This window comes from Streptomyces adelaidensis, assembly GCF_016598475.1.
Lineage (GTDB): Bacteria > Actinomycetota > Actinomycetes > Streptomycetales > Streptomycetaceae > Streptomyces > Streptomyces adelaidensis.
In genome coordinates this window covers 1-46466 of the sequence record NZ_JAEMUX010000073.1, presented here as the reverse complement: position 1 = coordinate 46466, position 46466 = coordinate 1, and the positions used below count along the sequence as shown (strand labels likewise).

Genomic DNA, 46466 nt, shown 5'->3' with positions numbered 1-46466 from the left:
AACCGCGTTCGCCTCTCCGCTGACCCTCATCCTCGACGAGGAACGCACGGGAGGGCGGAGCCTGGAAGAAGCCCTCTTCCTCAGCTTCACCGCCGATCTCGGCTTCTTCGAAGAGGTAGCCCTCGGCGTCACCCAGGCCACCGGCGCACGCGTCACGGTGGCGGGAGACGTCTCCATGGCCCGGAACGATCCCCGCTCCGTCCGGCGTGCCGGCCGTAGCTACCTCGCCGGTCTGGCATACGCCCACGGTGCCGCGTTCCACCCCAAGCTGATGGTCCTCGCTGGACCGGAGCACGCCACCATCGCCCTCGGCTCCGGCAACACCACGCTGGCCGGCTGGCAGGCCAACGCTGAGCTGTGGACAGTTCTGCGGGTGGACGGCGAGCAGAGTCCCACCGCGGTCCCGGAGCTGTCGGCGTGGCTGCGCGACCTCCCGGAAAAGGTGAGGTTCTCCGCCGGAGTGCCACAGGCTCTGGGGCGGGTCGCAGCACTGCTGGACCAGCTCCATCGCGACAGGAAACCCACGGCGCCACAGGTTCGCGTCGTCAGCAGTCTGCGTTCGCCGATCATCGGTCAGCTGCCGCAAGGGCCCGTCGACGAACTGGCCGTGTTCGCGCCCTTCTACGACCGACGCTCGATGGCACTGGGGCGGCTGCTCGAACGCTTGCGTCCGAGCCGGTTCACCCTCGCCTACCAGCCCGGACTCAGCGATCTCGACGGCCCGTCGGTCGCCGCCCTGGTGAAGGAGTACGACGGACGCGTCATCAGCGACAACGACCAGCGGTACCGCCACGGGAAACTCGTCGAGTGGGTCTCCGAGGGGCAGCGGTGGGCCCTGACTGGCAGCCCGAACCTCTCGGCCGCGGCCCTGCTGCTTTCCCAGGGCGAGGGAGGCAACTGCGAACTCGGCGTCATCACCCCCATTCCCGCCACCCTCCTTCCGGACGGCACCGACGAGCCCGCCGCCCGGCTGCACACGGCCCCGCCTCTTCCCCGCCCCATCGCCGGCAGTGGGCCGTTGCTGCTCGGTGCCCTACGCGTATCGGACGGCCTGGAGATCAGCGTGGCCCGGCCTCTCTCCGACACCGCTCACCTGGAGTTGTCTCAGGCGGCAGCACCACCGGAGGCATGGGAGCGCATCGCCGACATCCCGCCCGGACAGGCCACGCTGACGGTGACGGCTCCGGCTGATGCGGGCAGCCGTGTGCGCCTGGTCGTAGTCGACGGCGACGGCGTACCAACCTTCGGCAACATCGTGTTCGTCGTCGACCCTGACCGCGCTCTGCGCCGAATGACCCCGGCCCAGTGCCAGACCCCCACAACACGGCCACCCGACCTGTTCGCGGATCCCCGGCTCGCCGAACGATTCCTGGGCGACCTGGAAACCCTCCGTACGGGACTGGCCCCCACCCCAGCGGGCGTATCCGCGAGCAGCAGCGCTGGCGGTGCGGCCGCGACGGTACCGCTGGACGGCGACGAGGACGGCTGGGAGCGCTATCTGGACGAATGCGCCGGACGCGTCGGGCACCCGCTCACTCGCTTCGCGCTGGGGCTCCCACTGCCCACCGACACCAGCACGCCCTTTCAGGACCTGCTGCCCGTCTCCTGGGACGAGCGGTTCACCGACGACATCGAAGCCGCCCTCGACGATGACGACGCCGAGGCCGTGGCAGCAGAGCATGACCCCGAGGCAGCCAGTGCCGAAGCGAGCAGCACCGCCACCCTGCCCGACCTCCGGCAGGCCGACCAGGAAGTCCGCCGTAGATACCGGCGCTGGGTGGAGCGCCTCGTCGCCCTCGCTCCCCAGCTGGGCCCTCCGGAGCGCATGCTCGTCGTCCGGCTGACCCTGTGGACCGTCGCGGCAGGCGCCTGGCCTCCGGCACAAACCGACTGGCTGCCGCTGCTTTCCCGGGCCGTTCGCGCACTGAATCGAAACGATCTCCCCGAGCGGATCGAGCCCCAGGTCGGCAGCCTCGCCGCAGTCGCCCTGGCCGTGCTCCGAAGTCACGCCCCACGCTACGAAATCACCCCTGAGACACTCGCCTTCAACGAAGCCTCCCAGGCAGTCGGCCACCTGCTTCCCGCAGTGGACTCCGCGTACGTCGCGGAATACACGGCGCTGCTCGACACAGCCTTCGGCCCGGCCGTCGACCAGGCCGCCGTGCTCGATGTCGCGTCGGACGTCGTCCAGAACGATCCCCTCGCCGACGCCGTATGGTCCCTCGCCGAGAAGGGGCGTGACGTACACCGCCACGGACGACTCCTCCTCCATGTCACCGGCCGCTTCAGCAACCCCGCGCTGGTGGCACTCGAAGCAGTCGGCGCCGCCGAGGATGCGCCCCTGGTCGGGGCCTGGGCCGACTCGGGCTCGGACTCCGGCGGGGGAGCCTGGGCGCTGGTCGTCTGGCGTCGGCCCGACCTCATCGTGGTCGATGCCCGTCGGCCGATTCCCCTCTGGCGGCATTACCGGCTCACCGGGCTGATAGGCCCCAGAGCCCTAGCCGCACAGCGCGGCTTCGAATCCGCCGCCTCAGTACCCCACGGCCCCCGCAACCAGCCCTTCGAACTGGCTCACCAAGTCCTGTCAGACCTGCGTCTGGCCGGGCCACGGCCACCACGGTGCGAGCCATAGTCCGTGGACTACCCCGGGTGCTCGCCTCGGAGGACACCGTGCCACCGGCCACCGGTGGCACGGTGTCCTCAGGATCGGTGTACGGCAAGGTGCGAGCGGAGAGTGCTGTACGCCCCTACGGGGTCAGGGGCCATCAATCCGCTGCTGCCTCGTCCGAGTCGATCATGGCCAACCACCCGGACACCTCTTCCTCAGCCTGGCGTTCGTCAGCAGCGCTTTGTTCCTTGTCCTCCTCCCAGGCCACGCTCTTGAAGATCTCCTCCGATTCCCACTCATCAAGCAGTTCGTGAGGTCTGTGATCCCAGTCGCCGAGTTCCCCGTAGTACTCCTTGGCGCTGTACAGCAGTCGGAGATCCCCTTCGATGAGCCGATAGCGGGGGCTCACGCCGTAGAAATGCTGGTGTGTCGGGCGCCGTAGATTCACCTCGACCGCCCCGAGGTAGCTCTTCGACTCAGCCAGGAGCGCTTGGTGCAGGTCATCCAGTTGGCCTCTACGCACGCCATGGACGAGGGCGAAGGCCACTTCCACGTCCGCCAGCAGAGTGCCCAGGCCGTTGATGGAGTGCGTCGACCACACCTTGGGCTCACCCGCCAAGTGGGCCGCTGCGATATCGAGCGGCTTCGGCAAGCCGGTCAGTCCCGAGTGGGTGAAGAGAGTGCCCACGGAGACCATGAGATCGCGCCGGAACTCCGGCACCACCCGCATCAGCTGCCGGAATGTCTCCCGCTGGATCTGCCCCGGGCCGACCTCAAGTTCGTTGAAGTGCAGTGCCACAGTGACGTCATCGTTGCTCGGGTCACGAGTAGCGCCCAGCAGCCGCGATCCCGACCCGCGCGACGACAACCCTGTCTCGAAGTCGTCGACAGAAACCATCTCTACGGTCTCGTCCCCGCCCTGTATGACGTACTTCATGTATGCCCCTTCTGCGGTTTGCGGCTTCCCGAAGAACAGCGCGGAGATCCGAATCGCATCGGCGGATTCACCCACGACAAGGCCGATCCCCGCATAGGTGGCCTGCTCTGTCGCTGCGCTGGCCAAGTCCGTGCCGGCGGTAGTGGTGGTGAGCCATTGGGGGTCAAACCGGATCATGACCGTGCGTCCGTCCAGTCGGAAGGACAGGTAGGGGTCGTCTTGCCATGTTCCGGTGAGCGGCCGAGGAAATGGCTGGTTGGACACGTTGCGGCTACGCATCGGCGCGTTGAACGCCACGTACATTCCCTCCCGAATCGCGTCCGGGCGGGCTTCGTCGAGGGGAACAGCGTGCCCTCGCCACGACTCGAACACGGGACGCACAGTCCCGACGAACATTCCGGGGGCGAACCCCTGTCCAGAGAAGGGCCGTGTCGGATCGAGGCCGGCACGTTGAGCCGCCTGTTGCACGACATTCCCGCCAGGAAGCATCGCAACTCTCGGCACGTTGAGGTAGTCGATGCTGCTGTAGCTCATCCGCCACGCTTGCCCGGCCTTCCTCAGGGCGGCGGTCCAGGTCTCATGCTCCGCCTTGAGTCTGGACAACTCCTCAACGGTGTACGCCTTCCCGTTGTTCTTGTCGACGATGTCGTGGCAGGTTGAGCACAGCAACAGGAGGTTCGATACGGCGTTCCTGGCCTCGATCGGCACGGTGGGGTCTGCTCGGGGCCCGTGATCGCTGAGTGCCGCATTGTGTGCCGTCTGAGCCGTTGGGGTGCGCCCTGCAGTCCCAGGGTCCAGCTCCCGGCGACATAGCTGGCACATGCCATTTGCCAGCCTCCAGAGCTCCCGGCGAACGCTGTCACTGACCTCCGGCCCTCTGGCCATACCGCCCCACCCCATTGCCACTTCGATCCGTACACATGTGCACGCTGCTCAGAGGCACCGATCCTGCCAGCGATCAAGCCTCCAAGTGGTACCTCCACGTCATCTCTTCAGGCACCTCACGAGACATTGGCCGATACCGTGTGGTTCCACCCGTCGTAAGAGGGCCCTCGCGCCTGGTTCCGGGTTGAGCAGCTTCCCATCCGGATGACCGCGAAGCTCCAGAGGAGTCTCGAGAACACGTTGAAGAGAGTGCTGGCGAGTGACCGGTCGCCGAGTATGCAACAAGCCCTGAAGCGCTCGGCTGGCTGCACCTGCGAAGCACGGACCGCAAGCTGCCGCGTGAGACGGGGACGATACCGACCACCGGGATCGTCGATCGGACCGGCCAGGAACTGGCGCAGCCGTCACCTCAGCTGAGCCATCCGGCAACGGCGTGAGCGAGCGCGTCACCCCCCTGCTGCACCACGGTCCCCGCCACCAAGGCCGGCAACGCTTGCACAGCCCCGCGCAGCGCCCCAATCGCCGGGCCATCCGAGGCTGTCAGCGAGGTGTCGATGGAGTCCGCCATGGCGCGGAGCACCTGTGCGTTCGGCAGGACCGATCCGTTCTGATCCACCTCGGTGCGGAAGGCGGCAAGGAGATCGCGCACGGTTTCCACGCTGACGGCGGGACTCTCGACGGACGCGGACTGGTGGACGTTCGAGATGTTCTGCCCGACCACGTTCTGGAGCGGGGCGATGTTGTTACCGCCGATACTGATGCCCGAGCCGTGTCCCTGTTCCGGTTCGGGGCGGCGACGTCCTGCAACCATCAACTTCCTCCTCCTTGAGTCTTGTTGTCCTGGCCGACATTGCTGATGCCGTTGCCGGCGACGTTCTGGATGGGTGCGTTGTTGTCGCCGTAGACCTGGATGTTGGTGATGACCGCGGCCACCTGCCGCTCGTACGCAACGGTGTCGACGCCCAGTTCTTCGAGGTACGCGGAGACAGCGCGGAAGACGCAGGTCTGCATGAGGACGACGTGCCGCTTCGCGTCGTCGGCCTGGTGCATGTCGGTGACTTCTTCGATGGAGTACAGGTCCCGGAGGCTGACCGGATCCTTTTCCTCGGCTCGGCCGCCCTCCGATTGGACTCCGAGCGCGAGCCGGGTCACCAGCCGCCACAGTGTGAGCGGCCCGTGGAGGGCGTCCAACAGAGCCTGCACGACCACCCAGCCGTAAAGTCTCGCTCCGCGCTTGGCGACGGGTGAGTCTGTCACCTTCAGCTCGTTGTAGAGGGGCGTCATCACGTGCGGGCGCAGGGTAAGCCGTAGTTCGCCTGCCTCCAGTGCGGCATGCGCGAACAGGGTGACCACGACCTGGCCGTCCCAACTGACGCACTGCGCCCGCAAATAGAGCCGGTCCGGCACGCTGGACGGTGACCGGCGGCCCCGGCCGCGCAGGTCCGGCAGCTCCAACTTCGCGGCACGGATCCGTCGAAGCCACAGGTCGGACGGCAGCCCGAGAACCTCCGTGACGGAGAAGCCGGGTAGGGGATCGGTGATCTCCCGTGCGCCACGGCCCAGTTCCCTGAGGGCGTCGCCCATCCGCCTCAGCAGTTCCCGCTCGCCGAAGGACTTGATCGATACCTCTGGGTCCTTGGGCTTGAGTGCGATACCGATGTCAGCCACGCCCCATACGTAGCGTCCCGCTCCGACGAAGGTTTCCGGATGGTCATAGGGCAGTTCGAGCCGCGTCTGCGCGTTGCTGATGAGAGCCATCCGACGCATGGCCTTCGCCGACGTCCATAGCAGGCGATCAGACGCGATGCCGTCCCGGACGATCCTGGACAACCCCGCCCGCGCCATGAGGCGATCTCCCGCACAGACAAGTACGGCTCCGCCCAGCAGGGCGAACGGCAGCAGGAGCAGCCCGGTCCGCAGAGTGACCGCCTCGCCGCGTATCGGCTCGTAGGGGACTACCGCGAGTATCCAGGGCACACACAGAACGAGGTACGCCAGACGAGGCGAGGGCGCCAACCTCGACTTCTTGCCCTTCCGGGCTGCCCGCAGCCCGGCCCACCACATGAGGCAAGCCAGCAAGACGGCTCCGCCCCACACGACGGCCGCCCGGGGAACCTCGTACGCAACACCGACGGCAAAGAGCAGGACGAGCGTTCGCCGCAACCGACGCCGTCTCCGTGCGCGCAGACTGTGCGCGATGACGGGCACGAGGTCGAATCCGTACGACGGGACAGGCAACGGCGGCCCGTGCAGAACGTGATCACGTACCCACTGGGCCATGGGCTCACCCAGGGGAGGGCAGTCGTCGCTGCCCTCCAAGTAGATGCGTCTACGAGTACTGCGCCGCGGCTTGTTCGGTTTCTGATCCTTGCCCCGGATCTTGCTCCACCACGCCTTGATGGCCTTGACCCGGTCGGGACGGGTGTAGACGGCCTGGCACAGCAGCCTTGTCACCTCCGACGAGGTCGAGTCCACCTCACCAGAGCCGCCACCGTGAGAGGGGACAGGCCCGGCCTGAACCGGTACCGCGGGCCCATCGACCATCCCTTCCGGGGCACGCCCCTCTCGATCACGCAGTCCCCGACCGAACCCCATTCCCGCCCCCCCCGTTCACTGGCACGGCGGGCATCCTCATGGTGAACTCCCGGAACCACCAGACCGCAAACGCGACAATGCGCGCAACCGGCCTGGATCGGTGAAGGTTTGACCGAATACCGCTCTCAGCCAAGAGCACGTCGCGCACAACATCAACGCGCGGTCGCGTTCCGCTACTCAGAAAGCGGTCAGTGATCAACCGTCGCCGGGCTGAATCCTGCCGAGTTCGATCGGCCGGTCTGCACTCGAGCAAGTGCAGACCTGCCTGGGAGCCCGGACCCGCTCACGCTGGTGGCGGTCTTGCTTCAGTTCCATTCGCGGCGAAGGGGCGCGAACTCAGGACGCCAAGCGTTGCAGGCGGTCGGCGGCTTCCTGGAGAACGTCGTCCTTCTTGCAGAACGTGAACCGGACCTGGCTGCGGCCGACGTCGGGGTCGTCGTAGAAGACGGAGTTGGGGATGGCGACGACGCCGCAGCGTTCGGGGAGGGCGCGGCAGAACGCGTAGGCGTCCTTCTCCCCGAAGGGGGTGATGTCGGTGGTGATGAAGTACGTGCCCTGCGGCAGGTAGACCTCGAACCCGGCCGCGCGCAGGCCGTCGCCGAGCAGGTCGCGCTTGCGGTGGAGGTCGGCGCGGAAGCCGTCGAAGTACGAGTCGGGCAGCCGCAGAGCTTCGGCGATCGCGTACTGGAACGGGCCCGCGCTGACGTACGTCAGGTACTGCTTTGCCGTGCGGACGGCGGATACGAGCGCGCCGTTCGCCGTCACCCAGCCAACCTTCCATCCGGTGAAGGAGAAGGTCTTGCCGGCTGAGCCGATGGTGACCGTGCGTTCGCGCATGCCGGGCAGGGCCGCGATGGGGCGGTGGGTGCCCTCGAAGACCAGGTGCTCGTACACCTCGTCGGTGACGACGAGCAGGTCGTGCTCGACGGCGAGTGCGGCGATGGCGCTCTGTTCGTCGGCGGTGAGGACCATCCCGGTCGGGTTGTGCGGGGTGTTGAGGAGCAGGAGACGGGTGCGCGGGGTGATCTTGGCGCGCAGCTCGTCCAGATCCGGGCGGAAGGACGGGGCGCGCAGGGTGAGCGGCACGCGCTTCGCGCCGGCCATCGCGATGCAGGCGGCGTAGGAGTCGTAGAAGGGTTCGAAGGCGATGACCTCGTCGTCCGGCTCCAGCAGCGCCAGCAGGGTGGCGGCGATGGCCTCTGTGGCGCCGGCGGTGACCAGGACCTCGGTGTCGGGGTCGAAGGAGAGGTCGTAGAAACGCTGTTGGTGGTCGGAGATCGCGGCGCGCAGCTCCGGGATGCCCGGGCCGGGCGGGTACTGGTTGCCCTTCCCCTCCCGCAGGGCGCGGACGGCGGCCTCGCGGATCTCCTCGGGCCCGTCGGTGTCCGGGAAGCCCTGGCCCAGGTTGATCGAGCCCGTCGCGGTCGCCAGCGCCGACATCTCCGCGAAGATCGTCGTTCCGAGCCCGTCCAGTCTGCGGTTCAGCAGCGGCCTGCCGCTCATTTCTCCACCATCCTCACCCGGGCGTCCGGATATGCGTCGATCTTTCGGGACCATCCTCGCTGATGGCTGACCGGGCGCTCACGCGGCCAGATTCCAATAGGTAGGCGAAAAAGCCTTGACCCAGCCGACCTTCCATCCGGTGAAGGAGAAGGTCTTGCCGGCCGAGCCGATGGTGACCGTGCGTTCGCGCATGCCGGGCAGGGCCGCGATGGGGCGGTGGGTGCCCTCGAAGACCAGGTGCTCGTACACCTCGTCGGTGACGACGAGCAGGTCGTGTTCGATGGCGAGTGCGGCGATGGCGCTCTGTTCTTCCGCGGTGAGAACCATCCCGGTCGGGTTGTGGGGGGTGTTGAGGAGAAGGAGGCGGGTCCGCGGGGTGATCTTGGCCCGCAGCTCGTCCAGGTCCGGGCGGAAGGACGGGGCACGCAGGGTGAGCGGTACGCGCTTCGCGCCGGCCATCGCGACGCAGGCGGCGTAGGAGTCGTAGAAGGGCTCGAAGGCGATGACCTCGTCTCCTGGTTCGAGGAGGGCGAGCATGGCCGCGGCGATCGCCTCCGTCGCCCCCGCGGTGACCAGGACTTCCGTCTCGGGGTCGAAGCTCAGGTCGTAGAAGCGGCGCTGGTGGTCGCTGATGGCGGTACGCAGCTCCGGGATGCCCGGCCCCGGCGGGTACTGATTGCCGTGGCCCTCCCTCAGCGCACGGACGGCAGCCTCGCGTACCGACTCCGGGCCGTCCGTGTCCGGGAAGCCCTGGCCCAGGTTGATCGAGCCCGTCGCTGTCGCCAGTGCCGACATCTCCGCGAAGATCGTCGTCCCGAGCCCGTCGAGCCTGCGGTTCAGCAGTGGCCTGCCGCTCATGTCTCCACCGTCCTCACTTGGATATCCGTCGATCCTTCGGAACCATCCTGGCCGATGCCCGACCAGGCGTTCACGCGGCAGGCCTCCGACAGGCAGGCGAAAAGGTCGCAGCTCGTCGAGGCCCGGCCGGAAACGCCCCTCGTACGGCCGCAGGGGCTTGCGCTGGACGTCATGGCCGTCGTCCCGCGCCGAACCTCTGGACTTGCTCAACTCGGCTTTGGCCGGTGAGACGGCCGGGCATCCCCACGTCACGCACGGCCCACGGGGGGTCTGCAAGGGGGACGAAAGGCAGGTGCCGAGATGGAGGTCTTCTTCTACTTCTTCCTGGGCGCGATGGTGCTGCTGGGCCTGGTGTCGAGGGTGGGCCGGTGCGGCCGGAGCCGTCGCCGCCGCAGCTGGTGGGCGGACGGCGGGTCGTCGTCGCACGGGAGCAGCGGAACGTCGTGCGGGGGCGGGTCCTCCTGTGGCGGCGGGTCCTCCTCCTGCGGCGGTGGCGGTGGCGGCTGTGGCGGAGGTAGCTGACGTCATGGTCGGGGCGATCCTCCTACTCGGACTCTTCCTGTTCGTCGTCGTCGCCGTGGTGGTGTCGATCGTCGTGGGAGTCAGGCGGGATACGGCGAGCAACGCGCCGGGCCTGAACAGCCACCGTCGGCCGAAGGGCAGCGGGCGGGCGGGGAGCAGCGGCTCCTCCTCGTCCTCCTCGTCGTCGTCGAGCGGTGGCTACACATGCGGCAGTTCGTCGTCGTGCGGCGGTGGCAGCGGTGGCGGCTCGTCCTGCGGCGGTGGCGGTGGTTGCTGACCGCGCGGCACCGGCTCCGTACGGCGAAGCCGGCGAAGCTGACGAAGCCGGCGAACCTCTGGACTTGCTCAACTCTGCTTTGAGCGATCGGACGCGGGGGCATCCCCGTGACACGCAAGTGAGCGAGGCGCCCACGGGGGGCCGCTTCGGGGGACTCGGAACGAAAGAGGGGAGGGTGGCGCCATGAACGGGATCGCGGTGATCGGCATCATCCTGGCGGTGGTGTGTGTCGTGCTGGTGGTCGTCGTGGCCACCGGCCGGAGCAGGGCGAACGCGCGGCGAACGGTACGACGTCCGTCGGGCGGCGGCGGTGGATACGGCGGCGGCCACGTCCGCCGCACGAGCAGCGACAGCAACGCGGCCAACTCCAGCAGCGACAACAGCTGGTGGGTGCTCGGGGCCGCGACGGCCGCCGACGGCGGCTCGTCGGGTTCCTCGTCGAGCGACGACCGGGGTTCGTCGTCCGGGGGCGGTTCGTCGCACAGCGGTTCCTCGTGCGGCAGCAGCAGTGGCTCCTCGTGCGGCAGCAGCAGTGGCTCGTCCTGCGGCGGGGGGTCCTCCTGCGGTGGCGGTGGCGGGGGCGGATGCGGTGGAGGCAGCTGACACGGGGCAGCCGAGCTCCACGACACGAGCGCCTGCCGGGATGAACTTCCCGGCGGGCGCTCGCGTGTGTGCGCTCGCGTGTGTGCGGCCGGATCTTCCGGGCAGGCGCTCGGATGTGACGGGGGTTTACGCCTGAGTACGCCGGGTGGGCCCGGTTGTCCGGGGAGCGCTCGCCGGTGTCCGCGCGCCCGGCAGGGCGGGCGTGCGGGGGGCACGGCGGCGGCTGGGGCGTACGCCCGGTTGAACAGTTGAGCTGCGCAGCCCTCGGGGGGATGGAAAGCACGTCAAGTTGGGTAAAAACGCTGTGGTGGCGCCACAGTTCATGATTCCCTATAAATCGCCAACGCAGCCCCCGGACGTCCCTCCCGGCAGGCCTGACCTGGCTCGACCGGACCGACTGGGACGTCGTCCTCACCCGACCTGGCTGACCGGGCCACATCTCCCGTTGCCGACCGGGGCGCGCCGGACCCACTCCTCTTCTCTTCTTTGCGTGCTAGCGGAGCCGACCCATGCTCACGACCCTGAACACCACCTACACCGACACGCGCGCGGCCGACCTCGCCTGGGCCCTGGGCCGCGAACCGCTGCCCGCGCTCGCCACGCTCGACTTGGAATTGACAGGTGCGAAGCTGCAGTTGAGACTGCTCGGCGCTTCCCACCAGGTGCTGCTCGAGGAGGAGCAGGGGAGCCACTGTTCGGAGACGGTCGCGTGCATCGCGGGTTCCAGCAGCCCCCTCCCGCTCGGCGTCGCCAAACGCATCGACGACTGGGAGTACGAGTTCGCCGCCCGCGTCGAGGTCTTGTCCCCCGGCTCCTTCGCGGGCCGGGCCCAGGAGCTGCTGGCCCTCGTCTCCGACCACCCCCACGGCCTCGCGGGCGTCTTCCCCGGCAGCCCCCACGCCTTCACCGCCATGCTCGCCCAACGCCACGAGGGCCAAGTGCACTGGCGTACATGGCACGCCTATCCACAGGACGGCCAACTGGTGGCCACGAGAACGAGGGTGGGAGTACGGGTAGCCGCGCCGCTCTGAGGGGCAGGCGACCGGGGGTGATCGCAAGTGAGAAGCATGGGGCGCAGCCCCGCTTTTCAGGGGCGCGGGGCTGTGACATATGCGGCCCCGCCGCGTGGGCGCGAGCAACCCACAACCCACCCACAACCCACCCGCACCCGCCGAACAACCCGAACCCCCGAGCTATGAGGCGCCCCCGCCCAAGCGTCGCAGACCACCCGTGTGGGTGACCCAGCGGAGCGCGACCACGACGGTAGCGTGCCAGGCGTGATCGAGCCGCACGCCCCCGCACCCCCCGGCGCTCCACCCCCTTGGCGCGGCCAGGGAGGGATGGGCGGCCACGCGTGGCTACCGGTCCGCCCAGGAGTAGGCCGCTTCCTCGTCCTCGCCGGCGTCTTCGTCTGCGCCGCCTGCGGACTCGTGTACGAACTCGAACTCGTCGCCCTCGCCTCGTACTTGATCGGCGACTCGGTCACCCAGGCCTCCGTCGTCCTCTCGGTGATGGTCTTCGCGATGGGCATCGGCTCCCTCGCCGCGAAACGCCTGCGCCCCCGCGCGGCCCTCGGCTTCGGCGCCATCGAGGCCGCCCTCGCCCTCGTCGGCGGCGCCAGCGCCCTCGTGATGTACGCGGCGTTCGCCTGGACCGGCGACTGGGGCGGCATCTGGGCCGACGGCTCGCGCTACCTCCTCGTCGCCTTCTCCCTGGCCATCGGGCTGCTCATCGGCGCCGAGGTCCCGCTCCTGATGGAGCTGATCCAGCGCATCCGCCGCCAGGACGCGGGCGGCGCGGTGGCCGACCTGTTCGCCGCCGACTACGTGGGCGCGCTGGTCGGCGGCCTCGCCTTCCCCTTCCTCCTCCTCCCCTGGCTCGGCCAGCTGACCGGCGCCCTGCTCACCGGCACGGTCAACGCCCTGGTCGGCGGCGCCCTCGTGCTGGGCCTGTTCCGCCACGACCTGAGCCGCCGGGCCCGCTGTCTCCTGCTGCTCACCAACCTCGTGGTGCTCGGCCTCCTCGCCGCGGCGGCCGTCCACGTCGACGACTTCGAACGCGCGGCCAGGCGTGCGGTGTACGGCAGGGACGTACGGGTCGCACTGCAGACCGACGTCCAGGAGATCGTCCTCACCGGCGGCCGGGACGGCCGTCCGCTCTCCCTCTACCTCGACGGGCGGCTGCGCATCAGCGGCCGCGACGAACACCGCTACCACCGGGCCCTCGTCCACCCGGCGATGACCGCCGGCCGCCACGCCCGCGTCCTCGTGCTCGGCGGCGGCGACGGCCTCGCCACCCGCGAAGTCCTGCGTCACCAGGGCGTACGTGAGGTGGACATCGTCGAACTCGACCCGGGCGTCGTCCGCTTGGCGCGCACGGACCCCGCGCTCTGCGAGCTGAACGGCCACGCCTACGACGACGCACGCGTACGCGTCTTCACGGAGGACTCCTTCACCTGGCTGCGGCACGCACGCGGTCTGGCGGAGATGACGGAGGGGACGGAGGGGACGGAGGGGACGGAGGGGACGGAGGGGATGGGGAGGACGGGGGCGGCAGGGAGGTACGACGTCGTGATCTCGGACCTCCCCGACCCCGGCATCACGGCGAGCACCAAGCTCTACTCGCAGGAGTTCTACGGCCTGGCCCGCTCGGTCCTGGCCCACGACGGCCGGCTGGTCGTGCACGCGGGCCCGGTCTCGTCCCGCCGGCACGTCTTCTGGACCGTCGAGGCCACCCTCCGCGCGGCCGGCCTGCGCACCACGCCCTACCGCATCGCCACCCCCGACCCCGGCTTCGTCACCGGCCCCGACCGCACGGCCCACACCTCCCGCTTCCCGCACGACTGGGGTTTCGTCCTGGCGGCCCCGTACGGCGGCCCCCCGCCCCCGGGCGCCGGGACCGCGCCGCTCGACGACCGTGACCGGGTGGAGGGACTGCCACCGTCGACGCTGGTGCATCCGAGGTACATCGACTGACCGCCGTGCGAGTCGCGAGGGACGGAACACGGGCAACACGGGCAATAACGCGTATGAACAGGTGCGGCGCGACCCCTCCTGGGTAGGCTCGACTGCCATGGAGCATGAGGTGTTCGTTCCGGTTTCCGCAGACCGCCTCCGGGAGGCGCTGTCCGACCCCGAACGGGTGGCCCGAGCGGTCCCCGGGCTCCAGCGGGACGCGGGCACCCCACCCGTCGCCGGCCGCCTGAAGGTACGCGTCGCCGGCCACACCATCACCTACCGAGGCACCCTCCGCGTCACGTCCCGCCCCGACGGTTCCTACGCCGTCGAGGCCGACGCCACCGAGTCCCGAGGCACCGGCACCGTCAAGCTCACCCTCACCCTCCGCCTCACCCCCGCCACCGACGGCACGACCATCACCTACGACGCCACCGCCACCGCCGACGGCCGCGTAACCGAACTCCCACCCGAGGCAGTGTCCTCAACAGCGACCCGACTGCTGGGACGGTTCGCGGAAAACCTGGGCCTCGCGGAAGAGCCAGAAGCGACACCCACCCCGAAGGCCACCGAACCCCCTGCCCAAGCCAAGGCCCCCGAGGCGCCTGAGGCCTCCGAAGCTCCCGAGGCCTCCGAGGCCCACCAGGCTCCCGAGGCCCCCAAACTCCCGGAAGCCCCGGAAGCCCCGGAAGCCCCGGAAGCCCCGGAAGCCCCGGAAGCCCCGGAAGCCCCGGAAGCCCCGGAGATCCCCGAGGCCCACGAGGCCCAGGAGGCTCCGGAAGCCCCGGAGATCCCCGAGGCCCACGAGGCCCAGGAGGCTCCGGAAGCCCCGGAAGCTCCCGAGGCCCCCAAGACCCCGGAAGCTCCCGAGGTCCCCAAGACCCCGGAAGCTCCCGAGGCCCCCAAGACCCCGGAAGCTCCGGGGGCCTCCGAGGGTCCGGAGGCCCCCGACGCCCCCGACGCCCCAAAGGCCCCCGAACCCGCCGACCCCTCGCCCGGCGCCACCCCCCCACCCCCCGCCGTCGAACCCGACGCTCCGCCCTCGCCGCCGGACCCCTTCGGGGAGGGCGGTCTCGTCGCCGGAGGGGAACCCCCGGCCGAGGCCGCGCACGCGCGCCGGACGATGATCGGCCGTAGCGCGGAGGAGGTCGACCACGCCCCGCCGCGTGGCCGTTACGCCCCGGTCCCGGCCCCCGAAACCGCCTCCGCGACCGCGACCCTCCGCTGGGCGGCCCCCGCGGCGGCCCTCGCCGTCGCCTCCGCCATCCTCGTGGGCCGCGCCCTGCGCAAACGCCGCTGATGCCGCTCTCCCCGCTGCCGTCCCCCTTGCCGCCGGGGGCCACGGGCTTCTTCGAGCCCGGCGACGGGTTGCCGCCCAAGTCGGACGGGCGGGCGTTCCGTACAGCCCTGTACGCCGCCGCCCGCGCGTCCGGGGGCCAGGTGGGCGAGATGACGGAGGCGGTCGGCCCGCGGACGTTCCACACCGCCTCGGTGATCCACCCGGAGGAAGCGGCCGAGAGCATCGTGCTCTGCCACCTCCACCACCCTTGGATCGCGTTCGCCGGGGAGCGCCTGGACCACTACGAGGACGACTTCCTCGTACCGCCGCCGTGGGCGGGCGCGTTCGGCGCGGCCGGCTTCCTGGTCCTCGGCCGCGAGCGGCTCAGTACGCCCCTCTCCCACGTGGACGCCTCGGCGATGTCCGGGTTCGAGTGGAGTCAGGCGCGCTGTCACGGCACCGGCACGCTGGGCGGAGTGCTCTTCAACTCGTGGGACTGAGCGCGCCGCGCTCCGGCCAACACCACTGAACTCCCCAAGCCCGTCCGCCCAGTAGGGTCGATGCGTGAGTAGCGAAGAGATCACGTTGGCCGCGGGTGACGCGGAGGTGGTGCTGGCGCCGGGGAACGGGGGCCGGGTGGCGGGGCTGCGGGTCGGTGGGGTCGAACTGCTGCGGCAGGGAGAGCGGTTCGGCTGCTTCCCGATGGTGCCGTGGTGCGGACGCATCCGGGACGGCCGTTTCCTCAGCGGAGGCGTCGTACAGCAGATGCCCCTCAACGCCCCGCCCAACGCCATCCACGGCACGACCCGCGACGGCGCGTGGCGGGTGGCGCGCCGCGGTGACGCCGAGGCCGTCCTCACGTACGACCTCGTCGAGCCCTGGCCCTACCCCGGCCGCGTCACCCAGGTGATGGCCCTGACGCCGGACGCCCTCACGCTCACCATGGCCGTGGAGGCGCACGACTCCTCCTTCCCGGCGCAGATCGGCTGGCACCCCTGGTTCAACCGGAACCTCGCGGCCGGCGGCGAGGACGTACGGCTCGACTTCGCGCCCGCCTGGCAGGAGGAGCGCGGCGCGGACCACCTGCCCACCGGCAGCCGCCTCGACCCCAAGCCCGGCCCCTGGGACGACTGCTTCGGCATGCCCGGCGGCGTGGACGTCACCCTCACCTGGCCGGGCCTGCTGGAGCTGAAGGTCGCCTCCCGCGAGGAGTGGGTCGTGCTCTACGACGAGCAGGCGGAGGCCGTGTGCGTCGAGCCGCAGACCGGCCCGCCCAACGGCCTCACCAGCCACCCCCGCCTCGTCACCCCCATCGACCCCCTCGAAGCGACGACCACCTGGAGCTGGCGGCGCCTGTAAGGGGACATAAGGGCCCCCTTAAGCTGGGCGGCATGACTGACGTGGACGTACGCGGATCGTTGTTGCAGCAGATCAAGGACAAGGCCGTGGTGCACGGCAAGGTGACCCTGTCGTCGGGTCTGGAGGCGGACTACTACGTCGACCTGCGCCGCGTCACTCTCGACGGCGAGGCCGCCCCGCTGGTCGGGCAGGTACTGCTCGACCTGACGGCCGACCTCGACTTCGACGCGGTCGGCGGGCTCACGATGGGCGCCGACCCCGTGGCCGCCTCGATGCTGCACGCCGCCGCCGCGCGGGGACAGAAGCTGGACGCCTTCGTCGTACGCAAGGCCGCCAAGGCGCACGGCATGCAGCGCCAGGTCGAGGGGCCGGACATCGCGGGCCGCCGCGTGGTCGTCGTCGAGGACACCTCCACCACCGGCGGCTCCCCGCTCACCGCCGTCGAGGCCGTGCGCGCGGCCGGCGGCGAGGTCGTCGCCGTCGCGACCATCGTCGACCGGGCGACCGGCGCCGCAGAGAAGATCGAGCAGGGCGCGGGCGTGCCGTACCGCTTCGCGTTCTCGAAGGACGAACTGGGTCTCGACTGAACTGGGTCTCGACTGAACTGGGTCTCGACTGAACTGGGTCCCGACGGACAGTCGAACCCCAGAGCTAGTGGTTACCGAACAGTTCCGGACACTTTGACCGGAGCATCCGGTCACGTCTGGAAAGATGGGACCGACGATGACGTCGCCACCCCTAGGTCAGGGCCGTAAGCAGCAGCACGCCACCCGCAGATAACAAGGAGCGGACAGATGCCCATCGCAACCCCCGAGGTCTACAACGAGATGCTCGACCGGGCGAAGGCAGGCAAGTTCGCCTACCCGGCCATCAACGTGACCTCGACCCAGACGCTGCACGCCGCGCTGCGCGGCTTCGCGGAGGCGGAGAGCGACGGCATCGTCCAGATCTCGACCGGCGGCGCCGAGTTCCTGGGCGGCCAGTACAGCAAGGACATGGTGACCGGTTCCGTCGCCCTGGCCGAGTTCGCGCACATCGTGGCCGAGAAGTACCCCGTCACCGTCGCCCTGCACACCGACCACTGCCCGAAGGACAAGCTGGACGGGTACGTCCGTCCGCTGATCGCGGTGTCCGAGGAGCGGGTCGCGCGCGGCCAGAACCCCCTGTTCCAGTCCCACATGTGGGACGGCTCGGCGGAGACCCTCGCCGACAACCTCGCCATCGCCCAGGAGCTCCTCGCCCGCGCCGCCGCCGCGAAGATCATCCTTGAGGTCGAGATCACCCCGACCGGTGGCGAGGAGGACGGCGTCTCGCACGAGATCAACGACTCCCTCTACACGACGGTCGACGACGCGATCCGTACGGTCGAGGCGCTGGGCCTGGGCGACAAGGGCCGCTACCTCCTGGCCGCGTCCTTCGGCAATGTCCACGGCGTGTACAAGCCGGGCAACGTCGTCCTGCGCCCCGAGCTGCTGAAGGAGCTCAACGAGGGCGTCGCCGCCAAGTACGGCAAGGCGTCCCCGTTCGACTTCGTCTTCCACGGCGGCTCCGGCTCCACCGCCGAGGAGATCGCCACCGCGCTGGACAACGGCGTCGTGAAGATGAATCTCGACACCGACACCCAGTACGCCTTCACCCGCCCGGTCGCGGACCACATGTTCCGCAACTACGACGGCGTCCTGAAGGTCGACGGCGAGGTCGGCGACAAGAAGACGTACGACCCCCGCACCTGGGGCAAGCTCGCCGAGGCGAGCATGGCCGCGCGTGTCGTCGAGGCGACGCAGAACCTGCGTTCGGCGGGCCAGAAGATCAAGTAAGCCCCACCTCGTGGACGACGAGCCCGGTGCCCTGGTGGCGCCGGGCTCGCTGTATACCTGACCCATGCCCGACATCCGGCTGGCCTCGCCCCAGGGCCGATGGGTCCTGCTCACCACGATCCTCGGCTCCAGCATGGCCCTGCTGGACTCCACCGTCGTCAACGTCGCCCTGCCCCGGATGGGCGAGGACCTGGACGCGGATCTCGCGGCCCTCCAGTGGACCGTCAACGCGTACATGCTCACCCTGGCCGGTCTGATCCTGCTCGGCGGCGCCCTCGGCGACCGTTTCGGCCGGCGCCGGGTGTTCGTGATCGGCGTGGTGTGGTTCGCCGTGGCGTCCCTGCTGTGCGGCATCGCGCCGAACGTCGGCGTACTGATCGCGGCCCGCGCGCTGCAAGGCGTCGGCGGGGCCCTGCTCACCCCCGGTTCGCTGGCGCTCATCCAGGCCTCGTTCCACCCCGACGACCGGGCGCGGGCCGTCGGCCTGTGGTCCGGCTTCGGCGGCATCGGCGCCGCTGTCGGCCCGTTCCTGGGCGGCTGGCTGGTGGACGGCCCCGGCTGGCGCTGGGTCTTCCTGCTGAACGTCCCCCTCGCGCTCGTCTGCGTCCCGATCGCCACCCGCCACGTACCCGAGTCGGGCGACGGTCAGGCACACCCCGGCCGCTTCGACGTCCTCGGCGCGGCCTTGGGCGCGTTGTCGTTGGCGTTGGTGACGTACGCGCTGATCGAGGCGGGGGAGGGGTCACTGCTGGTGACCCTGTCGGCCGTCGCGGGTGTCGCGGCGGGCGTGGCCTTCGTCTCCGTCGAACACCGGCGCCCCGATCCGATGATGCCGCCCAAGATCTTCGCCTCCCGCCAGTTCACGGTGGTCAACCTGGTCACCCTGTGTGTGTACGCGGCCTTCGGCGGCTTCTTCTTCCTCGCCGCGCTCCAACTCCAGGTGGTGTCGGGCTACTCGGCGCTGGGGGCGGGCACGGCCCTCCTCCCCATCACGGTCCTGATGCTCCTGCTCTCCTCCCGCGCGGGCGCGCTGGGCGAACGCATCGGCCCCCGCATCCCGCTCACCGTCGGCCCACTGCTGTGCGCGGCGGGCATGCTGCTCGCGCTGCGGGTGGGGCCGGACGCGTCGTACGTCGCCGATGTCCTGCCCGCGCTGGTGGTGCTCGGCCTCGGCATGGTCACCCTGGTCGCGCCCCTCACCGCGACGGTCCTGGCCTCGGTCGACACCGAGCACGCGGGCCTGGCGAGCGGCATCAACAACGCGGCGGCCCGCGCGGCCGGCCTCATCGCCGTGGCCGCGCTGCCGCTGATCGCGGGGATGGGCCCGGAGGCGTACCGCTCGGCGACCCAGTTCGACGACGCGTTCGACACGGCGATGCTCGTCTGCGCCGCCACACTGGTGGCCGGCGCGGTCCTGGCCTGCGCGACGATCCGCCGCCCGGCCCCGGACTGCCGCCACCCCGAGTGCCGCACGCACTGCGGGGTGACCGCGCCGCCGCTGGAGGCGGGGGCGGGGGCGGGGTCGGGGGCGGGGGCGGGAACGGAAACAGGGTCCGGGTCGGGGGACTCGGGCGGTCTGGAGAAGTGAGGCGGTGCGTGGACAACTCCTGGGTGATCACACGTGGTGGCAGCGCGTCTGAGCCATGACGATGGCTCGTCTCCGCATTCGCCTTCCCCGCGGCCGAGCCGGTCAGGGATCATGAAGCATGCGTTCGGATGACTGGCACCTCCACCTCACTGAAGACGTCGACGACTTCCTCGCCCGAGCCGGAGAGTTCCTGCGCTCGCGCCCCGTCCTGCACACCACGCCGCTGAGCGTGACCGAGAAGCTTCGGACGCAGGGGACGGGCGGTGCCCAGGGCCCCGTCCTCGGTCGGCTGGAGCGGGCGGGCGAGATCCACGCCACCTTCCACCGCTTCCCGTCCCGCGGCCTGTTCGTCACCCCCCTCACCCCGGATCAGGCCGACACCCTCGCCGCCCACCTGGTCGACCTCGGGTACTCCCTCCCCTACGTCAGCGCGGACCACGACACCGCCACCGCTTTCGCCGAGGCCTGGCAGAAGCGCACCGGGGCGACCCCGACGCCCCGCGTCCGGCTCCACCTGTACCGCCTCGGCACGCTCACCCCGCCGGAGCCGTTCCCGGCGGGCCGGGGCCGACTCCTGGGCGAGCGGGACCACGAGCACCTCATGCACTGGTGCCGCGAGTTCGCCGCGGACGTGGAGGAGGACGTCGTCATCGACGCCGCCACCTGGGCCGGCACCCGCTTCGCCGAGAAGAGCTACACCTTCTGGGAGACCCCGGACGGCACCCCCGTCTCCATGGCGGGCGTGAACCCGACGGTCGGCGGCCAGGCCCGCATCGACCCCGTCTACACCCCGGCCCACCTGCGCGGTCGCGGCTACGCGGCCGCCGTCACGGTCGAGGTGACCCGCGCCGCGCTGACGGCGGGCGCCAAGGAGGTCGTGCTGTACACGAACGCGGCCAACCCCACCAGCAACGCCCTCTACCAGCGCCTCGGGTACGTCCGGGTCACCGACTTCGCGGTGTACGACTTTGCTTGACATGCTCCTCGGGCTGAAGCCCGGGGAGGCCGGTTGGTGCGGGGCCGATTGGTCCCACGCTTACAGGTGGCCGGCGAGTTCGGCGAGGAAGTCCGCGTTGGCCTGAACGTCGTGGCCGAGCACGACCTGATGGTGCGGGAGCGCGGCGAGCTGGTCGGCGACGGCGGCACGGGCCAGGTCGTCGCCGCCGCCGTTGATGCCGGGGGCGAGGCCGAAGTGGTCCGGGTAGCGGTCCTCGGTGGCGCCGCTCATGAAGTCGTCCTCGCCGAGGGCCCGGTCGCCCTCGATCACGGCCGGGACGGCGGAGGGGTCGATCCGGGGGAACAGCAGCGCTGCCGCGCGACCGCCGGTCGTCAGCTCCATATCGAACCAGGTGGCGAACTGGTCGGGGAACACCTGCACCTTCCGCTCCCGCTTGCCGCCCGACTCCCACAGCGGCTCGCGTCGGCCGGCGAACAGTGCGTCGGTGACGTCCTGGTGCTGGGTGGGGTGGAGCTGCTCACCCGCCTGGAGCCGCTCCCGGACGACGTCGTACAGGCCGAGGGCATCGAGCAGACCCAGCCCGACGGCCGCCGCCGACGGCCACGGCAGGACGCGCAGCTCATCACCGACGACCTTGACGAACACTCGGTCGTTCGCGAGCAACTGGGCGCCGCGGCCGGCCAGCAGCAGCGCCGTGGTGGTCTTGCCCGACCCTTTGGACCCGAAGGCGAGCAGCGCCCGGTCGTCACGGACGACGGCGGAGGCGTGCAGCAGCGTCCACCCGCTGCGCAGCAGGGCCGCCCGGATCATCTCCCGCGCGATCCGGGCCGAAGCCAGCGCCAGAGCCTCCGACGTGTGTCCAGCGATGGTGACGTAGCTGCCGAGCTGCTCGGAGCGGTAGGCGAGTCCCTCTTCGGGCGAGACGCCGGTGATGGTGCCCATGCTGTCCCGGGCGAGCAGCAACCGGGCTTTGGCGTAGGTGACCGCGTCGTGCGGGCAGCTGGTGACCAAGGTGAGCAGCTGGGCGTACGTGTTGTCGTCGATGTCGGCTGTGACCAGCGGGCCGGCGCAGACACCTTGGGCCGGGACCTCGAACGCGTTCCACCAGGACCCGAAGTAGCGGCGGGCCCAGTCCGTGACGAAAGGCGTGTTGCTCAGGACGGTCACGCTCGCGTCCGCGGCGTGCAGCCGGGTGGCGGTGGGGATACTCACGTCATCTCCAGTTGGTCAGGTGGGTCAGGACGGCCGTAACGCCTGGTAGGCGGCACGGAGCTTGGTTGCCGCTTGGGTCAGTTGCGCGTGTTCGTCCGCGTCGAGGTCGGGCAGGCACGCTACGGGCCGGCCGGAGGTGAAGCGCAACGGAATTCCGAGCCAGTCCTCTCCGTGGCGGGCGCTCAGTTCCTCGGTTCCGTCGTCCAGGGCGAGGGACTTGCGCAGGGCTGACAGCACGGCCCCGGCGGGACCCGAGCGGGTACGGCCCACACCGTGGCTGATCCGGCCGGGCCGGGTGCGCAGTTCGGCGCGTACCTCCGCAAGGGGGACCGAGACGGGCCGGCCGTTGACGGTGGTCGAGGAGGCGCACACCACGGCGTGGTCGCCGTGTTCGCCGATCACGTGCCCATGCACGGCCGCCGGCGGGACGCCGAGCAGGCGGGCGAGGGTGAGCCGGTAGCGGGCCGAGTCCAGGTTCGAGCCGATGCCGTACACGCGCGGGCAGCCGGAGATCTCGGCGAACAGCCTGCTCATCTGGTCGACCGGGTTGGTGACCACGAGCACGGTCCCGGTGTAGCCGCGCAGGGCGGTCGCGAGCGCGGACACGACGGGGGCGTTGGCCATCGCGCCGCCCATACGTACGTCGTTGGTGTGCGTGTTGGTGAAGGAGGCCCGCGCGGCGAGGACGACGGCCGCGCAGTCGGCCAAGTCTGCCACCTCGCGGGCTTCGGGACGCACGGGTGAGCCCGTGGCCTGCCGCATGTCGTCGAGGTCGGCGACGAGGGCGTGGGCCTGGTCGAGAAGGCGGGAGGCGACGAGCAGCCGCCCGGGGAGGGCTGAGGCCACCAGCGTCGCGGCCACGGTCTGCCCGATCGCTCCGGCGCCGATGACGCCGATGGAGCCCAGCACCGGCGTCACGCGGCGACTGCCTGGGCGTGGCCGAGGGCGCCGTCCCACACGGCCGAGATGTCGCCCCCGGCGGCCAGGTCGGTGCTGATCCGGCCGACCATCCGGCACAGGTCGACCGCCCGGCCCACCAGGGCGTTGCCCAGGGCGGGCAGGGGCAGTTCGGCGGGCGCCGACAGATATGTGGTGAGGATGTTGACGGTGTCCATCAGCCACAGCGCCAGCAGCTCCCGGAGCCAGGCGCGGCGGGACTTGACCGACAGGCCGTTCATCCGCGTCCCGGCGAAGGCGCCGATCCCGTGCACCAGGTGCTTGCCGGTCTCCGACCCAGGCCGGGACGCGGCCAGAGTCAGCACGGTGCGGCTGATCAGCTTCGCCGCGTCGACCGCCGTCCCGGCGAGCAGCAGGCCGGGGTCGATGAACACAGGGGGCCCGTCGTCCGGGTAGAGGACGTGTTCGGGCTTGAGGTCGCCGTACGCCAGCACGCGCCGGGGGGAGGACGGAAGGACCCGGGCACGCAGCCGGTGCAGGCGCACGACGACCTGCCGCAGCACGGCGACGATTTCGTCCCGGTCGGCGGCCGGGCACCGGCCGGCACCGAGCCGCTGCACGTAGGCAGGCCCGGACAGCCCGTTGAACTTCCGCTGGAAGGTGCCCGCGATGCCGCGCTCGCCGATGACCCCGGCCGGGCCGAGCCGCCGTACGGCAGGCGGGTGGTGGAGGCTGCGGAGCTGGTCGAAGACCCCGGCCAGCAGGTCAGCGCTCCGTGCGGGTCGGTCCAGCAGGAGTTGGGCCAGGCTGGCGCCGTCGACGTGCTCCGTGAACAGCACGCCCCGCTGTACGCCGGCCACCGGGCAGACCCGGGGATGACCGGTGGCCAGCAGGAAACGCAGTTGCGCGGCTTCCCGTTCGATCAGTGCGTCGGGGCGCAGCACGTACTTCCGCTGCGCCTCGCGGACCTGGGGCCAGGGACCGCAGGCGCCCCGCAGCAGGGACACCAGCGAGACCCCGAGCAGCGAATACTTCGCATACAGCGCCCGGCCGTCCACCGTGATCCGGCGTACGTATCCAGTGACGCTCGGGACGTGGTCGCCGAGGTCGACGTCGGCGTGGGGCCACTGCTCGGCTGCAGCGGCGCCGATCTCCAGGTCCGCGAAGGCGAACACCTGGTCAGCGGCGGGAGTTGGGCTGTTGGGCGAGGTGCTCACGGCAGTGGTGCTCACGTACGCCTCCAACTGGGATGGGTGACCGCTCCGGGCCGCGGGCAGATCCCACGGCCCGGAGCGGCCGGTCTACGAGCGGGCGGAGCGAGGGACGGCCCGGCCCGGGTACCGGCGCCATGGGGAACGACGCCGTTGGGGCCGTGCCGTCTCGCGCCCCGCCCGGGGTGCCGACGGCATCCGGGCAGGTCAGCCGAGCCGGGTGGACATCAGCCGGTCGTAGTGCTCGTACAGGGCACGCACGAGCCGGGCATCGGTTCTGCGTCGAGGGGAGCGTCGGCCTGGGCGGGACGGACAGTCGGCCACGTGCCTCGGTGAGCACGGTCTCGGTGAGTGGGCGCAGCCGGCTGGTGCCGGGGCGCCCATCGAGGAGGCGGTGCACGTCGTCGGCGACGAGGATGGCGTGACCGGCCAGGAGCTGACCGATCTGTATGCAGTCCTCCGGGGGGAGTTCGGAGTTGGGCGTAGGAGGGTCGAGCACCGCGGCGACCACTCTCAGCACCGCCGAGCGGTCCAGCGGAACGGCGGGGGCGAGCATCTTCTTTGGGTCGTCCAGCACCGTGGCGGTCCGTACGGGCGTATCGATCACGAGGCCACCGCCTTCGCGTACGCCGGCGCGAGGTCCTGCAGACGCGCGGCCAGTCGGTCGGGGGCGACGAGGAGGGGGTCGTCGAGGTCGCACGGGACGCCGATCCAGTCCGCCGCCGCGCTGGTGTCGTTGACGGAGCGCGGCATGAGCAGCTGATGGCCCCGGCCGAGCACACGCACACACGGGATGCCGGCGAAAAGGTGGTCCGAGCCGGGCGGCACCATCACGTACAGGACGCCGCGCAGGTGGTCGGCGACGATCAGGTACCCGCGGCTGGTGCCGATGTGCATCGCGGCGAGCGCGTCCAGGCCCAGGTGTATGGGCCGCACAGACACGGCTTGCCAGCCCTCGCCGCACGCCACGAACTCCGTGTGATTGCGGCCCCGGACCCAGTGCGCACGCTTGCTGTCGGTCTCGGCAGCAAGCTCATGCCACGTGGGGGTGGGACTCTTCGTTCTGGCCGCTCCGTTGGCGGAGGACTTCGCCATGGCCGCCTCCCTGATTCGTCGTCATGTCACCGTCCACGCAAGCAGCAGCAGGGGAGCGGGAGCGACGCCGGCCCGATGCAAGAACGATGTAAGTCCGTCCCGCACAGGTGATCCGGCATCAAGAGCGGGGCATGACAGAGGCAGGAGCGGTACGGTCGCCGCACCCACCCAGTCGACCCGCGATGTTGCCCCGGAGCTTGGTATGGCCGACCACCGCCATAGCCCCACCGTCCAGCTGCGCGCCGTGCGCGAGGACGAATTCCAGATGTCCCGCCAGGAGTTCGCGAAGCTCATCGTCAAGACGGGTACCGAGATGGGCGAGGCAGTCGGCTGCAACGCGCGCTTGGTGGCGGCATGGGAGGACGGGGAGGTCGGCCTTCCGAGGGCGGTCTACCGCCGCATCCTCACGCGGATGACCGGCGGTCGCAGCATGGCCGAACTCGGCTTTCGTGTCGCAGCCCCGGCAACAGCACGGTCCGTACCGTCGGCCACCACCACGTACGGGCTGGAGGAGGAGGGTGATCCGGTGGAACGGCGCGCGTTCCTGCTGGATGGCGCATGCGCGGTCCTGGCGCTCCCCCTCGGCTCCGACAAGCGGGCGCCGGGAAGGATCGGCGCGAGCGAGGTCCGGGCCGTCTCCAAGGCAGTGACCCGGCTCTACGCACACGATCACGACCACGGTTCGGCCCCCCTGCGCACGGCCGCGACCGAGGCCCTGCACACCGCCTACCAGTGGCTGCAGAGCGGCACGTACACGGAGAAGACCGGGCGGAAACTGCGCTCCGCCACCGGTGCCCTGTCGATCGCCGCCGGGTGGCTCGCCTTCGACTCCGGCCGCGCCGGGGACGCCCATTCCTTGTATGGCGAGGCCCTGGCCGCCGCCCGGATCGCGGACGACGCGGCACTGGAAGCGCACGCCTTCGGATGCCTGTCACTACTGGCCAAGATGAGCGGACGACCCCGTGAGGCGATCTCCGCAGCGCAGGGCGCGCAGACCGTCGCCCGGGGGCTCGACTCCCCGCGGATGCTGGCCCTGTTCAACATGCGCGAGGCCGGCGGATGGGCCCTCATGGGCGACCCGTCGGCAACCGACCGAGCGATCGTCCGCGCCCACAACTTCTACGCCAAGGGCTCATCCGAGAACGACCCGGGATGGCTGGAGTTCTTCGCGCCCGGAGAGCTGGCGGGCCTTGAGTGCCTCGCCCGAGCTGACCTCGGACAGCACGAGCGTGCCGCCACCGGCGCCGAGCAGGCGGTGCTTCTCCATGGCGAGGCGTTCGCCCGAAACCGCGCTCTGTACACCGCCGACATCGCCATCCAGCATTCGGTGAGGGAGCGTCCCGAGCCAGAGGCAGCCGCCGAAGCCGCGGGCCGCGTCCTGAAGTTCCTTCCCGAGGTGCGCTCCGACCGGCTGCTGCAATCACTGCACAACGTCGCGGGCGCGCTGCAGCGGCACAACCGCGTCCCGGCGGTCGCCGACTGGATCGAGGAGTACCGCACCACCACCGCCACCGGAGGAGGACGGCCGTGACCCCCAGCACCCGCACAGACGTCGTGATCCGCACCTACGGGCCCGGCCAGGTCCCGCCCCTGCTCGACACCATCGCCGACGTCTGGGCCGACGCGCACCCCGAACTCGTCAACAACCCGGGCGCCTCCACCGACGGCCTGTCAGCCGACGCGCTGCGTCGCCAGGTCGTCGGCCACCTCCGGCACGAAGGTTTCACCCTGGCCGCCGTGTACGCGCACGGCACGATGGTGGGCTTCGGCTACGCCTTCCCGTGCACGCCGGAATACTGGTACGGCCCCGACCTGCTGCCCGACATTCCCGAGGACGTCCGCGCGGGCCGCCTCATGGGGCTGTGCGAACTCGCCGTCAGCCCCTCATGGCAGTCCCAGGGCATCGGCACGCGGCTGCACGCCGAGCTGCTCAAGGCCATCGCCCCGCAATGGTCCTCATTGCTGGTCCGCCCGGACAACACCGCCGGCCGCGGCCTCTACGACCGACTCGGCTACCGATACGCGGGCCCGTACCGGAACACCTCCGACGGACCGGTGTACGACTTGCTGCTCCTCCCCGTCGAAGACACAGCCTGACACCGGCGTTGGCAACTGAAACTCGGTAGCCGGTCACGGCTCGTCCGGCGAGGGCAGGCGCAGTCCGCGTGACTCGGCGACGCGCAGCGCGTCGCCGAGACACTCGGCCAGCCGGAGCCCGGCGTACCGCACCTCGGTGTGCGGGGACGCCGGGTCGTCCAGCACCTTGCGGGCGTGGCCCAGTACGTCGGTGCCCATGGTCAGCTGTACGGCCTCCATCTCGTCGGCCAGCCGGGACACACAGCCGCCCTCGTCGCCGGGGACGAGGTAGCACGGCTTGCCCTCCGAGGACGTCCAGGGCAGGAGGCGGAGTGCGGAGATCGAGTCCATCAGGCGGCGACCTCTACTTCCATGCCGATGAGGTACGGGCGTACGAGGGGGCTGGCGCCGCCGTCGCAGGGGCCGAGGTCGAGCCCGTACGGGGAACGGTGGAGCGGTAGTCGTACGGCGGCGTGGTGATGATGGTGGGGTGCGGGCGGCTGCCGTACGGGGCGGGCGCCCGCGCGGTGCGTGCCCGTGCCCGGGGTGAGGAGAAGGGCCAGTGCGCGGGCGGTACGGCGGATAAGATTTCGCATGTCGATGCTCCGGTTGTCAGCGTCGGCCACGCCCCGGGGTCCTGGCAGACCGCCGGGGTCTTTCGTTTCCCAAGACTACAGTGCACTGGTAGGCAATAGGTAGCATAGCGGAGCACTGGTATGCGTCTATGCGGTACCGCATGTAGCGCGGCGCTCAGGAGCGCCTTAGCGTGCAGGAATGGCTGACGACCGTGACTGGAGCCCCGACCTGACGAGCCACGTCTACGTGTATCTCCAGGTCGTGCATCACATCGCCGAGCAGATCCGTACCGGGCGGCTGCCCGCAGGGGCCCGGCTTCCGGGCGAGCGTGACCTCGCCGAGCAGTACGGCATTGCCGTCAGTACCGTCCGCCGGGCTGTCCGCGACCTCCGCGATCAAGGTCTCGTCATCACGGTCCCGATCAAGGGCACCTTCGTGCGAGCCGAGCAGCCGCCCACGGACGACGCCCCGACCGCCCACTGATCCAAGCCACACCCGTTCCCCCACCCGCACCCACATGGGCCAGACTGGAACCCATGACGATTCACGAGAACCTCCTCGGGGGCCCGCCCCCGACGCACCTCCCCGACGACCCGGAGCCCCGCGAACTCCTCGCGAACGGCACGGCCCCGGCCGACGTGGCCGGCAAGTACCCCACCTCCTCCCTCGCCTGGGCCCAGCTCGCCGACGAGGCGTTCGAGCGGGGCAGCGTCGTGGAGTCGTACGCCTATGCCCGTACGGGCTACCACCGCGGCCTGGACGCCCTGCGCCGCAGCGGCTGGAAGGGGCACGGACCGGTGCCTTGGGAGCACGAGCCGAATCGCGGCTTCCTGCGCGCGCTGCACGGGCTCGCGCGGGCCGCGCAGGCGATCGGTGAGCAGGAGGAGTACGCGCGCTGCTCGCAGTTCCTGAAGGACTCGTCCGCGACGGCGGCCCAGACCCTCGGCTGACCCGGACGGTATTCCCGCAGGTCCGCCTGGTGTGATCAGGCGGACCTTGCGGTTTCGGGGCCGTATCCCCGACTATGCCGGTAGGGGACCGGGGCCCCCGTGTCGGTAACGGCAGGGGCGGACCGCTACCCGGAGTACGTAACAGGAGACAGCGATGTCCCTTCCGGCTCAGCCCCAAGAGGCTTCGGAGCCCGAGACCCCGCATCTCGACTTCCAGGGCACGACCCCGTACGAGGACTACGTACAGGCGGACGTCCTTACCCACCTCCAGCACACCCTCTCCGACGACCCCGGAGAGATGGTCTTCCTGGTGACGACCCAGGTCATGGAGCTGTGGTTCACCGTCATCGTCCACGAGTGGGAGACGGCGACCGCCGCGATCCGGAACGACGATGTGTCGACGGCCAGGGACGCGCTGAAGCGTTCCGTGCGGGAGCTGGAGGCCCTGAACGCGTCGTGGCGGCCGCTGGCCCAGCTCACCCCGGCCCAGTTCAACTCGTACCGCGCCGCCCTCGGCGAGGGCTCCGGCTTCCAGTCGGCGATGTACCGCCGGATGGAGTTCCTGCTCGGCGAGAAGTCCGCCTCCATGCTCGTCCCGCACCGGGCCGCTCCGCGCGTCCACGCCGAGCTGGAGAAGGCGCTGCACGAGCCGAGCCTCTACGACGAGGTCCTGCGGCTGCTGGCGCGTCGCGGCCACGCGATCCCCGAGGCTGTCGTACGACGTGACGTCTCCCAGCGCTACGAGCCCACACCCGAGGTCGAGGAGGCGTGGACGGAGCTGTACTCCGGCGACCCGGACCATGAACTCGCCCGCCTCGGCGAGGCGCTGACCGACGTCGCCGAACTCGTCTGGCGCTGGCGCAACGACCACCTCGTCGCCACCCGCCGCGCGATGGGCGCCAAGGCCGGCACGGGTGGCTCCGCCGGTGTGGCGTGGCTGGAGAAGCGGGCCCGGAAGAACGTCTTCCCCGAGCTGTGGACGGCGCGCTCCCATGTCTGAACTGGAAACCCTGGCCGCTGAGTTGGACGCGGCCGACGAGCTGGCGTGGCTGCGTACCCGCTTCGTCCTGGACGACGCCGTGTACCTCGACGGGAACTCGCTGGGCGCGCTGCCGGTCTCGGTCCCCGGGCGGGTCGCCGATGTCGTGTACCGGGAGTGGGGCGAGCTGCGCATCCGGTCCTGGGAGGAGAGCGGCTGGTGGACCGCGCCCGAGCGGATCGGCGACCGGATCGCTCCGCTGGTGGGCGCGGCGGCCGGCCAGATCGTGGTCGGCGACTCCACAAGTGTCAACGTATTCAAGGCACTTGTTGGCGCGGTGCGCCTGGCGGACGAGGCCGGCGACAGCCGCCGCGACGAGATCCTGGTCGACGCGACGACGTTCCCCACGGACGGCTACATCGCCGAGTCCGCGGCCCGTATGACCGGCCGCACGCTGCGCCCGGTGACCCCGGCGGAGGTGCCGGACGCGCTGAGTTCCCGTACGGCGGCCGTACTCCTCAACCACGTCGACTACCGCACCGGCCGCCTCCACGACCTGCCCGGCCTGACCGAGGCGGTCCACCGGGCGGGCGCGTACGCCGTCTGGGACCTCTGCCACAGTGCGGGCGCCCTGCCCGTCGGCCTCGACGAACACGGCGTCGACCTGGCCGTCGGCTGCACCTACAAATACCTCAACGGCGGCCCCGGCTCCCCGGCCTACCTCTACGTCCGCCACGACCTCCAGCCCCGCTTCGACTCCCCCCTGCCCGGCTGGAACTCCCACGCCCGGCCCTTCGGCATGCACCCGGCCTACGAGCCGGTGGCGGGCGCGGGGCGCGGCCGCGTCGGCACGCCTGACATTCTGTCAATGCTGGCTCTGGAGGCGGCACTTGACGTCTGGCATGGAGGTAGGGACAGGAGCGGGGGCGGTGAAGGGGAGGGCGTGACGATCGAGTCGGTGCGGGCCAAGTCCCTCGCGCTGACGGACTTCTTCCTGCGATGCGTCTCCGCGTACGTCCCCGAAGGCCGCGTCGAGTCCCTCACGCCGGCCACCCACGCGGAACGCGGCAGCCAGGTCGCCCTGCGCTGCGACGCCGCCGCCGACGTCATGAAACGCCTCATCCACCAAGGCGTCATCGGCGACTTCCGCCACCCCGACGTCCTCCGCTTCGGCTTCACCCCGCTGTACGTCAGCTTCGCTGATGTGGAGCGGGCGGGGCGGGTACTGGGGGAGACGTTGGGGGAGACGCTGGGGGTGCTGGGGTAGCCGAGGCATCGGGGTAGCCGAGGTGTCGGGGTAGCCGAGGTGTCGGGGCAGCCGAGGTGTCGGGGCAGCCGAGGTGTCGGGGGCGGGTCCGCCCCCGACACAAAAACCACCAGAGCTGCCAATCCTGACCCAGCGTCACATCGGTGTGTCGACGCACGTCACGGGCCTGATAGCGTCCCCGCCAACGGCAGGCCGCCCGATACCCGGGATCGGCCCACCCCAAACCCTTCCAAATCCGTTTCACCCTTGAGAGGTTGGAGCATGCCGGACGACGAGGCAGCAGCCCGCGATGCCGCCGAAGAGGCGTCCGCCTTCTCACACCCACCGGTCACCCCGGACGCCACCGCCCGTTACGGGGACCACCCCGACCAGGTGATTGATTTCTACGCCCCGCGCACGGGCACGGGCACGGGCACGGGCACGGGTGCGGGTGCGAGTGCGGGCGCGGGTGCGGGCATGGGCGCGGGTGCCGACGCCGGTGCGGGCACAGACGGCGTCCCTTTGGTCGTGGTTCTGCACGGCGGCGCATGGCGCGCCCCGTACGACCGCCTCCACATCACCCCGTTCGCCGACTTCCTGGCCCGTCGCGGCTTCGCCGTGGCCAACGTCGAGTACCGAAGGGGCGGCTCGATCCCGGCCCAGACCGGCCCGGCCGGCAGCACCGGCCCGGCCGGCAGCACCGGCCCGGTCGCGGGCCGCTGGCCGGAGACGTTCGACGACATCGCGGCGGCGCTCGACGCCCTGCCCGGCCTCGTACGCGAGGCCCTGCCCCAGGGGGACCCGCGCCGCATGGTGCTAGCGGGCCACTCCGCCGGCGGCCACCTGGCGTTGTGGGCGGCAGCCCGGCACGTACTCCCGGCCGACGCGCCGTGGCGCACCGCCCGCCCGGCGCCGCTGCGCGGCGTCGTGGCCATGGCGCCCATCGCCGACTTCGCGGTGGCCGAGAAGCTCGACGTCTGCGGCGGCGCGACCACCCAACTCCTCGGCGGCCAGGACAAGTTCGCCGAACGCCTGCCCTACGCCGACCCGTCCCTCCTGCTCCCGACGGGCATCGCCACCACCCTCGTACAGGGCCGCGCCGACATCGTCGTCCCGGAGGCCGTGGCCGAGGCGTACGCCGATGCCGCGGCGAAGTCAGGCGAGGTCGTGGGCCTGACCCTTTTGGAAGACGTCGGCCATTTCCCCCTCATCGACCCGGCGGCGGACGCGTGTGCGGTGGTGGCGGAGGAGATCGCGCAGCTGGCCTGGTAGGCGTGGTGAGGGCCCCCTGCCGATACCCGTAGTACCTGAGAGCTACATCGCAGGTGAGCTCCCTGGCGTGACGCGGACGACGACCCCCGATTCGTAACTTTCTTCCCAGAGCGGCCCGATGGACGGGCGGCCGGGCGGGAAGGGGCGGGTGACATGGGGGTCGTGACAAGGCCGGAGGCAGGGGGAGCCCCAGACCGGCGATCCCAGCGCGGTAACTGGCCGGCCCGTCTGCGCCGCACGCTCCTCGCCCTCCTCGTCGCGACAGCGGTGATCGCACCGATCTCGGCGGCGGCCGGACCACAGATCCCGGCCCCACCGCCGGCCTCCCCGGCCCCGCTCACGCCGACAACACTCCGGGCGACGTACGAGGCCAACCGCGAGAACGCCGCGGAGGCGTCCCGCATGGCCGACGCCCACGGCGACCGGAGCCGAGCCGCGACGGACCGCTCGCTGGCAGAGCCCTCCCGACAGCTCCTGGCCTTCGACGGCCGGGGCCCGGGTCAGGCGGTGGAGGTCTTCGGCGACCTGCTGAAGGCCGGCCGCATAGCGGTGCTGGTCCCCGGCTCGGACACGAGCCTGGACACCTACGGCCGCTTCCACAAGGCCGCCGTGGCCCTGCACGACCGCACAGGCCCGGACACAGCGGTGATCGCCTGGCTCGGCTACGAGACGCCCGCGACGATCAGCACCACGGTGCTGACCCCGACCCGCGCCGAACAGGCGGCCCCACACCTGCGCAGGTTCACACGTGACCTACGGGGGCTGGTGGGCGCCTCCACCGGCATCTCCCTCATCTGCCACTCGTACGGCACGGTCGTCTGCGCCCGAGCCGCCACCGGTCTCGACGACATCGACGACATCGCCCTGGTCGGCAGCCCCGGCACGGGCGCGGACAGCGCCGCCGCCCTGCACACCTCGGCACGCGTATGGGCCGCCCGAGGCGCCGACGACTGGATCGCCATGGTCCCCCACACCCGAGCCGACCTCTTCGGCACCACCCTCGGCTTCGGCCCCGACCCCACCTCCCCCTCCTTCGGCGCCCACCCCTTCACCACCGGCCCCATCGGCCACAGCGACTACTTCACCCCCAACTCCCCCTCCCTCAAAAACCTCGCCCACATAGCCAACGGCACCCTCACGGAGGTAACCCATGCGTAGCCGATCGAGGGGAGCATCAAGGGCTACGCACACTGTGGGGGCTGGGGCCGCCCACCACATCAACACCGCCACCCCACCCCACAGGGACCGCGCAGTGGACGCCCTCCGAGCCATCGCCATCCTCGGCATAATCCTGGGCCACTGGCTGGTCACCGCCCTCGTCGCGGACGGCGACACCCTCCACACCGCGAGCCCCCTGCAACACATGCCCTGGCTGACCCCCATCTCCTGGCTCTTCCAGACCCTGTCCGTCTTCTTCCTGGTAGGCGGCCACGTAGCCACAAAGAGCTACACCTCAGCCCGAGCCCACGGCACCCCGTACAACCAATGGCTCCGCACCCGCCTGAGCCGCCTGTTCATACCGGTCGCAGCCCTCCTCACCCTCTGGACAGCGGTCACGATCGGCCTGCTGGCCACAGGCACCCGCATGGACACGGTCCACACCCTCGCAAAGCTGGCCCTCTCCCCGCTGTGGTTCCTCCTGGTCTTCGCCGCACTGACGGCAGCAACGCCCCTACTGACCCGCCTCAACCCCCTCTGGCCCCTGGCAGTCGTCCTCCACGTCGACCTCATCCGCTTCGGCCTGGGCGGCCCCCAGGAGCTCGGCTGGATCAACCTGGCCGCCGGCTGGCTCGTCCCGTACACCCTGGGCGCCGCCTGGACCCGAGGCGAGCTGGACCGCCGCCGCGCGGGCTGGACCCTGCTCGTGTCGGGCACCGCGGCGACGGCCGCCCTGATCGTCTGGGCCGGCTACCCGTCCTCGATGGTCGGCGTCCCCGGCGCCCAGGTCTCCAACCTGAACCCACCCACCCTGGCCGCGGTCACCTTCGGCCTGGCCCAGTGCGGCCTGGCACTGCTCCTGCGCGGCCCACTCCGCCGCACCCTGGGACGCCACCCCCTGGCCTGGGCGGCGGTGGCCCTCGTCAACCTCTCGGCGATGACCGTATTCCTCTGGCACCAGACGGCCCTGATGGCCACCACGGCGACCGGCCTGGCGGCAGGCCGTCTCCCCGGCCTGCACACACCCCCCGACGACCTGCCATGGGTGGCGGCCCGCCTCGCCTGGCTCCCGGTATTCGCCCTCGCGCTCCTGCTCTGCCGGTCCGCGTTCCACACCTACGAGAACCGCCGCTCCCGCAGGGCCCCCCGACCGGGCAACACCCCACCCCAGGCGGTGCGTCATGCCTAGGGTGGTGCGAACGAACGGGGTGGAGGAGCGGGTGAAGGAGCGGCTGACCAGGGGAGTGCGACTCCTGCGCGAGGACCTGTGGAGCGCCACCCCTCACCCCCTGCCCCCCTCCGCCCGGCCGCGCTGGCTCCGCCACGGCCTGATCGCCCTCGTGGTCCTCGGCACCACGCTCATGAACATCGACCAGATGGACGACCGCTACCAACTGGGCGCCGAATACATCCTGTTGTGCTCCCTGGCGCAGGGCGCGGCCGTGGTGCTCGCGCTGCGGTGGCCGGTCCCGGCGTGGTGGGCCTCCACGGTGGTCACCGTCGTCGTCGCCCTGGGCGTCCGGGCCCAGCTCCGCTCCACACAGCCCGCTTTCCCCTCCCCCTCCCTGTCCCCGTCCTCGGGGGAGACGATCGGAGCGGACGTTCCATGGCCGTGGAGCCCGCCCGGACTGATCGCGCACGCGGTGATCCTCTTCCTCCTGGCGCTGCGCCTGCCCAACCGCGTGGTGATCGAGGTGCTGGCGCTGACCGCACTGGTCACCTACGTCCTACAGGGCCCCGTCGGCGCCCCGAGGTTCTCCTCGACGAGCACACTGGCCCTCGCCCTGTTCGTCAGCGCCGTCCTCCTCGGCAGCGCCATGCGCGGCCGCCGCGAGGCCCGTACCCAACTCGTCGAGCAGACGAGCATCACGGCGGAGGAACGAGCCCGCCGCACGCTCCTGGAGGAGCGCAGCCGGATCGCGCGCGAGCTGCACGACGTGGTCGCCCACCACATGTCGGTGATCTCCATCCAGGCCCAGGTCGCCCCCCACCTAGTGGAGAACCCCTCGGAGGAGCTGAAGGAGAACCTCCACGGCATCCGGCAGAACGCGCTGGAGGCCCTCACCGAACTCCGTCGCGTCCTCGGCGTACTGCGTTCCGAGAACCCACCGGACCCCGACCCCGACGACCCGCTCGGGACGGCGGCGGCCGCCGCCGAGGGCACCGCCCCGCACGCCCCGCAGCCCACCCTGGACCGCCTCGACGCGCTCATCGACAACACCCGCACCGCCGGCCTGGCGGTGGTCAGCGAGATCCACGGCGACGTACGGCCGCTGCCGCCCGGTGTGGAGCTGTCGGCGTACCGGATAGTCCAGGAGGCGCTGAGCAACGCGCTGCGGCACGCGCCCGGGTCGACCGTTCGGGTGGAGCTCACCCACTTCCCCCGCGGGCTGCAGGTACGGGTCATCAACTCCCGTCCGGCCCGCCCGGCACCGCCGTCCCCCGGCGCCGGTCACGGCCTCCTCGGTATGCGGGAGCGCACCGCCATGCTGGGTGGCACCCTCATGGCGACCGAAACGTCCCACGGCGGCTTCGCGGTCGTGGCCTTCCTCCCCCGCGACGGCGATCCCGGCAGCGAGCCCTCGGGCCCCGCACCGGACACGACAGGAGCAAAGAGTCCATGACGAGCAGCCCCATCCGCGTACTGATCGCCGACGACCAGCAGATGGTCCGGCAGGGCTTCTCGGTGCTGCTCAACACCCAGCCCGACCTCGACGTCGTCGGCCAGGCGGTGCACGGCCTCGACGCGATCGACAAGGTCGCCGAACTCGCCCCGGACGTCGTCCTGATGGACATCCGCATGCCCGAGCTCGGCGGCATCGAGGCCACCCGCCGCATCACCACCGAGAACCCGCACATCAGAGTCCTGGTCCTCACCACCTTCGACCTCGACGAGTACGTGTACGAGGCGCTGCGCGCGGGCGCCTCCGGGTTCCTGCTCAAGGACGCCTCCGCCGACCAACTCGCCGAGGCCGTAAGGGTGGTGGCGGCGGGTGACGCGCTGCTCGCACCGGGCATCACCCGCCGTCTCATCGCCGAGTTCTCCCGGCTCGGCACCACGCCCCGCGCCCCGCTCAAGGACCGCGTCGACGTCCTGACCGAGCGGGAGACGGAGGTGCTCTCCCTGATCGCCCAGGGCCTGTCCAACGCCGAGATCGCCCAGCGCCTCGTCGTCGCCGAACAGACCGTGAAGACCCACGTCGGCCGCATCCTGGTCAAACTGGGCCTGCGTGACCGTACCCAGGCGGCGGTCTTCGCCTACGAATCGGGCCTCGTGCGGCCCACGGGGTACTGAACGGACGGTGGCAGGGGACCGCTACCCGTAGTACCTGAGACGGACCCGGCGGGACCCTCCTCACTGGTGACGACGACGACCCCGCTCCCCGCCTACCGTTTTCCATGTGACCGAGACGACCCAGACGCAGAAGCTGTTCCCGCCGGGCGGGGACAAACCGCACACCCCCGAGTACCGCGTGGCGCTGGACGCCTGGCGCCGAATGCGGCAGGACCTGTTCCATGACGCGTTCGCCTACCGACCTCTGCCCCGCATGCGGATGGAAGGCCTGCTGACGAGCCGGATCTCCGGCCAGCCGCGCGAGTACGTGGCCTGGGCCCCGCACGCGGCCGTGGTGATGGCCGCCCTGCTGTCGGTGACCATCGCGGTCTCCGCCAGCGACCGCGGCGAGTTCGCCATGCTGATCTGCGCCATCCTCTCCGTAGGCCCGATCATGCTGACGCTGATCCGGCCCATCGGAGCCTTCTGGGCGTCGATGGCCGCGACCCCGTTCACCGCCGCGTTCAGCGACGCTTGGAGCGACTGGCCTTGGGCGGCCGGCAGCTTCGCGACCCACCTCGTGGTGCTGACGGTCGTGGCGCTGCGCACCCGGCCGCGCATAGCCGCCTGGATGTGGACGCTGACCGCGGCCTACGCACTGGTCGTCGAAAGCATCCTCGGCGGGGGTCACTACTCCTCGAACGCCGGGCCGCTGCTGGTCATCTCCGCCATGACCGTGCTGGTCGCCGTCGTCGTGAACACCCGCCGCACGGCCCAGCAGGAAGTGACCGCCCAGCAGACGGTGACGGCCCACGAGCGCTCCAAGCGCACCCTCCTGGAGGAGCGCACCACCATCGCCCGCGAGCTGCACGACGTGGTCGCCCACCACATGTCGGTGGTCGCCATCCAGGCCGAGGCCGCGCCCTACCGAGTGGAGAACCCGCCGCCGGAGCTGGAGCAGGCCTTCGCCACGATCAGGGAGAACGCGGTCGCCGCACTGACCGAGCTGCGCCGCGTCCTCGGAGTCGTCCGCGCCGAGGACTACGAGGCCCCGGACGCCCCGCAGCCCACCCTCGCCGACCTCGACGGCCTGCTCGCCAACGTGCGCGAGGCCGGCCTCACGGTCGACAAGGCGGTCACCGGAGCGGTCCGCGAACTCCCGCAGGGCGTGGAGCTGTCGGCGTACCGCATAGTCCAGGAGGCCCTCAGCAACACCCTGCGGCACGCGCCCGGCGCGGCGGCCCGCGTGGAGATCGGTTATGTCCTGGGCGGGCTCGGCCTGCGCATGGTCAACGGCCCGTCCCCGGAGGTGACCCTGGTGAAGTCCACCCACGGCGCGGGCCACGGCATCACCGGCATGCGCGAGCGCGTCACCATGCTGAACGGCGAGATGACGACGGGCGACACGGACGACGGAGGCTATGAGGTGACGGTGTTCCTGCCGGTGACCACGGTGAGCGAGGCCGACGCGTGACGATCCGTGTGCTGATCGCCGACGACCAGATGATGGTCCGCGAGGGCTTCTCCGTGCTGCTCGGCGCGATGCCGGACATCGAGGTGGTCGGCGAGGCGGTGAACGGCCGGGAGGCGGTCGACGGGGTCCGGGAGCTGTCGCCGGACGTCGTCCTGATGGACATCCGGATGCCGGAGATGAACGGCATCGAGGCCACCCGGGAGATCGTGGCGGCCGACGGCGGGGCGAAGGTGCTGGTGCTGACCACGTTCGACCTCGACGAGTACGTGTACCAGGCGCTGCGCGCGGGCGCCTCCGGGTTCCTGCTCAAGGACGCCTCGGCCCGCCAGCTGGCCGACGGGGTCCGGGTGGTGGCGGATGGCGAGGCCCTGCTCGCCCCGTCCGTCACCAAGCGTCTGATCACCGAGTTCTCCAAGCTCGCCGAGGTACCCCGGCCCTCCGCCGCGACCCAGCTGGCGTACGGAGAGCTGACCGACCGGGAGACGGAGGTCCTGATCCTCATCGCCCAGGGCCTGTCCAACTCCGAGATAGCCGAGCGCCTCGTCGTCGCGGAGTCCACGATCAAGACCCACGTCAGCCGAGTCCTGGTCAAACTGGGCCTGCGGGACCGCACCCAGGCCGCGGTGTTCGCCTACGAGGCGAGGCTCGTCAGGCCCGGCTGAGGCCGTCCCCCCTGGTCAGTCGGCCCACCCGCGGGTTAGCGTCCGTCCATGGCAGCTGCTTCCGACCTCGCTTTCGACCCGTGGAACCCCGACTTCGTGGCCGACCCGTACCCGGCGTACGCGGAGCTGCGGGCCCAGGGCCGGGTGCGGTACTTCGAGCCCACGGACCAGTGGCTCGTCCCGCACCACGCGGATGTCTCGGCGCTGCTGCGGGACCGGCGGCTCGGGCGGACATACCAGCACAGGTTCACGTACGAGGACTTCGGCCGGACGGCGCCGCCGCCGGAGCACGAGCCGTTCCACACGCTGAACGACCACGGGATGCTCGACCTCGAGCCCCCGGACCACACGCGGATCCGGCGGCTGGTGTCGAAGGCGTTCACGCCCCGCACGGTGGAGCGGCTGAAGCCGTATGTGGAGGAGCTGGCCGGTGAGCTGGTGACCGCCCTGGTGGCGGCCGGCGGAGGCGACCTGCTGACCGACGTCGCCGAGCCGCTCCCGGTCGCGGTGATCGCCGAGATGCTGGGGATCCCCGAGTCGGACCGGGCGCCGCTGCGGCCCTGGTCGGCGGACATCTGCGGGATGTACGAGCTGAGCCCCTCGCAGGAGACGGCGAAGCGGGCGGTGCGGGCGTCGGTGGAGTTCTCGGAGTACCTCCAGGAGCTGATCGCGCACCGCCGGGCGGAACCGGGCGAGGACCTGATCTCGGGGCTGATCGCGGCGTACGACGAGGGCGACCGGCTGACCGAGCAGGAGATGATCTCGACCTGTGTCCTGCTGCTCAACGCGGGCCACGAGGCGACGGTGAACGCCACGGTGAACGGATGGTGGGCGCTGTTCCGGAACCCGGACCAGTTGGCCGCCCTCCGCGCGGACCACTCGCTCGTGCCCTGCGCGGTGGAGGAGCTGATGCGGTACGACACCCCGCTGCAGCTCTTCGAGCGCTGGGTGCTGGACGACATCGAGATCGACGGGACGACGATTCCCCGGGGCGCGGAGATCGCGATGCTCTTCGGCTCCGCGAACCACGACCCGTCCGTCTTCACCGCCCCCGAGAAACTGGACCTCACCCGCAAGGAAAACCCGCACATCTCTTTCAGCGCGGGCATCCACTACTGCATCGGCGCCCCCCTCGCCCGTATCGAACTGGCCGCCTCCATGACCGCCCTCCTGCGGAAGGCCCCCACCCTCACCCTCGGCGCCGAGCCGGCCCGCAAGCCGAACTTCGTGATCCGGGGGTTGGAAGGGCTGCGGGTCGCGGTCGGCTGAGCGAAGGGCGCTCAACGCCGCGACGAACCCCGCCGTCCCAGGAGCAGCGCGATCGCGAGGCAGACGAGGGCGGGGAGGACGGCTCCGGCCAGCGCCACGAAGGGGAGTTCGGTGGCGAGGACCGTGTAGTCCATGTCCTCGCCCTCGAAACCGCCGCCGAGATGGCGCTGGGTACGCGACGAGGTGCCCCAGACGAGCATCGCGGCCGTCGCGCCCACCGCCGACAACGCGCAGCCACCGCACCCCAACGCGCCCTGCCGATCGAGCCGTCGGTCGTCCTTGCTCCGATGCTTCGACCCTCGCTCCGGTTGTTCCATGACCGGAGGGACGCGGCCGGTTCGGCGGTGGTTCTCCGGGAAACGGCGCAGGGGCGTGGCCGTTCCACAGAGGTCAGTCGGAAACGGGCGGCTGTTCCCGGCGGCCGGCCATCTCGAACAGCAGCTTCGCGGCCACCATCGCCCCCTCCGTGCGGACCGTCGCGGCCACGGCGGTCGCCCGCGCGCGGCACTCGGGGGCCAGGGCCGTGCCGAGCGCGGCCGACAGGGAGTCGAAGGTCGGCGTCGGACCGTCGTGCGCCACGCCGATGCCCAGGTCGGCGACGCGGCCCGCCCAGTACGACTGGTCGGCCAGCTGAGGGACCACCACCTGCGGCGCACCGGACCGCGTGGCCGTCGTCGTCGTGCCCGCACCGCCGTGGTGGACGACGGCGGCGACCCGGCCGAACAGCGCCTGCTGGTTGACCTCGCCGACGGCGAAGCAGTCTTCCTGGTCGTCGATCAGGGCCAGGTCGGCCCAGCCCTGCCCGAGGAGTACGCGGCGGCCTTGCGCGCGGACCGCCTCGACGGCCACCCGGGCGACGTCCGTCGAGGCGTTCATGGGCATGCTGCCGAAGCCCACGTACACCGGCGGCGCACCGGCCTCCAGGAACGCCGACAGCTCGGCCGGGAGCGGACGTTCGTCGGGAAGCATCCACGCGCCGGTCTGTACGACGTCGAGGTCCGCCGGCTTCAGCCACGGGTCGAGGAGCGGGTCGGTCGCCAGCCACGGCCGGTCGCCGATGACATGGTCGCGGACGCCGTCCACCGGAGGCAGGCCGATCGACGCCCGGTTGGTGTTGAGCGCCTCACCGAACAGCCCGTCGATGCTCCGGGCGTCGAGATCCCACAGCACCCGGTTGTCCGTGACCTCCGGCGGGAACGGCCGGCCCGGATACGCCAGCGGCGAGTGGTGCGGTGAGGGCAGGGTGAGCTGCTGGAAGGTCGCATACACGGCGGGGATGCCCAGTTTCTCGGCCACCGACAGCGCGCCGGCCGCGGCAGGCAGCATGCCGGTCGCCATCAGCACGTCGCATCCCTCGGCCGCCGCGGTGATCGCCTCGAACTGACTGGCGATCACCGAGGCCGCACGCTGCGGCAGGTTCGCCGGTGACGGCGGCTCCGCCGCGGTCATCAGCACCCGCGCCGACGGGCCGACGGGCACCAGCGCGAAACCGAGCCCCTCCACCAGCTCCGTGAAGTCCGGCGGCGCGCACACCCGCACCTCCGCGCCGAGTTCCCGTAGCGCCACCGCGAGCCCCATCACCGGTTCGATGTCCCCGCGCGACCCGTACGTAGACAGCACCACACGCATTTCAAGTCTCCCGTTTCCGCAGGTCCTTGCCCTGGGCCGGAGATTCTGCGGCATGAACGGGGTCTTGCCGCAAGCCCCCTGGTGCGCTATACGTTGAGAACGGAAAGACGCGGGTGCTCAGCCACCACTCAGCCGCTGCTCTGGTCCCGCCGCCGCAGCGCCGCCAGACCCCCCGCCACCAGCACCGCCGCGAGCCCCGTCAGGGACAGCACCGGCCCCCACTCCATCTCGCCGCCCGGCAGCTTCGGGAGGTGGCCGAAGGGGGAGAGGTCGAGGACCGCTCGCGGAGCGTTCAGCGCGGGGCCGATCCACCCGATCAGGAGTACGGCTCCGGCGAGACCCCAGGCACCCGACGCCGCCCGGGGGCTGAGCCCGTACAGCAGGACGGCCACCCCGCCGACGACCCAGATCCCGGCGACCTGGACGAGGCACGCGCCCAGGATCGGACCGGCGCTCCTGCCGTGGCCGAGGACGAAGCCGAGGCCGGCGAGGAGCATGATCCAGACCGAGCCGGCGAAGGCGACGGCGAGGTGACCGCCCGCCCAACGAAGTCGGCCCACCGCGTTGGCGAGGACAGGTTCGGCGCGCCCGGACGTCTCCTCGCCGTGCAGGCGCAGTACGGCGGCGACGACGTACAGCGCCGCGAACAGGCCGAGCATGCCGATCATCGAGGCGAGGAAGGCGTTCGTCAGGCCGGACTGACCGCCCATGCGTTCGAACATCGCGCGGGCGCCCTCGTTGTCGCCGACGAAGTCGGCCATGCCCTCGGCGAGGCCGCCGTAGACGACGCCGGTGAGGAAGAACCCGATGCTCCAGCCGAGGACGCTGCCGCGTTGCAGCCGCCAGGCCAGCGCCCCGGCCGTACTCAGCCGGCCGGCCGCCGGTCCCGGCCGGGTCGGCAGGAAGCTCATGCCGACGTCGCGCCGCCCGGCGAGTTCGTACGCCACCGCGCCCTGGACCGCCGTCGCCGCGACGAAGAGCAGCAGCACCCACCACCGCTCGTCCGCGAACGAACGCTCGTTCTCCAGCCACCCCAGCGGCGAGAGCCACGTCAGAACGGACGAACCTCCGTCCTCGGAGGCGTCACCGGCCGCCCGCAGCACGAAAGCCGCGCCCAGCACCCCCGCCGTGAGCCCCCGCGCCAGCCGCGCGCTCTCCGTCAACTGCGCGACGACCGCCGCCATCGTCGCGAACACCGTGCCGACGCCCGCGATCCCCAGCCCGAAGGCCGCCGCACTCGCCGCCCCCTGCCCGGCCAGCCCGAGCGTCACGAGCAGCGCCAGCCCGCCGTTCGCGACCGCCGCCGTGAGCAGGGCGGCCGTCAGCGAGGCCCGGCGGCCCACCGTCCCGGAGGCGATCAGCTCCTGACGGCCGCTCTCCTCCTCGTCGCGGGTGTGCCGGATGACGACGAGCAGGCTCATGACGGCGGCGAGGACGCCCGCGTAGACGCCGGCACGCCAGGCGGTCAGGGCACCGAGGGAGTCGTCGAAGACGGGGCCGATCAGTGCGCGCAACGACGAGTTGGTGGCCATCTGGCGCATCAGGTCGGCGCGTTCGGCGCCGGTGCCGTACAGGCTCTTCAGGCTGTTCGGCATGGAGAGGACCATCAGGCCCGTCACCGCGACCCAGACCGGGACCATCACCCGGTCGCGGCGCAGGGCGAATCTCAACAGGGTCCCCGTGCCGGTCAGTTGACCTGTGCTGCTGCCGGGCCGTACGGCGAACGCGGTGGTCATCGGGCCACCGCCACCCCGGACGCGACCGCCGCCTGTACGTCGTCCTGGTAGTGCCGCAGGAAGAGCTCCTCCAGGGTCGGAGGTGTCGAGGTGAGGGACCGTACGCCCGAATCGGTCAGGGAGCGCAGTACGGCGTTGAGTTTGTCGGTGTCGACCTGGAGGTGGACGCGGTTGCCCTGGATGTCGAGGTCGTGGACGCCGGGCAGGCGGGCCAGGCCGCCCGGCGGGCCGGCGAGTTCGGCGGTGACGGTGGTACGCGTGAGGTGGCGCAGGTCGGTGAGGGAACCGCTCTCGACGGTGACGCCCTTGCGGATGATGCTCACCCGGTCGCACAACTCCTCGACCTCGCTGAGGATGTGGGACGACAGCAGGACCGTACGGCCCCGGTCCCGCTCCTCCCGTACGCACCGCTGGAAGACCTCCTCCATCAGCGGGTCCAGGCCGGAGGTCGGCTCGTCGAGGATGAGCAGATCGACGTCGGAGGCGAAGGCGGCGACGAGGGCGACCTTCTGGCGGTTGCCCTTGGAGTACGTCCGGCCCTTCTTCGTCGGGTCCAGTTCGAAGCGTTCGATCAGCTCCGCGCGGCGCCCGGCGTCCAGGCCGCCCCGCAGCCGCCCGTAGAGGTCGATGACCTCGCCGCCCGACAGGTTGCGCCACAGCGTCACATCACCCGGCACGTACGCGATCCGGCGGTGCACCTCGACCGCGTCCGCCCACGGGTCGCGGCCCAGTACGCGGGCGGCGCCCGCGTCGGCGCGCAGCAGACCGAGCAGGACGCGGATGGCGGTGGACTTTCCGGCACCGTTGGGGCCGAGGAAGCCGTGGACCTCGCCGGTCTCGACGGTCAGGTCGAGCCCGTCGAGCGCGTGGGTCCGTCCGAATGACTTGTGCAGTCCGGATACCTCGATGGCGAGGTTGGCCTTCGTCATTCTTCAGAACGTACGCTTACTTCAGAAATTTGTGAAGTTAAGGAAACGTATGAATCGCCGGTAGGCTTGCCGATGGTGACGGATGGTGATCGCTGGCCACGGGCCTTTGGCTGACCAGGGGAGATGATGCAGGCATGGCGGATACGAAGCGTGCCGGGCGGGACCCCGAGTCGGTCTCCCGTTTCGTCGAGCACTTCGCGGCGCAGCTCGTCGAGGCCGGGGTGCCGCGCATGCCGGCCCGGGTCTTCGCCTCGCTCCTGGCCTCCGACACCGGCGCGCTGACCTCCGCCGAACTGGGCGAACAGCTACAGATCAGCCCCGCCGCCGTCTCCGGCGCGGTCCGCTATCTCGCCCAGGTGCACCTGGTGTCCCGCGAGCGTGAGCCCGGTTCGCGCCGCGAGCGCTACCGCGTCCACAGCGACCAGTGGTACGAGGCCGTCACCAACCGTGAGGCCATCGTCCGGCGCTGGGAGGACGCCCTGCGCGAGGGTGTCATCAGCCTCGGCGCCGACACCCCGGCGGGCCGCCGCCTCGCGGAGACCCTCGCGTTCTTCGAGTTCATCGAGGGTGAACTCGAAATGATGATGGACCGCTGGCGCATGCACCGGGAGAAGAGGTTCGGGCAGGGCTGAGCGCTGGTCCGGGCTGTCGTCGCCCCGGTCCCGATCATTCATGGGCGGCGGCGGCGGTGGCGGCGGCGGCGGTGTCCGTGCCGGTGTCCGTGCCGGTGCGGGTACGGCCGGCCAGGCGTTCGTAGCGCTGCCTGGCGGCCTGGGGGGTCTGGAGGCCGAGGCCGAAGGCGATCTCGGGCCAGGTCATGCCGCGGCCTCGGGCCATGTCCAGAAGGCCGACCTCCAGTTCGTCCATCTCGCCGCGGGCCAGTGGGACGAGGCTCAGGGCGGCGGTGATGTCCGCGCGGTCGACGTCCGGTTCGCCGTCGTCGGGGAGGGCGGCGCCGCTGAGCAGGAACGACACCAGCCTGATCGCCTCGTGCGGGCCGAGTACGTAGGGGTGGACCTGCCGACGGCGTTGGTCGTCGGTGGCTGCGTGCCGTTCGGCGATGCGGAAGAGGGAGGTGTACACGCGCTCCGCTCTCGCCTCGTCGGCGCTGGGAGGTGTGAAGGGGTCCGGGGAGGGGTCCGGGGAGGGGTCCGGGGAGGGGTCTGGGGAGGGGTCTGGGGAGGGGTCCGTGGGAGAGATTGGCGACATGGAGTCAGCATGAGATGCAAACAACCTGTTGTCAACGGTTTATTTAGAGGGGGAGGGGGAGGTGGCGGCGATAGGGTCTCGCGCATGTGGGAGGGGCTGGACGCGGTCGAGTGGGCGGGGCTGAAGCACAACTACGGGGCTGCCGGGGATGTGCCCGGGCTGTTGCGCCGGTGTGCGGGGCCGGACCCGGACGACGCCGAGGACGCGGCGGACGATCTGCTCAACCTGCTGTACCACCAGGGCGGTTGGATCTGCCCCGCCGCCTCGGCCGCGCTCCCCTTTCTGCTGCGGCTGGCCGCCTCTCCGGATGTGCGCTGCCGGGGCACGGTGCTGGACACCGTGGCCCGCCTCGCGTCGTTGACCGACATCGTCGCCGAGCGCTTCCTCGACCCCGCCTGGCACCCCGCCTGGGAACGCGCCCTGCCCGAGGTGTGCGCCCTGCTGGGCGATCCCACGCCGGCGATCCGGCGCGCCGCGGCCGACATCATCGGGCTCTGCCCGAGCCCCGGCGAGGCCACTCTGCCCCCACTCCTGCGGTGCTGGCAGTCGGAGAGCGACCCGGCGACCCGACTCGATCTCGTCCTGGCACTCGGCCGCGCGGTCCCCCGCGAACCGGCCGGCGACCGAGCCGAGGAGGCGACCGCGCTGCTGCGCGGCCTCCTCCTCGACTCCCCGGAGCCGCAACTCCGACTGGCGGTGATGCACGGGCTCGCGGCGGGGGGTTCGGACCTGGCGGCCGGGGTCTCGGGGATCGTTGCGTTGGGGTCGGGGTTCGGGTCTGGTGACTCGGGCGTGGCGTCCGGTGGTGTGGGTGTCGCGGCGGTGGGTTTGGGCGGCCTTGAGTCCGGTGGCTCGGACTCCGCGGCCGG

At 71.0% G+C, this 46466-nt stretch carries 45 protein-coding genes and 1 pseudogene; 29 read left to right on the top strand and 17 right to left on the bottom strand.

Annotation, left to right across the window (positions count from 1 at the left end):
• Window positions 1-2632, top strand: a 2632-nt coding sequence (locus tag I8N67_RS31650; protein ID WP_200307676.1) for a hypothetical protein, incomplete at its 5' end; no start/stop codon positions are given.
• 133 nt (window positions 2633-2765) lie between these two features.
• Here I8N67_RS31650 and I8N67_RS31645 read toward each other — a convergent pair.
• From I8N67_RS31645 to I8N67_RS31625, 5 genes and pseudogenes are all read right to left on the bottom strand, one after another.
• On the bottom strand, window positions 2766-4253 hold the full coding sequence (locus tag I8N67_RS31645; RefSeq protein WP_200307675.1) for a hypothetical protein: 1488 nt from the start codon (window positions 4251-4253) through the stop codon (window positions 2766-2768).
• A gap of 586 nt (window positions 4254-4839) precedes the next feature.
• Window positions 4840-5241, bottom strand: coding sequence for a hypothetical protein (locus I8N67_RS31640; RefSeq protein WP_200307674.1), 402 nt, complete (start codon window positions 5239-5241; stop codon window positions 4840-4842).
• Window positions 5241-6275, bottom strand: a complete 1035-nt coding sequence (locus I8N67_RS31635; RefSeq protein ID WP_234046610.1) for an AbeC-like domain-containing protein — start codon at window positions 6273-6275, stop codon at window positions 5241-5243. Before I8N67_RS31635 ends, I8N67_RS31640 begins: the two co-directional genes overlap by 1 nt.
• Window positions 6276-7361: 1086 nt before the next feature.
• The gene (locus I8N67_RS31630) at window positions 7362-8528 is read right to left on the bottom strand and encodes a pyridoxal phosphate-dependent aminotransferase (RefSeq protein WP_200307673.1); all 1167 of its coding nucleotides are present in this window, start codon (window positions 8526-8528) and stop codon (window positions 7362-7364) included.
• A gap of 102 nt (window positions 8529-8630) precedes the next feature.
• Window positions 8631-9386 (bottom strand): annotated as a pseudogene (locus I8N67_RS31625) (aminotransferase class I/II-fold pyridoxal phosphate-dependent enzyme); the annotation flags it as partial.
• A 368-nt stretch (window positions 9387-9754) separates the two neighbouring features.
• On the opposite strand from I8N67_RS31625, the gene I8N67_RS31620 reads away from it, so the two are divergent.
• The 12 genes from I8N67_RS31620 (at window position 9755) to I8N67_RS31565 (ending at window position 20761) form a co-directional block, all read left to right on the top strand.
• On the top strand, window positions 9755-9904 hold the full coding sequence (locus I8N67_RS31620; protein WP_200307672.1) for a hypothetical protein: 150 nt from the start codon (window positions 9755-9757) through the stop codon (window positions 9902-9904).
• Complete coding sequence (locus tag I8N67_RS31615) at window positions 9892-10185, top strand: hypothetical protein (protein ID WP_200307671.1); 294 nt, start codon at window positions 9892-9894, stop codon at window positions 10183-10185. The genes I8N67_RS31620 and I8N67_RS31615 overlap by 13 nt, the downstream gene beginning before the upstream one ends.
• Window positions 10186-10368: 183 nt before the next feature.
• On the top strand, window positions 10369-10788 hold the full coding sequence (locus I8N67_RS31610; protein WP_200307670.1) for a hypothetical protein: 420 nt from the start codon (window positions 10369-10371) through the stop codon (window positions 10786-10788).
• Window positions 10789-11297: 509 nt separating this feature from the next.
• Window positions 11298-11819, top strand: coding sequence for a DUF2617 family protein (locus tag I8N67_RS31605; protein ID WP_200307669.1), 522 nt, complete (start codon window positions 11298-11300; stop codon window positions 11817-11819).
• Window positions 11820-12065: 246 nt separating this feature from the next.
• Window positions 12066-13763: a polyamine aminopropyltransferase gene (locus I8N67_RS31600; RefSeq protein ID WP_200307668.1), complete on the top strand. Its 1698-nt coding sequence runs from the start codon at window positions 12066-12068 to the stop codon at window positions 13761-13763.
• Window positions 13764-13860: 97 nt separating this feature from the next.
• Window positions 13861-15042 (top strand): SRPBCC family protein, encoded by a 1182-nt coding sequence (locus I8N67_RS31595; RefSeq protein ID WP_200307667.1) that lies wholly within the window; start codon window positions 13861-13863, stop codon window positions 15040-15042.
• Complete coding sequence (locus I8N67_RS31590) at window positions 15042-15521, top strand: hypothetical protein (RefSeq protein ID WP_200307666.1); 480 nt, start codon at window positions 15042-15044, stop codon at window positions 15519-15521. Before I8N67_RS31595 ends, I8N67_RS31590 begins: the two co-directional genes overlap by 1 nt.
• A gap of 64 nt (window positions 15522-15585) precedes the next feature.
• Complete coding sequence (locus I8N67_RS31585; protein WP_200307665.1) at window positions 15586-16380, top strand: aldose epimerase family protein; 795 nt, start codon at window positions 15586-15588, stop codon at window positions 16378-16380.
• A 32-nt stretch (window positions 16381-16412) separates the two neighbouring features.
• Window positions 16413-16967, top strand: coding sequence for an orotate phosphoribosyltransferase (pyrE, locus tag I8N67_RS31580; protein ID WP_200307664.1), 555 nt, complete (start codon window positions 16413-16415; stop codon window positions 16965-16967).
• A gap of 189 nt (window positions 16968-17156) precedes the next feature.
• Entirely contained in the window at window positions 17157-18197 is a 1041-nt protein-coding gene (fbaA, locus tag I8N67_RS31575; protein WP_307835428.1) for a class II fructose-bisphosphate aldolase, read from the top strand.
• A gap of 64 nt (window positions 18198-18261) precedes the next feature.
• Window positions 18262-19785, top strand: coding sequence for an MFS transporter (locus I8N67_RS31570; RefSeq protein WP_200307662.1), 1524 nt, complete (start codon window positions 18262-18264; stop codon window positions 19783-19785).
• Between the two features lie 118 nt (window positions 19786-19903).
• Window positions 19904-20761, top strand: a complete 858-nt coding sequence (locus I8N67_RS31565; RefSeq protein WP_200307661.1) for a GNAT family N-acetyltransferase — start codon at window positions 19904-19906, stop codon at window positions 20759-20761.
• Window positions 20762-20821: 60 nt separating this feature from the next.
• Here I8N67_RS31565 and I8N67_RS31560 read toward each other — a convergent pair whose 3' ends face one another.
• Genes I8N67_RS31560 through I8N67_RS31540 form a run of 5 tightly spaced genes read right to left on the bottom strand, consistent with a single transcriptional unit; the run spans window position 20822 to window position 25158 of the window.
• Window positions 20822-21955, bottom strand: a complete 1134-nt coding sequence (locus tag I8N67_RS31560; protein ID WP_200307660.1) for a phosphoenolpyruvate carboxykinase (ATP) — start codon at window positions 21953-21955, stop codon at window positions 20822-20824.
• Between the two features lie 24 nt (window positions 21956-21979).
• Window positions 21980-22873, bottom strand: coding sequence for a lactate/malate family dehydrogenase (locus tag I8N67_RS31555; RefSeq protein ID WP_200307659.1), 894 nt, complete (start codon window positions 22871-22873; stop codon window positions 21980-21982).
• Entirely contained in the window at window positions 22870-24084 is a 1215-nt protein-coding gene (locus tag I8N67_RS31550; RefSeq protein ID WP_307835427.1) for a phosphotransferase, read from the bottom strand. The genes I8N67_RS31555 and I8N67_RS31550 overlap by 4 nt, the downstream gene beginning before the upstream one ends.
• Entirely contained in the window at window positions 24032-24670 is a 639-nt protein-coding gene (locus tag I8N67_RS31545; RefSeq protein ID WP_200307658.1) for a hypothetical protein, read from the bottom strand. The genes I8N67_RS31550 and I8N67_RS31545 overlap by 53 nt, the downstream gene beginning before the upstream one ends.
• Complete coding sequence (locus I8N67_RS31540; protein WP_200307657.1) at window positions 24667-25158, bottom strand: hypothetical protein; 492 nt, start codon at window positions 25156-25158, stop codon at window positions 24667-24669. Before I8N67_RS31540 ends, I8N67_RS31545 begins: the two co-directional genes overlap by 4 nt.
• Window positions 25159-25360: 202 nt before the next feature.
• Between I8N67_RS31540 and I8N67_RS31535 the strand changes: the two genes are divergently transcribed.
• Window positions 25361-26689, top strand: a complete 1329-nt coding sequence (locus tag I8N67_RS31535; RefSeq protein WP_200307656.1) for an NsdA family TPR-like regulatory protein — start codon at window positions 25361-25363, stop codon at window positions 26687-26689.
• Window positions 26686-27255, top strand: coding sequence for a GNAT family N-acetyltransferase (locus I8N67_RS43200; RefSeq protein WP_200307655.1), 570 nt, complete (start codon window positions 26686-26688; stop codon window positions 27253-27255). The genes I8N67_RS31535 and I8N67_RS43200 overlap by 4 nt, the downstream gene beginning before the upstream one ends.
• 33 nt (window positions 27256-27288) lie before the next feature.
• Here the strand turns inward: I8N67_RS43200 and I8N67_RS31525 are convergent, their stop codons facing one another.
• The gene (locus I8N67_RS31525) at window positions 27289-27585 is read right to left on the bottom strand and encodes a hypothetical protein (protein ID WP_200307654.1); all 297 of its coding nucleotides are present in this window, start codon (window positions 27583-27585) and stop codon (window positions 27289-27291) included.
• Entirely contained in the window at window positions 27585-27830 is a 246-nt protein-coding gene (locus tag I8N67_RS31520) for a hypothetical protein (protein WP_200307653.1), read from the bottom strand. The genes I8N67_RS31525 and I8N67_RS31520 overlap by 1 nt, the downstream gene beginning before the upstream one ends.
• A 178-nt stretch (window positions 27831-28008) precedes the next feature.
• Here I8N67_RS31520 and I8N67_RS31515 point away from each other — a divergent pair, with 178 nt between their 5' ends.
• From I8N67_RS31515 to I8N67_RS31460, 12 genes are all read left to right on the top strand, one after another.
• Window positions 28009-28293, top strand: coding sequence for a winged helix-turn-helix domain-containing protein (locus tag I8N67_RS31515; RefSeq protein ID WP_200307652.1), 285 nt, complete (start codon window positions 28009-28011; stop codon window positions 28291-28293).
• Between the two features lie 53 nt (window positions 28294-28346).
• Window positions 28347-28760 (top strand): DUF3151 domain-containing protein, encoded by a 414-nt coding sequence (locus I8N67_RS31510; RefSeq protein ID WP_200307651.1) that lies wholly within the window; start codon window positions 28347-28349, stop codon window positions 28758-28760.
• A 154-nt stretch (window positions 28761-28914) separates the two neighbouring features.
• On the top strand, window positions 28915-29760 hold the full coding sequence (locus tag I8N67_RS31505; protein WP_200307650.1) for a tryptophan 2,3-dioxygenase family protein: 846 nt from the start codon (window positions 28915-28917) through the stop codon (window positions 29758-29760).
• On the top strand, window positions 29753-31006 hold the full coding sequence (kynU, locus tag I8N67_RS31500) for a kynureninase (RefSeq protein WP_200307649.1): 1254 nt from the start codon (window positions 29753-29755) through the stop codon (window positions 31004-31006). The genes I8N67_RS31505 and kynU overlap by 8 nt, the downstream gene beginning before the upstream one ends.
• Before the next feature lie 261 nt (window positions 31007-31267).
• Window positions 31268-32257 carry an alpha/beta hydrolase gene (locus I8N67_RS31495; protein WP_200307648.1) on the top strand — a complete coding sequence of 330 codons (990 nt, stop codon included), beginning with the start codon at window positions 31268-31270 and terminating at the stop codon, window positions 32255-32257.
• A gap of 153 nt (window positions 32258-32410) precedes the next feature.
• The gene (locus tag I8N67_RS31490; protein WP_200307647.1) at window positions 32411-33415 is read left to right on the top strand and encodes an alpha/beta hydrolase; all 1005 of its coding nucleotides are present in this window, start codon (window positions 32411-32413) and stop codon (window positions 33413-33415) included.
• Entirely contained in the window at window positions 33408-34604 is a 1197-nt protein-coding gene (locus I8N67_RS31485; protein WP_200307646.1) for an acyltransferase family protein, read from the top strand. Before I8N67_RS31490 ends, I8N67_RS31485 begins: the two co-directional genes overlap by 8 nt.
• Entirely contained in the window at window positions 34597-36039 is a 1443-nt protein-coding gene (locus I8N67_RS31480; RefSeq protein WP_200307645.1) for a sensor histidine kinase, read from the top strand. Before I8N67_RS31485 ends, I8N67_RS31480 begins: the two co-directional genes overlap by 8 nt.
• Window positions 36036-36710, top strand: coding sequence for a response regulator (locus tag I8N67_RS31475; RefSeq protein WP_200307644.1), 675 nt, complete (start codon window positions 36036-36038; stop codon window positions 36708-36710). Before I8N67_RS31480 ends, I8N67_RS31475 begins: the two co-directional genes overlap by 4 nt.
• 106 nt (window positions 36711-36816) lie before the next feature.
• Window positions 36817-38163, top strand: coding sequence for a sensor histidine kinase (locus I8N67_RS31470; protein WP_200307643.1), 1347 nt, complete (start codon window positions 36817-36819; stop codon window positions 38161-38163).
• Window positions 38160-38825 (top strand): response regulator, encoded by a 666-nt coding sequence (locus tag I8N67_RS31465; protein WP_200307642.1) that lies wholly within the window; start codon window positions 38160-38162, stop codon window positions 38823-38825. The genes I8N67_RS31470 and I8N67_RS31465 overlap by 4 nt, the downstream gene beginning before the upstream one ends.
• A 48-nt stretch (window positions 38826-38873) precedes the next feature.
• Complete coding sequence (locus I8N67_RS31460; RefSeq protein ID WP_200307641.1) at window positions 38874-40094, top strand: cytochrome P450; 1221 nt, start codon at window positions 38874-38876, stop codon at window positions 40092-40094.
• Between the two features lie 11 nt (window positions 40095-40105).
• On the opposite strand, the gene I8N67_RS31455 is transcribed toward I8N67_RS31460, so the two are convergent.
• The 4 genes from I8N67_RS31455 to I8N67_RS31440 all read right to left on the bottom strand — a co-directional run bounded on the left by I8N67_RS31455 (window position 40106) and on the right by I8N67_RS31440 (window position 44388).
• Window positions 40106-40411, bottom strand: a complete 306-nt coding sequence (locus tag I8N67_RS31455; RefSeq protein ID WP_234046609.1) for a hypothetical protein — start codon at window positions 40409-40411, stop codon at window positions 40106-40108.
• A gap of 73 nt (window positions 40412-40484) precedes the next feature.
• Entirely contained in the window at window positions 40485-41723 is a 1239-nt protein-coding gene (locus I8N67_RS31450) for a glycosyltransferase (RefSeq protein WP_200307640.1), read from the bottom strand.
• 128 nt (window positions 41724-41851) lie between these two features.
• A complete protein-coding gene (locus I8N67_RS31445; RefSeq protein ID WP_200307639.1) occupies window positions 41852-43459 on the bottom strand; it encodes an ABC transporter permease in 1608 nt (535 codons plus the stop codon).
• Window positions 43456-44388, bottom strand: a complete 933-nt coding sequence (locus I8N67_RS31440) for an ABC transporter ATP-binding protein (protein WP_200307638.1) — start codon at window positions 44386-44388, stop codon at window positions 43456-43458. Before I8N67_RS31440 ends, I8N67_RS31445 begins: the two co-directional genes overlap by 4 nt.
• 134 nt (window positions 44389-44522) lie before the next feature.
• Here I8N67_RS31440 and I8N67_RS31435 point away from each other — a divergent pair, with 134 nt between their 5' ends.
• A complete protein-coding gene (locus tag I8N67_RS31435) occupies window positions 44523-45020 on the top strand; it encodes a GbsR/MarR family transcriptional regulator (RefSeq protein WP_200307637.1) in 498 nt (165 codons plus the stop codon).
• A 34-nt stretch (window positions 45021-45054) separates the two neighbouring features.
• Here I8N67_RS31435 and I8N67_RS31430 read toward each other — a convergent pair whose 3' ends face one another.
• Window positions 45055-45597 carry a DNA-binding protein gene (locus tag I8N67_RS31430; RefSeq protein WP_200307635.1) on the bottom strand — a complete coding sequence of 181 codons (543 nt, stop codon included), beginning with the start codon at window positions 45595-45597 and terminating at the stop codon, window positions 45055-45057.
• 84 nt (window positions 45598-45681) lie between these two features.
• On the opposite strand from I8N67_RS31430, the gene I8N67_RS31425 reads away from it, so the two are divergent.
• Window positions 45682-46466 (top strand): HEAT repeat domain-containing protein (locus tag I8N67_RS31425; protein WP_200307633.1); only part of this gene is annotated, 785 nt, incomplete at its 3' end.

Excerpts from the sequence above, each read along its gene's own strand:
- I8N67_RS31505 (WP_200307650.1), top strand. The coding sequence starts at position 28,915 with ATGTCCCTTCCGGCTCAGCCCCAAGAGGCTTCGGAGCCCGAGACCCCG.
- kynU (WP_200307649.1), top strand. The coding sequence starts at position 29,753 with ATGTCTGAACTGGAAACCCTGGCCGCTGAGTTGGACGCGGCCGACGAG.
- I8N67_RS31450 (WP_200307640.1), bottom strand. The coding sequence starts at position 41,723 with ATGCGTGTGGTGCTGTCTACGTACGGGTCGCGCGGGGACATCGAACCG.
- I8N67_RS31440 (WP_200307638.1), bottom strand. The coding sequence starts at position 44,388 with ATGACGAAGGCCAACCTCGCCATCGAGGTATCCGGACTGCACAAGTCA.
- I8N67_RS31630 (WP_200307673.1), bottom strand. The coding sequence starts at position 8,528 with ATGAGCGGCAGGCCGCTGCTGAACCGCAGACTGGACGGGCTCGGAACG.
- I8N67_RS31460 (WP_200307641.1), top strand. The coding sequence starts at position 38,874 with ATGGCAGCTGCTTCCGACCTCGCTTTCGACCCGTGGAACCCCGACTTC.
- I8N67_RS31435 (WP_200307637.1), top strand. The coding sequence starts at position 44,523 with ATGGCGGATACGAAGCGTGCCGGGCGGGACCCCGAGTCGGTCTCCCGT.
- I8N67_RS31510 (WP_200307651.1), top strand. The coding sequence starts at position 28,347 with ATGACGATTCACGAGAACCTCCTCGGGGGCCCGCCCCCGACGCACCTC.
- I8N67_RS31535 (WP_200307656.1), top strand. The coding sequence starts at position 25,361 with ATGGCCGACCACCGCCATAGCCCCACCGTCCAGCTGCGCGCCGTGCGC.
- I8N67_RS31480 (WP_200307645.1), top strand. The coding sequence starts at position 34,597 with ATGCCTAGGGTGGTGCGAACGAACGGGGTGGAGGAGCGGGTGAAGGAG.
- I8N67_RS31605 (WP_200307669.1), top strand. The coding sequence starts at position 11,298 with ATGCTCACGACCCTGAACACCACCTACACCGACACGCGCGCGGCCGAC.
- I8N67_RS31515 (WP_200307652.1), top strand. The coding sequence starts at position 28,009 with ATGGCTGACGACCGTGACTGGAGCCCCGACCTGACGAGCCACGTCTAC.
- pyrE (WP_200307664.1), top strand. The coding sequence starts at position 16,413 with ATGACTGACGTGGACGTACGCGGATCGTTGTTGCAGCAGATCAAGGAC.
- I8N67_RS31495 (WP_200307648.1), top strand. The coding sequence starts at position 31,268 with ATGCCGGACGACGAGGCAGCAGCCCGCGATGCCGCCGAAGAGGCGTCC.
- I8N67_RS31490 (WP_200307647.1), top strand. The coding sequence starts at position 32,411 with ATGGGGGTCGTGACAAGGCCGGAGGCAGGGGGAGCCCCAGACCGGCGA.
- I8N67_RS31475 (WP_200307644.1), top strand. The coding sequence starts at position 36,036 with ATGACGAGCAGCCCCATCCGCGTACTGATCGCCGACGACCAGCAGATG.
- I8N67_RS31445 (WP_200307639.1), bottom strand. The coding sequence starts at position 43,459 with ATGACCACCGCGTTCGCCGTACGGCCCGGCAGCAGCACAGGTCAACTG.
- I8N67_RS31540 (WP_200307657.1), bottom strand. The coding sequence starts at position 25,158 with ATGGCGAAGTCCTCCGCCAACGGAGCGGCCAGAACGAAGAGTCCCACC.
- I8N67_RS31590 (WP_200307666.1), top strand. The coding sequence starts at position 15,042 with ATGCCGCTCTCCCCGCTGCCGTCCCCCTTGCCGCCGGGGGCCACGGGC.
- I8N67_RS31565 (WP_200307661.1), top strand. The coding sequence starts at position 19,904 with ATGCGTTCGGATGACTGGCACCTCCACCTCACTGAAGACGTCGACGAC.
- I8N67_RS31430 (WP_200307635.1), bottom strand. The coding sequence starts at position 45,597 with ATGTCGCCAATCTCTCCCACGGACCCCTCCCCAGACCCCTCCCCAGAC.
- I8N67_RS31455 (WP_234046609.1), bottom strand. The coding sequence starts at position 40,411 with ATGGAACAACCGGAGCGAGGGTCGAAGCATCGGAGCAAGGACGACCGA.
- I8N67_RS31525 (WP_200307654.1), bottom strand. The coding sequence starts at position 27,585 with ATGGACTCGATCTCCGCACTCCGCCTCCTGCCCTGGACGTCCTCGGAG.
- I8N67_RS31520 (WP_200307653.1), bottom strand. The coding sequence starts at position 27,830 with ATGCGAAATCTTATCCGCCGTACCGCCCGCGCACTGGCCCTTCTCCTC.
- I8N67_RS31610 (WP_200307670.1), top strand. The coding sequence starts at position 10,369 with ATGAACGGGATCGCGGTGATCGGCATCATCCTGGCGGTGGTGTGTGTC.
- I8N67_RS31485 (WP_200307646.1), top strand. The coding sequence starts at position 33,408 with ATGCGTAGCCGATCGAGGGGAGCATCAAGGGCTACGCACACTGTGGGG.
- I8N67_RS31640 (WP_200307674.1), bottom strand. The coding sequence starts at position 5,241 with ATGGTTGCAGGACGTCGCCGCCCCGAACCGGAACAGGGACACGGCTCG.
- I8N67_RS31595 (WP_200307667.1), top strand. The coding sequence starts at position 13,861 with ATGGAGCATGAGGTGTTCGTTCCGGTTTCCGCAGACCGCCTCCGGGAG.
- I8N67_RS31570 (WP_200307662.1), top strand. The coding sequence starts at position 18,262 with ATGCCCGACATCCGGCTGGCCTCGCCCCAGGGCCGATGGGTCCTGCTC.
- I8N67_RS31635 (WP_234046610.1), bottom strand. The coding sequence starts at position 6,275 with ATGGCGCGGGCGGGGTTGTCCAGGATCGTCCGGGACGGCATCGCGTCT.